This window comes from Halopseudomonas sp. (genome assembly GCF_036961105.1).
Classification (GTDB): Bacteria; Pseudomonadota; Gammaproteobacteria; order Pseudomonadales; family Pseudomonadaceae; genus Halopseudomonas.
In genome coordinates this window covers 1-56,403 of the sequence record NZ_JBALWW010000012.1, presented here as the reverse complement: position 1 = coordinate 56,403, position 56,403 = coordinate 1, and the positions used below count along the sequence as shown (strand labels likewise).

56 protein-coding genes (1 of these 56 only partly in view) are annotated in these 56,403 nt (G+C 60.1%); 17 read left to right on the top strand and 39 right to left on the bottom strand.

Annotation, left to right across the window (positions count from 1 at the left end; all coding sequences use genetic code 11):
* From V7756_RS12585 to V7756_RS12555, 7 genes are all read right to left on the bottom strand, one after another.
* Window positions 1-652: the 5' portion of a DUF368 domain-containing protein gene (locus V7756_RS12585; RefSeq protein WP_335610532.1), read on the bottom strand. Its footprint begins 272 nt before the window's first position; 652 of the gene's 924 nt are visible here — the first part of the coding sequence; the start codon lies at window positions 650-652; the stop codon falls past the left edge of the window.
* A gap of 18 nt (window positions 653-670) precedes the next feature.
* Window positions 671-1,342, bottom strand: a complete 672-nt coding sequence (locus V7756_RS12580) for a protein-L-isoaspartate(D-aspartate) O-methyltransferase (protein ID WP_335610531.1) — start codon at window positions 1,340-1,342, stop codon at window positions 671-673.
* Window positions 1,343-1,344: 2 nt separating this feature from the next.
* The gene (surE, locus tag V7756_RS12575; protein WP_335610530.1) at window positions 1,345-2,094 is read right to left on the bottom strand and encodes a 5'/3'-nucleotidase SurE; all 750 of its coding nucleotides are present in this window, start codon (window positions 2,092-2,094) and stop codon (window positions 1,345-1,347) included.
* Window positions 2,094-3,152 carry a tRNA pseudouridine(13) synthase TruD gene (gene truD / locus V7756_RS12570; RefSeq protein WP_335610529.1) on the bottom strand — a complete coding sequence of 353 codons (1,059 nt, stop codon included), beginning with the start codon at window positions 3,150-3,152 and terminating at the stop codon, window positions 2,094-2,096. The genes surE and truD overlap by 1 nt, the downstream gene beginning before the upstream one ends.
* Window positions 3,145-3,621, bottom strand: coding sequence for a 2-C-methyl-D-erythritol 2,4-cyclodiphosphate synthase (gene ispF / locus V7756_RS12565; protein ID WP_335610528.1), 477 nt, complete (start codon window positions 3,619-3,621; stop codon window positions 3,145-3,147). The genes truD and ispF overlap by 8 nt, the downstream gene beginning before the upstream one ends.
* Before the next feature lie 101 nt (window positions 3,622-3,722).
* Window positions 3,723-4,577 (bottom strand): S-formylglutathione hydrolase, encoded by an 855-nt coding sequence (gene fghA, locus V7756_RS12560; RefSeq protein ID WP_335610527.1) that lies wholly within the window; start codon window positions 4,575-4,577, stop codon window positions 3,723-3,725.
* A 103-nt stretch (window positions 4,578-4,680) separates the two neighbouring features.
* Entirely contained in the window at window positions 4,681-5,793 is a 1,113-nt protein-coding gene (locus tag V7756_RS12555; protein ID WP_335610526.1) for an S-(hydroxymethyl)glutathione dehydrogenase/class III alcohol dehydrogenase, read from the bottom strand.
* Between the two features lie 105 nt (window positions 5,794-5,898).
* On the opposite strand from V7756_RS12555, the gene V7756_RS12550 reads away from it, so the two are divergent.
* Complete coding sequence (locus V7756_RS12550; protein WP_335610525.1) at window positions 5,899-6,795, top strand: LysR substrate-binding domain-containing protein; 897 nt, start codon at window positions 5,899-5,901, stop codon at window positions 6,793-6,795.
* Between the two features lie 78 nt (window positions 6,796-6,873).
* Here the strand turns inward: V7756_RS12550 and V7756_RS12545 are convergent, their stop codons facing one another.
* On the bottom strand, window positions 6,874-7,281 hold the full coding sequence (locus V7756_RS12545) for a DUF4168 domain-containing protein (protein WP_335610524.1): 408 nt from the start codon (window positions 7,279-7,281) through the stop codon (window positions 6,874-6,876).
* A 167-nt stretch (window positions 7,282-7,448) separates the two neighbouring features.
* Here V7756_RS12545 and V7756_RS12540 point away from each other — a divergent pair, with 167 nt between their 5' ends.
* The 3 genes from V7756_RS12540 (at window position 7,449) to V7756_RS12530 (ending at window position 10,840) form a co-directional block, all read left to right on the top strand.
* Window positions 7,449-8,957 (top strand): sensor histidine kinase, encoded by a 1,509-nt coding sequence (locus V7756_RS12540; protein ID WP_335610523.1) that lies wholly within the window; start codon window positions 7,449-7,451, stop codon window positions 8,955-8,957.
* A complete protein-coding gene (locus V7756_RS12535) occupies window positions 8,954-10,330 on the top strand; it encodes a sigma-54-dependent transcriptional regulator (protein ID WP_335610522.1) in 1,377 nt (458 codons plus the stop codon). The genes V7756_RS12540 and V7756_RS12535 overlap by 4 nt, the downstream gene beginning before the upstream one ends.
* 69 nt (window positions 10,331-10,399) lie before the next feature.
* A complete protein-coding gene (locus V7756_RS12530) occupies window positions 10,400-10,840 on the top strand; it encodes a hypothetical protein (protein WP_335610521.1) in 441 nt (146 codons plus the stop codon).
* Between the two features lie 13 nt (window positions 10,841-10,853).
* Here V7756_RS12530 and V7756_RS12525 read toward each other — a convergent pair whose 3' ends face one another.
* Window positions 10,854-13,727, bottom strand: a complete 2,874-nt coding sequence (locus tag V7756_RS12525) for an HD domain-containing phosphohydrolase (RefSeq protein ID WP_335610520.1) — start codon at window positions 13,725-13,727, stop codon at window positions 10,854-10,856.
* Between the two features lie 203 nt (window positions 13,728-13,930).
* Here V7756_RS12525 and V7756_RS12520 point away from each other — a divergent pair, with 203 nt between their 5' ends.
* Genes V7756_RS12520 through V7756_RS12510 form a run of 3 tightly spaced genes read left to right on the top strand, consistent with a single transcriptional unit; the run spans window position 13,931 to window position 16,356 of the window.
* Window positions 13,931-14,902 (top strand): alpha/beta fold hydrolase, encoded by a 972-nt coding sequence (locus V7756_RS12520; protein ID WP_335610519.1) that lies wholly within the window; start codon window positions 13,931-13,933, stop codon window positions 14,900-14,902.
* A gap of 27 nt (window positions 14,903-14,929) precedes the next feature.
* Window positions 14,930-15,610: an SDR family NAD(P)-dependent oxidoreductase gene (locus V7756_RS12515; RefSeq protein WP_335610518.1), complete on the top strand. Its 681-nt coding sequence runs from the start codon at window positions 14,930-14,932 to the stop codon at window positions 15,608-15,610.
* A 26-nt stretch (window positions 15,611-15,636) separates the two neighbouring features.
* Window positions 15,637-16,356: a hypothetical protein gene (locus V7756_RS12510; RefSeq protein WP_335610517.1), complete on the top strand. Its 720-nt coding sequence runs from the start codon at window positions 15,637-15,639 to the stop codon at window positions 16,354-16,356.
* Between the two features lie 2 nt (window positions 16,357-16,358).
* Here V7756_RS12510 and speA read toward each other — a convergent pair whose 3' ends face one another.
* A complete protein-coding gene (speA, locus tag V7756_RS12505) occupies window positions 16,359-18,278 on the bottom strand; it encodes an arginine decarboxylase (RefSeq protein ID WP_335610516.1) in 1,920 nt (639 codons plus the stop codon).
* Window positions 18,279-18,537: 259 nt separating this feature from the next.
* Here speA and V7756_RS12500 point away from each other — a divergent pair, with 259 nt between their 5' ends.
* The 7 genes from V7756_RS12500 (at window position 18,538) to V7756_RS12470 (ending at window position 26,297) form a co-directional block, all read left to right on the top strand.
* Window positions 18,538-19,308 (top strand): SDR family oxidoreductase, encoded by a 771-nt coding sequence (locus V7756_RS12500; RefSeq protein ID WP_335610515.1) that lies wholly within the window; start codon window positions 18,538-18,540, stop codon window positions 19,306-19,308.
* A 472-nt stretch (window positions 19,309-19,780) separates the two neighbouring features.
* Window positions 19,781-20,302, top strand: a complete 522-nt coding sequence (gene ectA / locus V7756_RS12495; protein WP_335610514.1) for a diaminobutyrate acetyltransferase — start codon at window positions 19,781-19,783, stop codon at window positions 20,300-20,302.
* Between the two features lie 14 nt (window positions 20,303-20,316).
* The gene (ectB, locus tag V7756_RS12490; protein ID WP_335610513.1) at window positions 20,317-21,603 is read left to right on the top strand and encodes a diaminobutyrate--2-oxoglutarate transaminase; all 1,287 of its coding nucleotides are present in this window, start codon (window positions 20,317-20,319) and stop codon (window positions 21,601-21,603) included.
* Between the two features lie 77 nt (window positions 21,604-21,680).
* On the top strand, window positions 21,681-22,070 hold the full coding sequence (locus V7756_RS12485) for an ectoine synthase (RefSeq protein ID WP_335610512.1): 390 nt from the start codon (window positions 21,681-21,683) through the stop codon (window positions 22,068-22,070).
* Window positions 22,071-22,093: 23 nt separating this feature from the next.
* Window positions 22,094-23,011 (top strand): ectoine hydroxylase, encoded by a 918-nt coding sequence (gene thpD / locus V7756_RS12480; protein WP_335610511.1) that lies wholly within the window; start codon window positions 22,094-22,096, stop codon window positions 23,009-23,011.
* Between the two features lie 66 nt (window positions 23,012-23,077).
* The gene (locus V7756_RS12475) at window positions 23,078-24,508 is read left to right on the top strand and encodes an aspartate kinase (RefSeq protein WP_335610510.1); all 1,431 of its coding nucleotides are present in this window, start codon (window positions 23,078-23,080) and stop codon (window positions 24,506-24,508) included.
* A 193-nt stretch (window positions 24,509-24,701) separates the two neighbouring features.
* A complete protein-coding gene (locus V7756_RS12470; protein WP_335610509.1) occupies window positions 24,702-26,297 on the top strand; it encodes a cation:proton antiporter family protein in 1,596 nt (531 codons plus the stop codon).
* Between the two features lie 7 nt (window positions 26,298-26,304).
* Here the strand turns inward: V7756_RS12470 and V7756_RS12465 are convergent, their stop codons facing one another.
* The gene (locus V7756_RS12465; RefSeq protein ID WP_335610508.1) at window positions 26,305-27,210 is read right to left on the bottom strand and encodes an alpha/beta fold hydrolase; all 906 of its coding nucleotides are present in this window, start codon (window positions 27,208-27,210) and stop codon (window positions 26,305-26,307) included.
* Between the two features lie 105 nt (window positions 27,211-27,315).
* Here V7756_RS12465 and V7756_RS12460 point away from each other — a divergent pair, with 105 nt between their 5' ends.
* On the top strand, window positions 27,316-28,080 hold the full coding sequence (locus tag V7756_RS12460) for an alpha/beta fold hydrolase (RefSeq protein WP_335610507.1): 765 nt from the start codon (window positions 27,316-27,318) through the stop codon (window positions 28,078-28,080).
* 17 nt (window positions 28,081-28,097) lie between these two features.
* Here the strand turns inward: V7756_RS12460 and V7756_RS12455 are convergent, their stop codons facing one another.
* Window positions 28,098-28,814 (bottom strand): SIMPL domain-containing protein, encoded by a 717-nt coding sequence (locus V7756_RS12455; protein WP_335610506.1) that lies wholly within the window; start codon window positions 28,812-28,814, stop codon window positions 28,098-28,100.
* Between the two features lie 158 nt (window positions 28,815-28,972).
* On the opposite strand from V7756_RS12455, the gene pomA reads away from it, so the two are divergent.
* Window positions 28,973-29,746, top strand: a complete 774-nt coding sequence (pomA, locus tag V7756_RS12450) for a flagellar motor protein PomA (protein ID WP_335610505.1) — start codon at window positions 28,973-28,975, stop codon at window positions 29,744-29,746.
* Complete coding sequence (locus V7756_RS12445) at window positions 29,746-30,672, top strand: flagellar motor protein MotB (protein WP_335610504.1); 927 nt, start codon at window positions 29,746-29,748, stop codon at window positions 30,670-30,672. Before pomA ends, V7756_RS12445 begins: the two co-directional genes overlap by 1 nt.
* 2 nt (window positions 30,673-30,674) lie before the next feature.
* On the opposite strand, the gene flhB is transcribed toward V7756_RS12445, so the two are convergent.
* From flhB to V7756_RS12310, 27 genes are all read right to left on the bottom strand, one after another.
* Window positions 30,675-31,805, bottom strand: a complete 1,131-nt coding sequence (gene flhB / locus V7756_RS12440) for a flagellar biosynthesis protein FlhB (RefSeq protein WP_335610503.1) — start codon at window positions 31,803-31,805, stop codon at window positions 30,675-30,677.
* Window positions 31,805-32,581 carry a flagellar biosynthetic protein FliR gene (fliR, locus tag V7756_RS12435; protein ID WP_335610502.1) on the bottom strand — a complete coding sequence of 259 codons (777 nt, stop codon included), beginning with the start codon at window positions 32,579-32,581 and terminating at the stop codon, window positions 31,805-31,807. The genes flhB and fliR overlap by 1 nt, the downstream gene beginning before the upstream one ends.
* The gene (fliQ, locus tag V7756_RS12430; RefSeq protein WP_335610501.1) at window positions 32,581-32,850 is read right to left on the bottom strand and encodes a flagellar biosynthesis protein FliQ; all 270 of its coding nucleotides are present in this window, start codon (window positions 32,848-32,850) and stop codon (window positions 32,581-32,583) included. Before fliQ ends, fliR begins: the two co-directional genes overlap by 1 nt.
* Window positions 32,851-32,860: 10 nt before the next feature.
* Window positions 32,861-33,613, bottom strand: a complete 753-nt coding sequence (fliP, locus tag V7756_RS12425) for a flagellar type III secretion system pore protein FliP (protein ID WP_335610500.1) — start codon at window positions 33,611-33,613, stop codon at window positions 32,861-32,863.
* Window positions 33,610-34,044 carry a flagellar biosynthetic protein FliO gene (gene fliO, locus V7756_RS12420; RefSeq protein WP_335610499.1) on the bottom strand — a complete coding sequence of 145 codons (435 nt, stop codon included), beginning with the start codon at window positions 34,042-34,044 and terminating at the stop codon, window positions 33,610-33,612. Before fliO ends, fliP begins: the two co-directional genes overlap by 4 nt.
* 8 nt (window positions 34,045-34,052) lie before the next feature.
* A complete protein-coding gene (gene fliN, locus V7756_RS12415; RefSeq protein ID WP_335610498.1) occupies window positions 34,053-34,520 on the bottom strand; it encodes a flagellar motor switch protein FliN in 468 nt (155 codons plus the stop codon).
* Between the two features lie 45 nt (window positions 34,521-34,565).
* Window positions 34,566-35,537 carry a flagellar motor switch protein FliM gene (gene fliM, locus V7756_RS12410; protein ID WP_335610497.1) on the bottom strand — a complete coding sequence of 324 codons (972 nt, stop codon included), beginning with the start codon at window positions 35,535-35,537 and terminating at the stop codon, window positions 34,566-34,568.
* 9 nt (window positions 35,538-35,546) lie between these two features.
* Window positions 35,547-36,059: a flagellar basal body-associated FliL family protein gene (locus tag V7756_RS12405; RefSeq protein ID WP_335610496.1), complete on the bottom strand. Its 513-nt coding sequence runs from the start codon at window positions 36,057-36,059 to the stop codon at window positions 35,547-35,549.
* 236 nt (window positions 36,060-36,295) lie between these two features.
* A complete protein-coding gene (locus V7756_RS12400; protein WP_335610495.1) occupies window positions 36,296-37,765 on the bottom strand; it encodes a flagellar hook-length control protein FliK in 1,470 nt (489 codons plus the stop codon).
* Between the two features lie 90 nt (window positions 37,766-37,855).
* Window positions 37,856-38,191 carry an Hpt domain-containing protein gene (locus tag V7756_RS12395; RefSeq protein WP_335610494.1) on the bottom strand — a complete coding sequence of 112 codons (336 nt, stop codon included), beginning with the start codon at window positions 38,189-38,191 and terminating at the stop codon, window positions 37,856-37,858.
* Window positions 38,192-38,275: 84 nt separating this feature from the next.
* Window positions 38,276-39,952: a fused response regulator/phosphatase gene (locus V7756_RS12390; protein WP_335610493.1), complete on the bottom strand. Its 1,677-nt coding sequence runs from the start codon at window positions 39,950-39,952 to the stop codon at window positions 38,276-38,278.
* A 30-nt stretch (window positions 39,953-39,982) separates the two neighbouring features.
* On the bottom strand, window positions 39,983-40,288 hold the full coding sequence (locus V7756_RS12385) for an STAS domain-containing protein (RefSeq protein WP_335610492.1): 306 nt from the start codon (window positions 40,286-40,288) through the stop codon (window positions 39,983-39,985).
* A gap of 59 nt (window positions 40,289-40,347) precedes the next feature.
* The gene (gene fliJ, locus V7756_RS12380; RefSeq protein WP_335610491.1) at window positions 40,348-40,803 is read right to left on the bottom strand and encodes a flagellar export protein FliJ; all 456 of its coding nucleotides are present in this window, start codon (window positions 40,801-40,803) and stop codon (window positions 40,348-40,350) included.
* Window positions 40,796-42,145, bottom strand: coding sequence for a flagellar protein export ATPase FliI (gene fliI / locus V7756_RS12375; RefSeq protein ID WP_335610490.1), 1,350 nt, complete (start codon window positions 42,143-42,145; stop codon window positions 40,796-40,798). Before fliI ends, fliJ begins: the two co-directional genes overlap by 8 nt.
* Window positions 42,132-42,929 (bottom strand): flagellar assembly protein FliH, encoded by a 798-nt coding sequence (gene fliH / locus V7756_RS12370; protein WP_335610489.1) that lies wholly within the window; start codon window positions 42,927-42,929, stop codon window positions 42,132-42,134. Before fliH ends, fliI begins: the two co-directional genes overlap by 14 nt.
* Before the next feature lie 161 nt (window positions 42,930-43,090).
* Window positions 43,091-44,113 carry a flagellar motor switch protein FliG gene (gene fliG, locus V7756_RS12365; protein WP_335610488.1) on the bottom strand — a complete coding sequence of 341 codons (1,023 nt, stop codon included), beginning with the start codon at window positions 44,111-44,113 and terminating at the stop codon, window positions 43,091-43,093.
* Window positions 44,106-45,824 carry a flagellar basal-body MS-ring/collar protein FliF gene (fliF, locus tag V7756_RS12360; protein ID WP_335610487.1) on the bottom strand — a complete coding sequence of 573 codons (1,719 nt, stop codon included), beginning with the start codon at window positions 45,822-45,824 and terminating at the stop codon, window positions 44,106-44,108. The genes fliG and fliF overlap by 8 nt, the downstream gene beginning before the upstream one ends.
* Window positions 45,825-45,872: 48 nt before the next feature.
* A complete protein-coding gene (fliE, locus tag V7756_RS12355; RefSeq protein ID WP_335610486.1) occupies window positions 45,873-46,205 on the bottom strand; it encodes a flagellar hook-basal body complex protein FliE in 333 nt (110 codons plus the stop codon).
* 460 nt (window positions 46,206-46,665) lie between these two features.
* On the bottom strand, window positions 46,666-48,075 hold the full coding sequence (locus V7756_RS12350; protein WP_335610485.1) for a sigma-54-dependent transcriptional regulator: 1,410 nt from the start codon (window positions 48,073-48,075) through the stop codon (window positions 46,666-46,668).
* Window positions 48,072-49,286, bottom strand: coding sequence for a sensor histidine kinase (locus tag V7756_RS12345; protein WP_335610484.1), 1,215 nt, complete (start codon window positions 49,284-49,286; stop codon window positions 48,072-48,074). Before V7756_RS12345 ends, V7756_RS12350 begins: the two co-directional genes overlap by 4 nt.
* A gap of 123 nt (window positions 49,287-49,409) precedes the next feature.
* Window positions 49,410-50,879 carry a sigma-54 dependent transcriptional regulator gene (locus tag V7756_RS12340; protein ID WP_335610483.1) on the bottom strand — a complete coding sequence of 490 codons (1,470 nt, stop codon included), beginning with the start codon at window positions 50,877-50,879 and terminating at the stop codon, window positions 49,410-49,412.
* Window positions 50,880-51,053: 174 nt separating this feature from the next.
* Window positions 51,054-51,350 (bottom strand): flagellar protein FliT, encoded by a 297-nt coding sequence (gene fliT, locus V7756_RS12335; RefSeq protein WP_335610482.1) that lies wholly within the window; start codon window positions 51,348-51,350, stop codon window positions 51,054-51,056.
* 10 nt (window positions 51,351-51,360) lie between these two features.
* Window positions 51,361-51,744 carry a flagellar export chaperone FliS gene (gene fliS, locus V7756_RS12330; RefSeq protein WP_335610481.1) on the bottom strand — a complete coding sequence of 128 codons (384 nt, stop codon included), beginning with the start codon at window positions 51,742-51,744 and terminating at the stop codon, window positions 51,361-51,363.
* Between the two features lie 121 nt (window positions 51,745-51,865).
* Window positions 51,866-52,234 (bottom strand): flagellar export chaperone FliS, encoded by a 369-nt coding sequence (fliS, locus tag V7756_RS12325; RefSeq protein ID WP_335610480.1) that lies wholly within the window; start codon window positions 52,232-52,234, stop codon window positions 51,866-51,868.
* Window positions 52,235-53,677 (bottom strand): flagellar filament capping protein FliD, encoded by a 1,443-nt coding sequence (gene fliD / locus V7756_RS12320; RefSeq protein ID WP_335610479.1) that lies wholly within the window; start codon window positions 53,675-53,677, stop codon window positions 52,235-52,237.
* Between the two features lie 92 nt (window positions 53,678-53,769).
* Complete coding sequence (locus V7756_RS12315) at window positions 53,770-54,171, bottom strand: flagellar protein FlaG (protein ID WP_335610478.1); 402 nt, start codon at window positions 54,169-54,171, stop codon at window positions 53,770-53,772.
* A 74-nt stretch (window positions 54,172-54,245) separates the two neighbouring features.
* Window positions 54,246-55,100, bottom strand: a complete 855-nt coding sequence (locus tag V7756_RS12310; protein ID WP_335610477.1) for a flagellin domain-containing protein — start codon at window positions 55,098-55,100, stop codon at window positions 54,246-54,248.
* Window positions 55,101-56,403 lie beyond the last annotated feature (1,303 nt).

Here is a 56,403-nt window from a genome sequence, read left to right as displayed (position 1 = left end):
ACCATCCCAGCAAACGCGAGAAACTGAGAATACCCACGAGGCACCCCAGCATGAAACAGCCGAGCAGAACCGCGTCGAAGCTTCTCACGGCTTGCAGCACACCGCTGTAGAGCCCCAGCAGCAGCAGAATGAAGCTGCCGGAGATACCCGGCAGTATCATGGCGCAGATGGCAATAGCGCCGCCAAAAAAGAGCGCAAGGGGGCTGGCGTTCAGCGCCAGCGGGGAAGCTACGGTTATCAGGTAGGCAAACACACCGCCCGCCACCAGAGCGGCAACTGTCCATATATTCCAGCGCACAATCTCGCGTCCCACCAGATAGACAGAAATCAGGATAAGCCCGAAAAAGAACGACCAGACCAATAGGCCGTACTCGGCCAGCAGATAGCTGATCAGCCGCGCCAGCGTGGCTATGCTGCAGACAATACCCGCCAGCAGGGTGAACAGAAATCCGCCGTCGATGGCCTTCCAGGTCTCACGCACTCGACCGCGTGCCAACCACAGCAACTTGTCGGGTGTACAGGCTGCTATGGCCGCCAACAGGCGATCGTAGATGCCGGAGATGAAGGCGATAGTACCGCCGGACACACCAGGAACCACGTCTGCAGCACCCATGGCGAGGCCACGCAAAAAGATCAGTATGTATTCCCGCACCTGCACCTTCCTCTGGAATCAGGATCGAATCGCGCCCGCCAGCAAAGGCACAAAGCGAACCGGTTCAACCTGCTGATATATGAATTCGTCGCCGTTGCGCACCACCAACATCAGATGCTGCTCATGCTCGCCCACCGGAATCACCATACGACCGCCATCGGCCAACTGACCCAGCAGTTCCTTTGGCACTTCTGCGGGCGCGGCGGTTACCAGAATGGCGTCGTAGGGCCCGTATTGCGGCCAGCCCCAGTTGCCATCGGCATGACGAAATACCACGTTGCGAATGTTGATATCCTTGAGCACCGCCTTGGCCCGCTCCTGCAGCGGATAGATACGCTCAACACTGAAGATGCGCTCCACTACCTGCGCCAGAATCGCGGTTTGGTAACCCGAACCGGTGCCCACTTCCATGACCTTGTCGAGCGGACCGCCGCCGAGCAGCAGCTCGGTCATGCGCGCCACTATGTAGGGCTGCGACAGCGTCTGGTTATGGCCGATGGGCAAGGCGGTATCTTCGTAGGCGCGGTGTGCCAAAGCTTCATCGACAAACAGGTGGCGCGGCGTGCGCCGGATGGCTTCGAGCACGTGCAGATTGCGGATGCCCTCTTCGAACAAGCGCTCGAGCAGGCGCTCTCGCGTGCGCTGAGAGGTCATGCCGATGCCGTTTTTATAGAGTTCGTCGCGCACCATGTTCAGTCCAGATTGCTCAACCAGCCTTGCAGATGATCGAAGACTTCGTAGTGCGTCTTGTCGACCCGCAAGGGCGTTACCGAAACATACCCCTGCATGACGGCGTGAAAGTCGGTCCCCTCGCCACCATCCTCGGCGTCGCCTGCTACCGAAATCCAGTAGCCTTCCTTGCCCCGTGGATCGGTCCACTTGATCGGCTTGGCCGCGCGTGAGCGATGCCCCAGGCGGGTCAGGCGAATACCCTTGATCTGCGCCAGCGGCAGGTTGGGGATATTCACACTCAGTATGGTGCGCGGTGGCAAATCAAGCTGGTCCTGCGCCGCGACCATCTGGCGGGCAATGGCCGCTGCCGTGGGCAGATTCTCCGTCTGCCGGCCAACCAGGGAAAAAGCCATTGCCGGCCGGGCCAGAAAACGGCCTTCCAATGCCGCTGCCACAGTACCCGAATAGAGCACATCGTCGCCCAGGTTGGCGCCCAGATTGATACCCGAGACCACCATGTCGACGCTGTCTTCGTAGAATGCATTGAGGCCCAGGTGCACGCAGTCGGTCGGCGTACCATTGAGGCCGACAAAACCGTTTTCATGGACAAAGGGGCGCAGCGGTCGATCAAGGCTCAGAGCACTACTGGCGCCGCTGCGATCTTCCTCCGGGGCGACCACAACGCAGTCGGCATAATCCGCCAGTGCACCGTGCAGGGCTTTGATACCCGGCGCCAGCACACCGTCGTCGTTGGCAATCAGAATACGCATCAGTTTTCGCTTTCTATCCCACCGCCAGCCTGGCTGACCAGCACTACCAGCTCGCGCAGTACCGCCGTCGCAAAGCAACCGGTGGGCAGGGTGAATTCAAGTTCAAGACAATCCGAGGACGGATAATGCCACGTCAGACCGGCAATGGGGAGGCGTAAAATGCGCCGTGCCTGTTCCAATCCTGCCGCCACCAACCACTGTGCCAGAAGTGCGTGCTGCGTTGCTACCGCCGTCTCCATTTCCGCCTGAGCACCACTGCTTGCCAGCGCGCCAGCCCCCCAGAGCGCGGCAGTTGGATGCAGATCCAGGCGTCCCACGCGGTCATCATCGGCGGCCAGCTCCGACGCCGGAAACTGGCTGCGGCTCTGGGTGAAGGCGAGGCAATCACCAGGCAATACCCGGTTCCAGCTGCCGTCGCTTACCCGCTCGGCCAGCATCTGATTGAACAGGTAACTGCGCGCGGTCGACAGCAACCGCGAGCGGGTACCGCGCGCTGGCGGGAGCGCTGCCCGCTGCGCCCAGCTGGTGGCAGCTTGCAGGTTGCCGCCAGCATGCCCAAAGCGCTGCGGGCCAAAGTAATTGGGCACGCCCTGCGCGGCCAGTTGCTGCAGACGCTCCTCAAGCGCAGTCGGATCGGCCTGCAGTTCGGTAAGGCGAATCAGAAAGCGGTTGGCGCTGTGCGCACCGCGCTGCAACTTGCGTTTATGGCGCTGCTGCTGCAGGCAGCTCAGGTTGTCGCCCCAGAGCGATGACAGATCCGGGTCGGCTTTGCCCGGTAGTTGCAGACTGAACCATTGACGGGTCACCGCTTGGCGATCCTTAAGGCCGGCGTAGCTGATGTTACGCAGCGAGACGCCACTGAGGCGCGCCAGCTTGCGCGCGACCTCTTCGGTATTCAATCCGCGCTTTTCCAGTAGTAACCACAGATGCTCACCCTCGCCGGAGAGCTCGATATCCAGCACCTCGGTGACGCGAAAATCTTCCGGCGCCGCCTTCAATACCGCTGCACCACAGGGCTCGCCCCAGGCAAGAGGCCCAAGCAGTTCGACGTCAGTCATGCGGCAGCAACAGAGCAACGGCGTGCACCGCAATGCCCTCTTCGCGGCCGGTAAAGCCGAGCTTTTCGGTGGTGGTGGCCTTGACGTTGACCTGGTCCAGCGCGATCTGGAGATCGGCCGCTATCAGTTTACGCATGGCCTCGATGTGCGGCGCCATCTTTGGCGCCTGGGCGATGATGGTGGCATCGACGTTGGCCACCTGCCACCCCTTGTTCCGCACCAGCGCAACCACATGCCGGAGCAGCACGCGACTGTCGGCACCGGCATAGGCGGCATCGGTATCCGGAAAGTGCTTGCCGATGTCACCCAGCGCCGCAGCGCCCAGCAAGGCATCGCTCAAGGCATGCAGCAACACGTCGCCATCGGAGTGCGCCAGCAGGCCGAAGCGATGCGCAATGCGCACCCCGCCCAGAGTAACGAAATCCCCCTCGGTAAAGCGGTGTACATCATAGCCGTGACCGATACGCATGCTGCCTTCCTGCCTGATTCAGTGTGCCGGCGATTCTACCGCCTTGGGCCATCAAGGGACAGATCGATGAGCCAAGGCACAGAACGCAACCCCCGACCCTGTCAGAGCAGACCCAGCGCCTTGGCGTGATGGCGCAGGTGATCGTCGATAAAGCTGGCGATGAAGAAGTAGCTGTGATCGTAGCCCGGTTGGCGGCGCAGGGTCAGTGGGTGGTCAAAAGCCTGCGCGGCGGCTTCCAGCGCCTCGGGTTGCAACTGCTCCACCAGGAAGTTGTCCGCCTCGCCCTGGTCCACCAGCAGCGGCAAACGCTCTTTGGCGTGCGCCATCAGCTCGCAGGCATCCCATTGCTTCCAGCTTTCCCGATCGTTGCCCAGGTAGTTGCCCAGCGCCTTGTGCCCCCAGGGGCAATCCAGCGGATGGCTGATAGGCGCAAAGGCGGATACCGAGCGATAGCGGCCGGGGTTGCGCAGCGCGCAGACCAGCGCGCCGTGGCCGCCCATGGAATGGCCGCTGATGCTGCGCTGATCGCTTACCGGAAAATGCTCCTCGATCAGCGCTGGCAACTCCTCCACCACATAGTCGTACATGCGATAGTGTTCGGACCACGGCAGTTGCGTGGCATTGACGTAAAAACCAGCGCCCAGGCCAAAGTCATAGGCCCCGGCCACATCGTCCGGCACGCCCTCACCGCGCGGGCTGGTGTCAGGCATCACCAACACCATACCCAGCTCGGCCGCCAACCGCTGCGCGCCGGCCTTCTGACTGAAGTTCTCATCGTTGCAGGTCAGGCCGGACAACCAGTAAAGCACCGGCAGCGGTTTGCCCTGATCCGCCTGCGGCGGCAAATAAATTCCGAACACCATATCGCAGCGCAGCGCGTTGGACTGGTGCCGGTAACGCTTCTGCCAACCGCCAAAGCACTTGTTGGCAGAAACCAGTTCAAGTATCGAATCCATCGTTAACTCCGGAGCAGCAACGGCGAGCTCGCCACCAGAACGTCATACGACCCTCTGGCTGGCACTAGCGTGTAGCTCGCCGCTTGCCGCTTGTTGCTGGGTTTCAGAAATGAATAACCGTACGAATGCTCTTGCCTTCGTGCATCAAATCGAACGCCTTGTTGATATCTTCCAGCCCCATGGTGTGGGTAATGAAGGTATCCAGTGGGATCTCGCCGGTCTGCGCCTTGGCAACATAGCCTGGCAGTTCGGTACGGCCCTTGACGCCACCAAAGGCGCTACCGCGCCAGACGCGACCGGTAACCAGTTGGAATGGACGGGTGCTGATTTCCTGCCCGGCACCGGCAACGCCAATGATGGTGGATTCGCCCCAGCCCTTGTGCGCGCATTCCAGTGCCGCGCGCATCAGTTGCACGTTGCCCACGCACTCGAAGGAATAGTCCACGCCGCCGTCGGTCATATCCACAATGACTTCCTGAATCGGCTTGTCATGATCCTTGGGATTGACGAAATCGGTGGCGCCCAGCTCGCGCGCGATATCGAATTTCGATGGATTGATGTCGATCGCAATGATGCGGCTCGCTTTGGCCATGGTGGCGCCAATGATAGCCGCCAGGCCGATACCCCCCAGACCAAAGATGGCCACGGTGGCGCCTTCGGTGACCTTGGCGGTGTTGAGTACCGCGCCAATACCTGTGGTCACGCCGCAGCCCAGCAGGCAGACTTTCTCCAGCGGCGCCTCCTTGGGAATCTTGGCCAGGGAAATCTCCGGCACCACGGTGTACTCGGAGAAGGTCGAGGTACCCATGTAGTGGTAGATCGGCTCCCCCTTGTAGGAAAAACGCGAGGTGCCATCGGGCATCACACCCTTGCCCTGAGTGGCGCGCACCGCCTGGCAGAGGTTGGTCTTGCCGGACGTGCAGAACTTGCAGGTGCGGCATTCTGCGGTGTACAGCGGAATCACGTGATCACCCACCTCCAGCGAGGTAACCCCCTCGCCCACCGCTTCAACAATGCCACCGCCCTCATGACCGAGAATGGCCGGGAAGATGCCCTCCGGATCGTCGCCCGACAGGGTGAAGGCATCGGTGTGGCAAACGCCGCTGGCGACAATGCGCACCAGCACTTCACCTTTCTGCGGCGGCGCGACGTCCACCTCAACGATTTCCAGCGGCTTGCCGGCAGCAAAGGCAACGGCGGCACGAGACTTGATCATGCGAACTCTCCTCACGGGGTTTTAGATGCCATGCAGTGTAGTAGAGGCGCCTTTTGTGGATAATAGCTCGCACAGCAAAACATTATTTCCATACAGGGATAATCAATGAGCCAATGGGAGGGTATCGACGAGTTTGTCAGCGTGGCAGAACTGGGCCACTTCGGCGCGGCGGCAGCGCGCCTGGGCGTTTCCTCTTCCCACGTCAGCCGCCAGATAGCGCGGCTGGAAGACCGCTTGCAGACTCGCCTGTTCTACCGCAGCACCCGCAAGGTCAGTCTGACCGAAGCTGGCCAGACTTTTCTGCAGCATTGTCAGCGGTTGCAGGACGCCCGCGATGAAGCCCTGCAAGCCATTACCGACCTGGGCAGCGAACCCAAGGGCCTGCTGCGCATGACCTGCGCGGTGGCCTACGGCGAGAGCTTCATCATGCCGCTGGTGGACGACTTCATGCAGCAGCATCCGCAGCTGCGGGTAGAAATGACCCTGACCAACCAGACACTGGATCTGTTGCACGGCAGTTATGATCTGGCCATCCGCCTGGGCCGTTTGCACGATTCCAGCCTGATAGCCACGCGCCTGGCGCCGCGCCACATGTATCTGTGCGCTTCTCCCGCCTACCTGGCGCACCACGGCGCCCCGCACAGCCTGTCCGAATTGCCGCGACACAACTGCCTGATCGGCAGCAGCGATCTGTGGAGTTTCCAACAACGCGGCAAGGAGATGCCGGTGCGAGTCCAGGGCAACTGGCGCTGCAATAGCGGCCAGGCAGTGCTTGAGGCCGCGTTGCGCGGCTTCGGTCTATGTCAGTTGCCTGATTACTATGTGCGCGAACACTTGCGCAGCGGCGCCCTGCGCGCCCTGCTGCCGCAGCATCAACCACCGCACACCGCCGTCTGGGCACTGTATCCGCAGCAAAGGCACCTTTCGCCCAAGGTGCGCCAACTGGTGGATTATCTGCGAGCGGGGCTGGCGCAACGGGTCGAGTACCGCGATCCGGATTAAGTCACCAGCCGCCAAACGCAGACCAGACGCAGAAAAGGGGGCCTGAGCCCCCCTTCATACCGCTTTGCTAACTGACGATCAGTTGTACTGCTGAGCGCGCTGGCGCAGTTCCGCGTCGGTCTGCATGCGCGAGGCAATCGCGTTATAGCTGGGGATGTCGAGCTCCTCATCCTGGATGGCCTCGACCATCTCTTTCTGCGCATCCATCTGCAGCTCCTGGGCTTCCTGCTGGTCGCCAGCGCTGCTCAATTCTTCGGTCAGATCCTGACGGATTTCGTTCACCTTTTTCTCGGCACTGACGAACTTCTCAAGGTCTGTCTCGCTCACTGGCGCAGCGGCCTGAGCAGCGCCCTGGGACTGGCCGTACTGCTGTTGAGTGGCACCATCCATCGATTGAGCTGATTGGGCCATGGCAACCGGCACACCGGCGGTCATGGTAGCCATGGTGGCAAGGGCAAGTGCGGCACTGAGTTTTTTCATGTTCATCGTAAGTATCTCCTTCGGTTGAACTCATCAAAGGTGTTACACAGAGCATGCCAACTCCGCGAAATAAAACTCAATCGACTGTTTTAAAAGCATATTTTTATTTTCACCCTTGGAAGTATGGATTCAGGCGCTTGAAAAACCTGCGGTTATCTGTATCTTTTTTAAACATGAGCAAAAAAGACCCGTTCAGATTTGGCACAGTAATCCAGCGTTGGGCGCCCTCGCGCCTCAGCGGCCTGCAACGCACCCTGTTGCTCTTTGTGGTGTTGCCCCTGTTGCTGCTGACCGCGCTGGGCATCCGCTTTGGTCTGGAGCAGGCGAGCCAGTTCCAGCAACAACGGCTGAAGAATGACCTGGAATTGATCGGCCGCGCCATCAGCATCCCTATCGGTACAGCACTGGGCGAGAATGATCGTCAGGCTATAGAGCTGGCGCTGGGTTCGGTCTTTGTACTCGGCGAAGTCTATGGCGCTTCGGTATTCGATGTGAACGGTGTGCGGCTGGCCTCGGCCGGGGTCACCGAGAGCGACCTGACGCGCACCGCGATCCCTGATCTGATCGTGTCCACCGGGGAAGCCCAGCAGGGGTTCAGCCAGGTGGGTGGTCGTCATCTGTTCTCGCATTTCATGCCGCTGTTCGATGTGGGCGGCAACATTCAAGGGCTGATCCAGATCAGTCGCCGCGCCAGCGATTTCGGCCGCGCGCTGGATCAGCTCACCATCATTGCCTGGGCAGCCTGGGCGCTGCTGGGGCTGACCATCATCTGCGCCGTTATGCTCGGCCACTATGGCGGGGTCGGCCGGCATGTCGACAAGTTGCTCGCACATATGCAACAGGTGGCTCAGGGAGACCATTCACACCGCGCCGCCCAGGAAGGTCCGACCGAGGTTGCCGCCCTGGCCGAAGGCCTGAACCGAATGCTCGACAGCATTGAGCAGGCGCGCCGCGAGGTGGATGAACATCGCGCGGCAGAGACTGCCCTGCTCGCCCAACTGAAAGACAACGAAAAAATGGCCGCTATTGGCGGCATGGCCCGCGGCGTGGCGCATGAACTGGGCGCCCCTCTGAGCGTTATCGACGGGCGTGCTCGCCGGCTGCAACGCAGCAGCGGCGAAGATTCGCCCCAGCAACGGGAGTTCAGCGCCATTCGCGCCCAGGTGGCGCGCTTGACCAGCACGGTCAAGCAGCTGCTTGATTACAGTCGTCCGGCGGCAGCCACACTGCGGCGAACCGACCCGGTGCAGTTGACCGACAGCGCGCTGGATGCGATCAAACCGGAGTTCGAGCAAACCGACATTCAATTGCATAACCACTATCAGCCGAAGCTGCCGGCCCTGTATGGCGACCCCGCCAGGCTTGAGCTGGCGCTGCTCAACCTTTTGCGCAATGCCCTGCAAGCGGCCCGCAGCAAGGTGCAGATAACACTCGAAAGCGATAGCGAGCACCTGTTCATCAGCGTCAGCGATGACGGCCCCGGCTTGCCGGAAGAAAATCTGCAGCGCCTGACCGAGCCCTTCTATACCACCAAGGCGCCGGGCGAAGGAACCGGCCTGGGTCTGGCCATAGTACAGACCGTGGTCGAGGAACATGGCGGCACGCTGACGCTCGGCAACCAGGCTACAGGCGGCGGCTGCGCACGCCTGCAACTGCCGACACACAGGGGAGCAGACGCATGACGCACACTGAACATCTGCTGCTGGTCGAAGACGACAGCGGTCTGCGTGAACTACTTCAAGAAGAGCTGGAAGCTGAGGGCTACCAAGTCACCGCCTGCAGCAGTGCCGAAGAAGCCCTGACGCCCTTGCAACAGGCCGAGATCGATTTGCTGATCAGCGACCTGCGCCTGCCCGGCGCCGATGGCCTCAGTCTGCTCCCGCCAGCTCAAGCTCTTTCGCCGGCCCCGGCGGTACTGATCATTACCGCCTTCGGCTCGGTGCAGCAGGCGGTCAATGCGCTGCAGAACGGAGCTGACGACTTTCTCACCAAACCCTTGGAGATCGACCACTTTCTGCTGACGGTCAAGCGTCTGCTGGAAAACCGTCGGCTACGCCGCGAAGTGCAGCGCTACCGCTCGATCATGGCGGTAGAGCAGTTCCACGGCATCATCGGTCAGAGCAGCGGCATGCGCCGCCTGTTTCAACATATCCGCCAGATGGCCAGCGCCGATGGCCCGGTATTGATCCAGGGCGAAAGCGGCACAGGCAAGGAGCTGGTGGCCCGCGCGGTACACGAAGAGAGCGTGCGCGCCGGCAAGCCTTATATGGTGGTCAACTGCGGCGGCATTCCGGCGGAGTTGATGGAGAGCGAGTTTTTCGGCCACGCCGCCGGTGCCTACACGGGCGCCCGCAAGGCACGCGCCGGACTGTTTCAGCAGGCCGAGGGCGGCACGCTGATGCTGGACGAGATCGGCGAGATGCCGCTTGCCCTGCAGGCCAAACTGCTGCGCGCGCTGCAGGACGGCCATGTGCGTCCGGTAGGTAGTGACCACGAGATTCAACTGGACGTGCGCGTGATCGCGGCCACCAACCGTAACCTGGCCGAGTGTGTCGAACAGGGCAGCTTCCGTGAGGACCTGTTCTACCGGCTGGAAACCTTCACGCTGGAGGTTCCGCCCCTGCGCGAGCGCAGCGACGACATTGGTTATCTCGCCGACTTCTTTCTCGCGCGTTTCAATGCCCGCCAGCAACGCCAGCTCAAGGGCTTCACCGATGCCGCGCTGCAAGCGCTGCTGCACTATCCTTTTCCCGGCAATGTGCGCGAGCTGCAGAACGCGGTGGAGCGCGCCGCCACCTTCACGCAGGGCGCATTGATCGAGTTGCCTAATCTACCCGAGCGCATGCAGGCGGCCAGCAGCGACCCGGCGGGCAACTCGCCTGGCGGTCCGTTGCCCAGCCTTGGCCCAGGCCAGCCATTGGAGCAGTTGCCCAGCCTGGAAAGCGTCCAGCGCCGCTACATCCATCAAGTGCTCGACGCAACCGGCGGCAACAAGCGCAAGGCTGCGGATATTCTGGGCATCACCCGGCGCACCCTTTACCGCTGGATCGAGTAATACGGAGCATGCACGCCGGGCTGGCACTGCGGTAAGCTAGCCCGTCGCCCTTCTTGCCAGGAGAAACCAGTGTCACGCGTGTTACGGCTCAATACATTGCTCGACCGCAGCTTTCAGCCAGGCGCAACCAGGCTCGCCGCCATGCGCGCAGAACTGGGTCGGCTCGATGCTCTGTGCAAAACGCTGGGGGTTCGCGAACTGAGCAGCTTTATCGACACCACCGCCGTTGAACTGCAGCAGGCGGTCGAGCTGATCGACCAGGAGCCGAGAGACGTCGGAGCGGCAGAAGCCGACCCGGAGACGGGTTTGATCTATGGTATTGAAGACATGAGCTGGCAGCCGATTGCAGCCGGTATGACCAGCCTGGAAGCACTGGAACAGCATCTGCAACGCGAGCTCCAGACCAACAGCCCAACACCGCTGGTACAAGAGCTCGCCTATTGCATCCAGACACTGGCCCCGATGGAAGCGGAGGGCGCCCAGTTCCATCTCGCCCTGACCCCGGACTGACATAAACTGCCGCCTAGGAATCCAGCAGCCCCCACTCGTGCAACTGCGCGATGCAGGCAGGCACATCCACTTCATCCATCTGTTCAGCGCCAAGAAAGCGTCTAGCGTATTCCAGGTGCACGCCGCTGCTAAGGAACAGGGCCAGCAGGCGCGCGTCCAGGTGCTGATCACGCGCCATGAACAACATGATGCGCACCGACTCCGATAGCTTCTTGGCCTCCTTGTACGGCCGGTCTGCGGCGGTCAAGGCCTCAAACACATCGGCGATCGCCAGCACTCTATCTTCCACCGTCAACTGCTCGCCCTTGAGCCGCCGCGGATAACCGGTGCCGTCCAGCCGCTCGTGGTGGGTAGCCGCCAACTGCGGCACCTGCGCCAGCGCCTTGGGGAACGGCAAGGTCGACAGCATGATCAGCGTCTGCACTATGTGCTCATTGATCTTGAAACGCTCCTCCGGCGTCAGCGTACCGCGACTGATCGACAGGTTGTACAACTCGCCCAGATTGCTGCTGTGCGCCGGCAGAACCATATCAAAACCCCAGCGGTTGCCCGGATCGTCAGCCGCCACCGGCGGCTTGCGCTCACCCCAGGCAACCAGGTGCTCAGGTCGGTCCATCAGCAACTGCTCTTCGACGGGCAAGGCTGCGGCAGGTACGCCGATCAGTTGCTGCTGCTCATCACCGGAGAGCCCCAGGCGATTGTCGAAATGGCGCAACCAGGTCTGTTTGCCAATCGCCTGCAGCCGCTCTATATCTTCCTGCGCCATGAACTCGCCGCCGGTATTGGCCTGCGCGACCAGGGCGAACTCTTCGCATAGGCGCGCCTGCTCGGCGCCACGGGTGCGCTGCAGCGCCGCCTCATTCTCGCCGGCGGCGCGCCCCTGCCAGTAACGAATGTCGGCTTCGCGCCATAGCACTTCAAAACGCGTGCGAATTTCATGAATACGGTTGTACAGGGTTTCCAGCTTGGTCGCTTTATCGACTACATACTCGGGGCTGGTGATCTTGCCGCAGTCGTGTAGCCACGCAGCAGTACGGAAGGCGTAGCGCTGCTCCTCGGTCAATTGAAAGCTGGCGAAGGGGCCTTCAGCTGCCTGCTGGGCCTGCTCCAGCAGCATTTCCGCCAGCTGCGGCACACGATCGCAATGGCCGCCGGTGTAGGGCGACTTGGCATCAATGGCCGCCGCCAGCAGGCGAATGATCGATTCCAGCAGCAGTTGCTGGTCAGCAAACAGCTGGCGCGTTTCTATCGCTACCGCCAGGGTCCCCGCCAGGCTGCCCAGAAAACCGCGCAGACTGCGCAGCGACTCACTCGGCAGCAGCGGCGAGACCTCCACCACCAGCACACCCAGCAACACCTCCTGACGATCAAGCAGCGCCAGGGTGAGGTAACGATGGTCATCGTCCAATTGGCTTGCCAGGCTGCGCGCCGGGTCTGCACGCAGGGCGTCGTTCAACGGCAGCTTGAGCGGGTAATGCGCCGCACGTGCCTCGCTGGCGCAATGCAGCTCGCCCGCGTCCTCATCACAGAGGTATACGGCGCCACCCCGCCCGCCGGCAATCGCAATCAGTTGCTCCAGCACCACATCCAGCATGTGCTCAAGACGGGTTTCCTGGCTGAGACTCAGAGTAATGGTCTGAAAACGATCAATGGCCTTGGCCATGCGCGCGGTCATCTTGCTCAGGTCATTGACCTCACGAATACGTGAGCGCACGCCAATCGGCGTACTGAAATCGAAATCGGCAAGCTGTTCCACCTGATCGCCCAGGGATTTCAGCGGTTGCCCGATCCGGTGCCCCAGCGCCCAGCCAATCAGCAGCAGCACACCCGCCAGAGCGAACGCCAGCCGCGCCTGATCACGCAGACTGTCGCGCACGCCCGCCAACAGCTCATCTGCCGGCATGGCAATCAGAATATTGCCTGGGCTGTTGCCGATCCTGCCCAGGGGCAGATTCAGGACATACCACTGCTGCCCGCCGAGCTCCAGAAAATGCGGCTCGCGGGTACCGTCAGCGATTTTCTGTACCGCCTCCAGCACCGGCACATTCAGCTCTGGCAAGGTGGCCAGCTGCATCCCCTCGCCGTTTTCGCTGACAATCCGCTGCAGGTCGGTGTAGGCAATCACCTTGTTTCCGGCGCCCACCAGGGCGATCTCGGTGCTGGGAGTAAGGCGCAGGTCGCTCACCTCGCTGCCCAGATCCTGCAGGGAGGCATCCAGGCCGAAGACCACCCCCGCTGCCTTCTGCCGCGCCATGGTTATGCCAACATCCCGGTTGGTAAAGAACACGTAAGGCTCGGTCAGCACCACGTCGGACGCCGCGACCGCCCGCTGGTACCAGGGTCGCGTGCGCGGATCAAAACGGTAATCGCTGACCGCCACTTCGCCCAGCGCTGCGCCCTGGCTGTCATAGGCCAGCCAACGCCCCTGCACGTCCACACCCTCCGCGCGCTCCACCGATTGCACCAGATAAGCCGCTTGCCTGGGTAGTTGGCGGCCGCCAGGCAGCATATTTGACGAGACGCGGCGCAGCAGAAAGAAGTCGCCATTCGGGTAGCCGGCATAGACCGCGCTGAGGGTCAGATTGCTACGCAGTGTCTCGATCAGCACCGGCAGCCGCCGCAGGCGCTGCTCCAGTGTCTGCGCTTCAGCCAGGGGGTCGTGATTGAGAATACGCAGTGCGCTTTCCGCCGGCCCCAGCAAGCGCTCCGAACGCTCATTCAGCAAGACACCCAACTGCTGGGCGGCGTCATTGGCCGCCGCGATCAGCAGCGTGCGTGAGCCCCGATACCCCTGCCAGACGGTCAAGCTGGCCATGGCCAGCAAACAGACCACCATCGACCACGCGATCAACCACTGCAGGCTGAAACCCGCCTTCGCCTTCCCCATCGTGAAAGTAGCTCCTTGCCGACGGCTGAGGTCCGTTTGGCTTGAGCATAGTTCAATCAGCACAAACGCGAGAAACCGCAATGGCGGCCCATCGACCAAGCGGATGGTGTTCACTTCGGCTGATGAATAGCAGCAGTGCGAAGCAAGCCAAACCGCGGCGCTTTTGCCATAGTGGTGGACAGCAAAACAAAGGAACAGACGCAATGGATCAGATTGAACACCAGCTTGTGGCAACCAACGGCATAGAGCTCAGCCTCTACATCAGCGGGCCGCGCAACGGGCGGCCGGTCTGGCTGCTGCATGGATTCCCCGAGTGCTGGTATTCCTGGCGGCATCAGATCAAGGCGTTGGCTGCACAGGGCTACCGTGTATTTGCGCCCGAAATGCGCGGCTATGGCGCCAGCAGTGCCCCACCAGAGGTTGACCAATACGATCTGATTACCCTGTGCGGCGATATCCAGGGAGCCATGAACCATTTTGCTCACGAGCAGGTGGCAATGATCGGCCACGACTGGGGTGCGCCGGTGGCCTGGCATCTGGCCCTACTGGAGCCGGCGCGCGTGAAAGCTGTGTGCGGCATGTCGGTGCCCTTTGGCGGGCGGCCGCGCCAGCCAGCGATCCAGATGATGCGCGAAGCCTACAAGGACCGCTTCCATTACATTGTCTACTTTCAACAGCCGGGCCTGGCCGAGGCGGAAATGGCTGCCGATATTCCCCGTACCATGCGGCTGATGATGCATGGCCTTTCCAGTGCCGAGGGCGACAACGCCCTGGTGCAGGACAAGCCCGCCGATGCAAATTGGCTGGGAGACTATAGCGACCCCGGCAAGCCACCGGCATGGTGCTCCGAAGAGGCCTTTGCGGTGTATGTAAAGACGTTCGAGCAAAGCGGCTTCCGTGGCCCCATCAACTGGTACCGCAATTTTGAACGCAGCTGGGAGCGCACCGCGCCGCTGGCCGGCAAGCAGATCGAACAGCCGGCGCTGTTCCTGATCGGTGACCGCGATCCGGTGGGCACGCTGGAAGCCTACACTATCAAGAAGATGCCCAGCGTGGTGCCCAGGGTTCAGCAGCAGGTCATTGCCGACTGTGGTCACTGGATTCAGGCCGAGAAGCCGGACGAGGTGAACGCCCAGCTGCTACCCTTTCTGGCCAGCCACTTTCCCGCTGGCTAAACATCGATTGGCAACAGGAGAGAAGCAATGTCGCTATGCGATCTGACCGGCAAGCGCATCCTACTGACCCAGGCTGATGCCTTCATGGGCCCGGCGCTGCGGCAGACCCTGCAAGACTGTGGCGCCGACGTGATAGCCGACAACCGCGACTTCCTCGATCCCAAGGCACCCGGCGTGCTGCTCAAGGAAGTGGGTGAGATAGATGTGCTCCTGCTGAATCTCGGCGTACCCGCACCCAGCACGCCGGCCGCCCAGGTGGAGGACGATGAATGGGGCCTGCTGTTCCGCCACATGGTTGATCCGCTGCCACGCTTTGCCCGCGCCGCCTTGCCCGGCATGCTTGAACGCCAGCGCGGCAAGATCCTGTTGATGGGTAGCGCCTCGGCGCTGCGCGGCATGAAGCGTGCCTCCAGCTACAGCGCCGCACGTGGCGCCCAGCTAGCCTGGGTTCAAGCGGTGGGCGCCGAGGTCGCGGGCAAGGGGGTGCAGGTCAATGCCATCGCCCAGAATTTTGTCGACAACCCGACCTATTTCCCGGCCGAGATCCAGGCCAACCCGGCATTTCAAGCGCGCCTGCAGCGTGAAGTGCCACTCGGCCGACTGGTTTCCGCCGAGGAAGATGCCAGCTTCGCCGCCTACCTGTGTACGGATGCGGCCAATTGCTTTGTCGGTCAGATATTCCCTGTTTGCGGTGGCTGGAGCCACTGACAATCTCCCTGTTCAGGAACAGTTCCATGCCCCACACTGACACACTTATCACCATCGAATCCCGCTTCCGCGGCCCGCCCAACAGCGGCAACGGCGGCTATGTCTGCGGCCTGCTGGCAAAGGCGATGGGGGAACCCTGCCAAGTCACTCTGCATGCCCCGCCTCCGCTGGATACGCCGCTGCAACTGCGGGTGACTGACGCCGGCGCAGAGCTGCGCCTGGGCGAACAATTATTGGGCAGCGCCAAGGCGTATGAGCTGGAGATGACTCCTCCTCCGGCGCTGGACACCGCAACTGCCCAGGCCGCCCAGGCGCAGTTCAAGGGATTTGAGCAACACAATCTGCCCTGCTGTTTCGTGTGCGGGACCAACCGGGAGCCGCTGGACGGCCTGCGCATCTTTGCCGGCCCAACCGGACTGGGCGAGGAGCAGGTCGCTGCGCTCTGGACACCGGACGAGACGCTGGCGGAAGCCGACGGCATGGTAGCCAGCGAATATCTCTGGGCGGCGCTTGATTGCCCCGGCTACTTCGCTGTACGCGATCAGGCGGGCATGGCCCTGCTGGGACGCTTTGCCGCCCACATCGAACACCCAGTGCCTGTGGGTGAGCAGTTGGTGGTGCGCGGCTGGGCTCTGCGTCATGAGGGGCGCAAGCATTTTGCCGGTACCGCCCTCTACAATCGCCAGGGCCAGGCTGTGGCCTGGGCCGAGGCGACCTGGATCAGTCTGCAGACCGCCGCAGCCTGAAACTATTCGGCATTGAGATACGAAGAACGGGTCAACCCCAACCGCAGCGCATCCACAAAGCGGGTGCGCTCGGCCGGGCTAAGCTTGGCGCCGGCAACCTTGTCGCGGTAACGGGTAACCAGCTCATCCGGTGCGAAGTGCACGTAACGCAGCATGTCTTCGATGGTGTCGTGGGTTTCTATGCCGCCGTGTACCACCTTGCCATCCGGGCGCAGATAGACGTTGACTGAATCGGTATCGCCGAAGAGGTTGTGCATATCGCCGAGAATTTCCTGGTAGGCGCCGACCAGGAAGATGCCCAGCAGGTAGTCTTCGCCTTCACGCAGTTCATGCACTGGCAGGCTGTTCTCGATGCTCTGCTCATCTACATAGTGGCGAATCTTGCCGTCGGAGTCGCAGGTCAGGTCCTGCAGTACGGCGCGGCGCAGGGGCTCTTCTTCCAGGCGATCCAGCGGAACGATCGGCAAGACCTGATCGATCGCCCAGGTGTCGGGCAGGCTCTGGAACACCGAAAAATTGCAGATGTACTTGTCGGCCATCTTGTCGTTCAGCTCGTCCAGCACCTGGCGGTGGGAGCGCTGACGCGCCTTCAGCAGCGTATGCAGCCGATTGCACAGGGCAAAGTAGCATTGTTCGGCCAGCGCCTTCTGCGACAGTGTCAGCTTGCCCTCGGCGTACTGCGCCGCCACATCGGCCATGTAGTGGGTGGCGCGCCAATAGGTTTCGGTGACCATCTCGACGTCGTGTTGATCCTGCAGGCCCACCAGGTTGCGCACCACTTGCGGCAGCTCGTCCAGATCATCAATCTGCGGCATCACATCGTTGTAGCGCTCCACGTCGGTCACCTGTACCACCAGCACCGCGTGATGCGCGCTCATGGCGCGGCCGCTTTCAGAGAAGATATGCGGATGCGGCAGGCCCTGCTCATCGCAGAAATCCTTGAGCATGCCGACCACCGTCTGCGCATACTCGGTCACGTCGTAGTTGATCGAGCTGGCATTGCGCGAATGGGTACCGTCGTAATCCACGCCCAGCCCGCCACCCACGTCGATATGATCCACCGGCAGGCCGAGCGCGCGCAGTTCGCCAAAGTAACGAATGGCCTCGCGAAAGCCATGCTGATAATCCGCCAGATTGGCAATCTGCGAGCCCATATGAAAGTGCAGCAGGCGCACGCCGTCCTGCAGGCCGGCAGTGGTGAAGGCATCGACCACTCGCAGCAGCTGCGCAGCGGAGAGACCGAACTTGGATTTCTCGCCACCGGTATCGGCCCACTTGCTCGATGCCAGCGAAGACAGGCGTACGCGTAGACCCACCTGCGGGGTCAGCCCCAGCTTCTCGGCCTCCTCGATCACCAGCCGCACTTCGGACTCTTTCTCGATGACGATAAAGACCTTGTGGCCCAGCTTCTGCCCGATCAACGCCAGATGAATGAACTCGCGGTCCTTGTAGCCGTTGCAAACGATGGTGCCACCCTTGGGCGCCAGCGCCAGCACCGCCATCAGCTCGGGCTTGGAGCCGGCTTCAAGCCCGATGGAGACATTTTCGGTGGCGATAATGTTCTCGACCACGGTCTCCTGCTGATTGACCTTGATCGGATACAGCGCCGTGTAGCCGCTTTCATAATCCAGCGCCGCAATGCTGTGATCGAACGCGCCCGTGAGCTGCTTGACGCGCGACTGCAGAATATCCGGGAAGCGCACCAGCAGGGGCAGGTCCAGGCCACTATCACGCAGTTGCCCCACCAGCTCATGCAGATCGATGCTGCCGGCTCCCTCACCCCGGGGCATAACCTCGACGTGACCGGCGTCACTGACATTGAAGTAACCCGCACCCCAGTGCCGAATACCGTAGACACTGCGGCTGTCTGCCACCGTCCAGGCTGATGCATCTTCCTTGCGTGAACGCCGTACTGGGCCCATGACCACCTCGCTAACCTGATGATTGATGCCGCCAATGTGATACGCCGCTGGGCAAAGAGTTCATTTGCCGCAGCCCCGCAATGGCCTGATGGCAACAGGATAAAGCAAAAGCCTAGACGGCGCCCGGTCATGCCCTGCACATGGAGCGGCATTTGCACTCTGGATAAACCTTGGCTTTGCTTGGGACTCCCCGATCTGCGTATTAAGGTAAGTCCTTTGCCGTAGCGGCAAGCCAACACCCATTACAAGGAGTCTTCAAATGCAACAGTATTTCAGCCTCGCCGGCCGCACCGCACTGGTGACCGGTGGTAGTCGCGGCATCGGCCGCATGATTGCGCAGGGTTATCTGGAAGCCGGCGCCAAGGTCATCATCTGTTGCCGCAAGCTGGCCGAAGGACAACAGACCGCCAAAGAACTCGGCCAGTACGGCGAATGCATCGCCATAGGTGCGGACCTTTCAACCGAAGCCGGCGCAAAACAGCTGGCGGCGGATATTGCCGAGCACACCGAGCATCTGGATATTCTGGTCAACAATGCCGGGACCAGTTGGGGTGCCCCGCTGGAAGACTTTCCCGTATCGGGCTGGGAGAAGGTGATGCAGCTGAACGTCATTTCGGTGTTCAGCTGCATCCAGCAGTTGCTGCCGATGCTGCGCAAGAACGCCAGTGCCGACAACCCCGCCCGTATCATCAATATCGGCTCGGTAGCCGGCATCAGCTCCTTTGGCGAGCAGGCGTATTCCTATGGCCCGAGCAAGGCCGCAGTGCATCAGCTGTCGCGCAACCTGGCGCGCGAGCTGGTGAGCGAACACATCAACGTCAACGTCATCGCGCCCGGCCGTTTTCCCAGCAAGATGACGCAGCATATCCATAACGATGCCGAAGCCATGGCAGAGGATTGCCAGCACATTCCCATGAAGCGCTGGGGCCGCGAAGAGGAAATGTCTGCGCTGGCGATCATGCTGGCCAGCGCTGGTGGCGCCTACATGACCGGCAACATCATCCCCATAGACGGCGGCTTTACGCTCTGAGCCTGTACCCTCTGAGCATGAACTCATAGTTGCGGCACCTGCTTTATCAGGTGCCGTCAGCCCAGCTCCTCCCGCGACTTGCCTTTACTCTACTCTCAGCGCTTTTCCGCCCTGCCAACGCATCCTCTCGCCCACTGGCTTCCCATCCAGGCCTCCGTGCACCAGCAGGGTGCTGAAAAAAAATTCGCCCCATTTTCTGGCAACCAGGCGCCAATTTCATGGTCGATAACTGGGGTAGCCAGCCGCGGGCATGCTGAGCCGGGGGCAATTGCCACAGCCCTTTACCAACAAGGGCTGGCCGCCAAATAGACAAGTAAATCATGCTCAATATGACAGCTATATTTAACAGCTATAAATATTTGATACGCAAAAATATAAGGCTGTAAGCGGCATTTATAGCGGGTTGAGATAATTTTTCGGATGTGTTTATTATTAAAAAAGAATTTAAGCGTAAACATTCAGGAACCTAGCTTTGGCTTCTATAAACGTGACACTCCGCAAGCCCACGGGCACGGACGGTTTTGCACTCAACCAGTTGGTTGCTCGTTGTCAGCCGCTGGATACCAATTCGGTCTACTGCAATTTGCTGCAGTGCGCCGACTTTGCCGACACGGCGATCGCCGCGCAAACCGATGACGGCGATCTGGTCGGATTCATTTCCGGCTATCGTCCTCCTGCCCGCCTCGACACACTCTTTGTCTGGCAGGTAGCAGTCGACAGTCGCATGCGTGGCCAGGGTCTGGCGCTGAAGATGCTGCTGGCGTTGGTCGAACGCACTCGCGCCGCAGGCGTCACCCGTCTGGAGACCACCATTTCCCCCGGCAACGACGCCTCCGAAGCGCTATTCAAGAAAGCCTTCCGCCTGCTGGGCGCCGATTACACCACTGAGGTGCTGTTCTCCCGAGAGCAGCATTTCAACGGGCAGCACGACGACGAAGTTATCTACCGTGCTGGACCCTTTACTCAATCAGCAACTCAATCAGCTCAAGCTTGAGACCAGGAGACACCATGAACAACTTTGAACAGTTCGAACAAAACGAATCAGGCATTCGCAGCTACTGCCGCTCCTTCCCGGTCATCTTCAACCAGGCCCAGGGCGCAGAGCTGGTAACCACTGAAGGCAAGCGCTACATCGACTTTCTGGCCGGTGCCGGCACGCTGAACTACGGGCACAATCACCCGGTCCTCAAGAAGGCACTGATTCAGTACCTTGAGGAAGATGGCATCACCCACGGCCTGGATATGTACTCGGCCGCCAAAGAGCGCTTCCTGGAGACCTTCAATCGGGTCATTCTGGAACCGCGCGGCTTTGCCAACTATCGCGTGCAGTTCAGCGGCCCCACCGGCGCCAACTCCGTTGAAGCGGCGCTGAAACTGGCGCGCAAGGTCACCGGCCGCAACAATGTGATCAGCTTCACCAACGGTTTTCACGGCTGCACCATCGGTGCGTTGGCGGTGACCGGCAATGGCCACCATCGCGGCGCGGCCGGCGTGCCACTGACCGACGTAAGTCGGATGCCTTATGCCAATTATTTTGGCGACAAGGTCAACACTATCTCAATGATGGACAAACTGCTCAGTGACCCTAGCAGTGGCATCGACAAGCCCGCTGCGGTCATTGTGGAAGTGGTTCAGGGTGAAGGCGGCCTCAACGCAGCCTCCGCCGAGTGGATGCGCAAGCTGGAAAAACTCTGCCGCAAGCATGAGATGCTGCTGATTGCCGATGACATTCAGGCCGGTTGCGGCCGCACCGGTACTTTCTTCAGCTTCGAAGAGATGGGCATCAAGCCGGACATCATCACCATGTCCAAGTCGCTCAGCGGCTTTGGTCTGCCCTTCGCCATCGTCATCATGCGCAACGAGCTGGACCAGTGGGAACCGGGCGAGCACAACGGTACTTTCCGCGGCAACAACCACGCCTTCGTTACCGCTGCCGCCGCGCTGGAGCACTTCTGGACCAGCGACGAATTCGCCAAGAGCGTGCAGGCCAAAGGCAAGCTGATCAAGGAGCGGATGCAGAAAATCGCCCGCAAGCACGGCCCCGACTCCCTTTTCGTCAAGGGTCGCGGAATGATGGTCGGTATCAGCTGCCCCAACGGCGACATCGCCTCGGCAATCTGCAAGGAGGCCTTCGCCAACGGTCTGGTCATCGAGACCAGCGGCAACCACAGCCAGGTCGTCAAATGCCTGTGCCCGCTGACCATTACCGAAGAGCAGATCGACAAGGCGCTGACGATTCTCGATGCCGCCTTTGCCAAGGTCATGGCTGAAGACGTCGCCAACCAGGCGTCGTAATACAGCTTGAAGACAAGCCGGGTGCTCCCGCACGGAGCACCCTGATCAAGATTATCGAAACAGAACAGGAACTGAATATGATCGTACGCACCCTGAATGAATGTGAAAGCTCTGAACGCCGTGTTGTAACCGAGACCTGGGAAAGCACTCGCATGCTGCTCAAGGACGACAACATGGGCTTCTCCTTTCACATCACCACCATCTATGCGAACAAGGAAACGCACATCCACTACAAGAACCATCTTGAGTCGGTGTATTGCATGAGTGGGAACGGTGAGATTGAAACATTGTCGGACGGTAAGGTATATCAGATCCGTCCTGGTACGCTGTACGTTCTGGACAAGCACGATGACCACATGCTGCGCGGCGGCAGCGAAGATATGAAAATGGCTTGCGTTTTCAACCCGCCCATCAGTGGTCAAGAAGTACACGATAAGGACGGCGTATACCCCGTAGATAACACCTAACGAGGTAATACACAGGAGGCCTTATGACGGTAGCAGCTGACGTATATCCATCACGACAGCTCAACCAGGAACCCCGCTGGCTGGAACGATTGGACCCGATAGTTTACGGCTCTCCATCGAACGACGCCCCTCTCTCGGAGGACCAGCTAGCCCGCTTTGAGCGCGATGGCTTTCTGGTCCTGCCGGAGCTGTTCAGCAAGGATGAAATTGCGGTATTTCGAAATGAAGTGAACCGTTTGCGCAAGGAGCCGGAAGTCCTTGAACGGCCTTCGGCGATCCGCGAGCCCGATAGCGGCGCGCTGCGCTCACTGTTCGCGATTCATCGCACTAACAGGCTATTCGAACGCATTGCCAGCGACGAGCGAATTGCCGGTATTGCCAGCTACATACTTGGCGGCGATATCTACGTTCACCAATCGCGGATGAATCTGAAGCCCGGGTTCAAGGGCAAGGAGTTCTACTGGCACTCCGACTTTGAAACCTGGCACGTAGAAGACGGCTTGCCCCGCATGCGCGCAGTCAGTTGCTCGATTCTGCTGACTGACAATACGCCCTATAACGGGCCATTGATGCTGATACCTGGGTCACACCGCCACTACGTCAGCTGTACCGGTGAAACCCCAGACAATCACTACCAGCGCTCACTTCGCAAGCAGGAATTGGGCGTTCCCGACGACAGCAGCCTGAACGACATGGTGGCCGAAGGCGGGATAGAAGCGGTAACCGGCAAGGCCGGCACCGTAGTGCTCTTTGACTGCAATACGCTGCATGGCTCGAACAGCAACATCACACCGAGCCCTCGCAGCAATCTGTTTTACGTCTACAACCATGTGGACAACCAACCGGTCGCGCCTTATGGCGAGCTGACACCCAGACCGGATTTTGTCGCGGAACGCGGCCCGGTAACGGCGCTGAAGATCGCGCCACAGCGTTACCAATAACGAGGGCATGAGGCCCTCGGCCTGCTGGTGGCAGGACAAGATTCACCAACGACAGAAACCAGGACTATGCATACAGTAGAAAAAATCGGCGGCACTTCAATGAGTCGCTTTGAGGAAGTACTGAACAACATTTTCATTGGCCAACGTCAGGGTACCGAGCTGTACCAGCGTGTTTTCGTTGTCTCTGCCTACAGCGGCATGACCAACATGTTGCTGGAGCACAAGAAGACCGGCGAGCCCGGCGTGTACGAGCGCTTCGCCGACGCCCATATCGAAGATGCCTGGCTGGACGCTCTGGATAACGTGCAGAGCGCCATGGTCAGCAAGAACGCCGAGCTGTTCAAGGGCGAGTACGAGCGCCAGGCCGCTGATCGCTTTATTGAAGGCCGCATCAGCGATGTGCGCGATTGCATGGTCAGTCTGCAGCAGCTGTGCTCCTACGGCCACTTTCAGCTCACCGAGCACCTGATGAAGGTGCGCGAGATGCTCGCCTCTCTGGGCGAAGCACACAGCGCTTTCAATACCGTGCTGGCGCTGAAGAAGAAAGGTGTCAATGCTCGCCTGGTCGACCTTACCGGCTGGAATCAGAGCGAGCCCAAGGCCTTCAACGATATGGTCAAGGACAGCTTTGACGGCATCGACCTGAGCAAGGAGCTGGTGGTCGCTACCGGCTATACCCATTGCAGCGAAGGCCTGATGAATACCTTCGACCGTGGATATAGCGAAATCACCTTTGCGCAGATCGCTGCCACCACCAGCGCGCGCGAAGCGATCATTCACAAGGAATACCATCTTTCCAGTGCCGACCCGAATCTGGTTGGCGTGGACAAGGTAGTGACCATTGGCCGGACCAATTACGACGTGGCTGACCAGCTCTCTAACCTGGGCATGGAGGCTATCCATCCCAAGGCGGCGCGTACGCTACGGCGCGCCGGCATTCATCTGCGCATCAAGAATGCCTTTGAGCCGGATCACGGCGGCACCCTGATCAGCCAGGACTATTGCAGCGAGAAGCCCTGCGTCGAAATCATTGCCGGCCGCAAGGATGTGTTTGGCCTGGAAGTCTTTGACCAGGAAATGCTCGGCGATGTCGGCTACGACCTGGAGATCACCAAGCTGCTGAAAAAGCTCAAGCTGTATGTGGTGAACAAGGACTCCGACGCCAATAGCATCACTTACTACGCATCGGGCTCGCGCAAGATGATCAATCGCGCCTCGCGGCTGATCGAAGAGCACTATCCGATGGCAGAGGTACGGGTTCACAATATCGCTATCGTCTCGGCTATCGGCTCGGATCTCAAGGTCAAAGGCATCCTGGCCAAGACAGTCGCGGCGCTGGCGGCTGCCGACATCAGCATCCAGGCCATTCATCAGTCGATCCGCCAGGTTGAAATGCAGTGTGTCATCAAGGAAGAAGACTACGACGCCGCGGTTGCTTCGCTGCACCAGGCGTTGATCGAGCCGGAGAATCACGGTGACGTCATAGTTGCTGCCTGAACCTACCTCGCAGCCTGAGCAACAGAGCCCGGCAGGCAACTGCCGGGCTCTGTTGTTTCTCGCCGCCCAGGTTCCAGCACCGAGCTGAAAACTTCGTTATAGTCGGCCATACCCTATGCGCCCTTTTTCGCCAGCCAGTGGACAGCGCGCCGGGCAGCGCTGCGTCTTTTATTAATGGATACGGGATACTTCGGTGATTGAAGCAGTATGGATAGCTTTTGCCTTCGTCATGGGTCTGGTCATGCGCCAGATCGGCCTGCCACCACTGATTGGTTATCTGGGCGCGGGATTCGCATTGTCCGCTCTCGGCTCGCGCGTAGGCGTGGGCCCAGAAGACAGTGAAATACTGGCGCACCTCGCCCACCTTGGCGTTTTGTTATTGCTGTTCACCGTCGGTCTCAAACTCAAGGTAAAGAACCTGATTCGGCCGGAGGTGGTGGGCGGCAGTCTGCTGCACTTTGGCCTTTCTACCGGTTTGCTGATGGCAGGCCTGCTGTACTTTCTCGAGCTGCCCTTGGGTGAAGCCCTGTTACTGGCGATGGCGCTGTCGTTTTCGAGCACCGTGCTGGCCGCCAAGGTGCTGGAAGGCAAGCGTGAATTGCGAGCCTTCCACGGCCGCGTCGCCATCGGCGTGCTGATCATGCAGGACCTTATTGCCCTGGTGGCCATCAGTATCGCCAGCGGCAAAAGCCCATCGGCCTGGGCACTGATGGTACTCATACTCCCTCTGAGCAAGCCGATCCTGTTCAAACTGCTGGATCTGAGCGGGCACGAGGAGCTAATGGTGCTGCTGGGCCTGCTGCTGGCATTGGTGGTGGGTGGCGCCGGCTTCGAAGCCCTGGGGCTCAGCTCCGAACTGGGCGCGCTGGCCTTTGGCGCCCTGCTGGCGAGCCACAAGCGCGCCGGTGAATTGAGCCAGTCGCTATGGAGCCTGAAGGAAATCTTTCTGGTCGGCTTCTTTTTGCAGATCGGGCTCGGCGGTCTGCCGGACATGCATGCGCTGGTATTTGCGCTGGTGCTTACCCTGCTGCTGCCGCTCAAGGCGCTGTTGTTCTTTTTCCTTTTTGTCGGCTTTAAACTGCGCGCGCGCAGCGCCTTTCTCAGCAGCCTTACGCTGGCCAACTACAGCGAGTTCGGTCTGATCATGGCCAGTCTGGTGTTGCCGCAGTGGCTGATCCCGCTCGCCTTGACCGTGGCCTTCTCCTTTCTGCTGTCGGCGCCGCTGAACCGTATAGTGCATTCGATATACGAGCACCTCTCGCCTTACCTGCTGCCCTTTGAGCGCAATATTCGTCATCCGGACGAGCAGCCGATCACCCTGGGCGACGCGCAGATACTGGTAATGGGCCTGGGCCGCACCGGCCGAGCCGCGTACGACAACCTCTGTGAAAAGGGCTTCAACGTCATAGCGCTGGATTCCGACCCGGTCGCAGTGGATGCCAGCCTGCAGGCTGGTCGCCGCGCGCTCTTTGCCGACGCGGAAGATCAGGTGTTCTGGCAGAACCTGGATATGCCCAACATCCACTCGGTGATCCTGGCCATGAACGATGCGGAAGCCAAGACCATCGCGGTACAGAAGCTGCGTTCGCGCGGTTTTGATGGCCTGATTGTCTCGCATGCCATGTACGAAGATATCGCCCGTCGCATCATCAGCGCCGGTGCCGACCACACCTACCTGACCATGAGCGAAGCTGGCACCGGTCTGGCCGAGCATGTGGCGCGCAGCATTCATGAGCGTTCACAGTTGCTCAGCGAGGACGCCCAAGCCAGACCGGATCTGCCGGCCTGACACCAGCTCAGGCCAGGGTGCCGGTCCTGACGCTGCCGGTCTCGCTCAACAGCGAACGAGCAACCTGCTGGGCGGTATGCTGGGGATGTTCCAGCATGAAGCAGTGCCCTCCGGCTGTCTTGTGCGCCGTACAAAGATTGCTGCTGCCCGCCAGCCGACGTGCGCTGGCCCCGACAAAAGGATAGGTGCGATCGCCATAGATAATGTGCAGAGGTGTACGGATACGCCGCAACGCCCGCCACAGCCCTTGCGGCATGGTCATGAACACCTCTGCCTCACGGCTGGGATGACAGCATAGCTCCACGCCACGCTCGGGGTGGTCACGCAGAGCGTGCGCAATGTGTGCAGCAAAGGCATCATCGTGCCAACCGCGGAACATGCCGCGATTGTACAAACCGGCATGGGCCGCAGCCCGGTCCGGCCAGTTGTCGCGACGGGCGCTGGCACGCTTGGCTACCGGGTTGTTGCGCAATCCCAGCAAACCCAGGCCACGGCGCAGGGTGATCAAGCCCGGCGGGAAGAACACCGGATCCAGCAATACAGCCCGCTTGAACAACTCCGGCCGTGCGGACAGCATCAACCCAGTGAGTACCCCGCCAAAACTGTGGCCACAAGCCACGTAAGGTACCGCTTCGAACTGCTCGCGGCCAGCATCAAACGCTTCCAGTGCCAGTTCGGCGTTGCGATTCCAGCCGACGAATTTATCGCCTTTGTCACTCTGACCATGGCCCTGCAGATCACAGAGCCAGAGATCAAAGTCCTCCGCCAGCAATTCCAGCAAGGGCTCATAACTGCGTGTGCAGAAGCCGTTGCCATGCAGGAAATGCAGTAGCGGCTTGCCGCTGGGCGGACTATGCCAGCCCCGCAGGGTAAATCCGGCGCTGGTGGCATGCGCCCAGGGTAACAACTCCATGCACTTTATCCCCTGACAAAGCGACCAGTCTAAACGGCGTCGGCGGCGCTGTCAGCGCATACTGCATTTGCTAAGCTGCCGCATCGATCTTGGGAATGATGACTTATGCTTCAGGTGAAAACAGTCGGTACGGGCCCGGCGCTGGTCTGGGGGCACGGCCTGATGGGCAGCATGGCGCAGGATGAGTCTACCGGCTGGTTTCACCAGCCAGCCTCGCCATTGCAGCTGATTCGTTACGATGCCTGCGGCCATGGTCTGTCGGCGCGACCGCTGGATGCACGGCGATATCACTGGCAAGTGCTGGCCGCAGATATGCTGAGGATCGCACGCCTTCACGCCCCCCTGCCCTGCGCGCTGGGTGGTCAGTCAATGGGCTGTGCCAGTGCGCTGCTGGCGGCGCTGCTACAGCCAGAGCGAATCAGCAAACTGGTATTGGCAACGCCCCCCACGCTCTGGGCCAGCCGTCAGGCGCAACAGGCACGCTACCAACAGATGATTCGCCTGCTTAGGCAGCGCGGCATGTCCTCTTTCATCCAGCTCTCCCAACAGAATCCCGCCCTGCCCCACTGGTTGCTAAAGGCGCGCCCGCAGGATGCCGCGGCGCAGCTCGAAAGCCTCAAAGGCTTTTCCCGCGAGTTGCTGATCGCCGTACTGCTGGGCGCGGCGGCCTCCGATCTGCCGCCAGCATCGGCACTGAGAAGCCTGTCCCAGCCAGCGCTGATCCTGGCCTGGCAGGGCGACCCGACTCATCCGGTCAGCAGCGCTGAGCAATTGGCAGCAGCGCTGCCCAACGCAGAGCTGCGCATCATCGACTCGATACCGCAACTGGTCGATTGGCCCCGCGAGATCGCCGCCTTCGTCAGCAGTTGAACATCCCTTCCGGGCCGTCAATCCAGGCTGTAATCGATGTTGGTGACCACTCGCACGCGTTTGGTTTCCGGGGTAAAGGGATCCACATCCTCGATGGAGAAATAGCCCTGGGAGGCGCGGCGAATACTGCCTACCTGAGCCCCGGCATCGCGGGCAAACTGATCTGCCGCCGCACGCGCATCACGGGTAGCATCGGCAATCATGTCCGGCTTGATGCTGTCCAGTTGGGTGAACAGGAAGCTGGGCTGAAACTCGTAGCTCTGCGTCAGGGCAATCCCGGACTTGACCAACTCACCCACCGACTGCATACCCTGCTTCACGCCATCAACGTCCTCGGTACGCACCAGCACTGTCACCTCTGCCCGGTACCGCTCCGGCGGCAGACTGTTGCCGTAGTTGTTGGCGTGCTGGTCGGTAATCTTGGGTACCGACAACTGGATCTCCGGCTCCTTGAAGCCCTTGAGCAGTAAAAATGAACGCACCAGGCCCTGCTGCGCGTCTATATCGTTCTGCAGCTGGTCTAGACTGTTGCCAGTGAGGGTGAAATTGATCGGCCAAAGTGCCAGATCAGCAGCCACCTCACGCTCGGCCAGGCCCTTGACGCTCACCACCCGATCGGCGCCGCGAAACTGCAACAAGCCGGTTTTCAGGCTGAGCGCCATGAATACCATCGAAACCGCGATCAGAGCGGCAGCCAAAACCCTGCCCCAGGCAATACGAGATACAGACGACATACAGACCTCCGGTAGAAAACTGACACCCTCGCCTCAACAGACAAAGAATTGACGCAAGGCATTTAACTTTGCGGGCTTTCACCCTTAGAATAGCGCCCCACAGGCCTCGCCCCGAATTTTCTTTGCAGTACCTTCGACACCCCACACAAGGAGCAAAAGTGGATCTCGCGACACTTATCGGCCTGATCGGCGCCATCGGAATTATCGCCTCCTCCATCTTGCTGGGTAGCGGTGCGCAGGTATTCTTCAACGTGCCATCCCTGCTGATCGTGATTGGCGGCAGCCTTTTTGTCGTGCTGGCCAAGTTCAACGTCGGCCAGTTCATTGGCGCAATCAAGGTCGCCGGTCGCGCCTTCCGTTTCAAACTGCCCGACGTGGAAGACAGCATCACCGAGCTGGTCGAGCTGGCTACGGTGGCCCGCAAACAGGGGCTGCTGGCGCTTGAGGACAAGGAGATCACGTCCGAATTTCTGAAGAAGGGCATTCAGTTACTGATCGACGGGCACCCACAGGAAACCGTCAAGGCCATCCTCGACAAGGAGCGTCTGCTGACCCTGGACCGCAACCGTTGGGGCGCCAAGGTCTTTACCGCGCTGGGTGACGTGGGGCCAGCCATGGGCATGATCGGCACCCTGATCGGCCTGGTACAGATGCTGTCCAATATGGAAGACCCCAAGTCCATCGGCCCGGCCATGGCAGTCGCCCTGCTCACCACGCTCTACGGCGCCATGCTGGCAACCATGATCTGTATCCCCATTGCCGACAAGCTCGCGCTGCGCATGACCGAAGAAGCCCGCATGCAGGAACTCTGGATCGACGCCGTGCTGGCCATTCAGGAAGGTACCAATCCGCGCGTCATCGAACAGTTGCTGAGCAGCTACCTGCCCAGTGGCAAGGCGGCCAAAGCCGCTGCCGGAGCGGAAGACGCCTGATGGATGGTGAAGACGACAAGCCGGGCATACCCGCGTGGGTAATGACCTTCGCGGACCTGATGTCGCTGCTGATGTGCTTTTTCGTATTACTGTTGTCATTTTCCGAAATCGACGCGCAGAAATTCAAGCAGATTGCCGGCGAGTTATCCAAGGCATTTGGTGTGCAGCGGGAAGTGCCAACGCTGGATATTCCCATGGGAACCAGCCCCATCTTCGATAATTTCTCGCCAGGCAAACCCGAGCCCACCCCGGTAGATACGGTGCGCCAGCAAACCAGCGAAGAAGCTCCACAACTGGAGACCCTGCGCGAAGCGCTGGAGAGCGAGTTGCAGCAGCAGGTCACCGAAACCACCGAGCAACAGATAGACACCAGTGTCGACGCGCTGCGCGATGTGCTGGAGAGCGAGCTGCAGGAAGGGCGAATTCAGCTGGAGCATGATCGCAAGCGAATCGTCATCCGGGTTGAGGAAAAAGGCTCCTTCCCGTCTGGCTCGGCCGACATGACCGCAGACTTTGAAGACATGCTCGACAAGGTGGCCGATGTCATTGCCCGCCTGCCCGGCGAGATCACCATCGAAGGCCATACCGACAACATCCCGATTCACACCAGTCGATTCCAGTCCAACTGGGACCTGTCTGCCGCCCGCGCTTCGTCAGTTGCCAACGCGCTACTCATCGGCGATGCGGTACAAGCGGAGCGACTCAAGGTCCAGGGTTATGCCGAAACCCGTCCGCGCGCCAGCAACGAATGGCCAGACACCCGCGCACTCAATCGCCGGGTAGAAATCATCATTGACCTGTCTGGCTCGATTGAAGAATACGAGGCTCAGCTGCGGCAGTTGATGGAAGAGGATCTGGGTGACCTGATCAAGGATCTGGAATTGCAAGAGAGCCGGCCAACCGAGCCCGCCACAGCAGTTCCCTGAGTCTACTTCTTCAAGTCGTCGGGGATCGGCGGCTCCGGCATAGGCCCGGGGCGCTTGCCCTGCCCGGCTCGGTACTGCCGCAGCTGGAACACATATGCCAGCACCTGGGCCACTGCCAGATACAGGCCCGCGGGAATTTCCTGCTCCAGTTCAGTGCTGTAGTACACCGCCCGGGCCAACGGCGGCGATTCCAGCACCACAATCTCGTTCTCGTTGGCCACCTCGCGGATTTTCTGCGCGATGAAATCGGCGCCCTTGGCCAGGACGACCGGAGCGCCTCGATTCAAGGGATCGTATTTCAGTGCCACGGCGAAATGCGTCGGGTTGGTGATCACCACGTCCGCCTGGGGCACTTTCTCCATCATGCGACGCTCGGCCATTTCCCGCTGTAGCTGTCGAACCTTGGCCTTGACCTCCGGTTTGCCTTCGGAGTCCTTGTACTCATCGCGCACTTCCTGCTTGGTCATGAGCAGCTTCTGCTTGTTGTCCCAGAGCTGAAAGGGCACATCGACTGCGGCAATCAGAATCAGCGAAGAGGCCAGAATAAGCAGCGCCGAACCCAGCGCCCAGGCGCTGTGGATGATCGCCTGCTCCAGTGGCTCATCGCCCAGCGTAAGAAAATCCGTGGTGCGCAGATGCAGTACCAGCAGGGCAGCTGCCAGCACCACCAGAAATTTGCCCAATGCCTTGAGCAATTCCACCAGCGCCTTCACGGAAAACATGCGTTTGAGGCCGGCTAGCGGGTTCATGCGCTCGAATTTGGGAGCCAGCGACTTGGCACTGAACAGCCAGCCGCCGAGCATGATGGGCCCCACGATGGAGGCCACCAGCAGCATGGCAAACAGCGGCGCGAGCACCATCAGCCCTTCTTTTACCGAGGCAAACAGATGGAGCGCCATGGCGTCGGTGGCAAACAGCGCCTCGCGCTCGAAGGAGAAGTTGAAGATCATGATGTTCATCAACTTGCGCACCATTTCCGGACCCAGCATCAGCAGCGCCAGCGCGGCCACCATCACCACCGCCAGGGTATTGAGCTCGCGTGAGCGGGCCACCTGCCCCTTGTCGCGCGACTCCTTTAGTCGTTTCGCCGTGGGTTCTTCGGTTTTTTCCTGACCACTGTCGGAATCAGCCATCAGCCCGCCCTCACCAGTGCACGCAGCCAGACCAGCGCATTGGACGCCAGCTCCTGGTACTGACCGACCACATTGCTCAACATGACCCAGAGAATAAACAGCCCGAAAACCAGTGTCAGCGGAAAGCCGATGGAGAAGATGTTCAACTGCGGCGCAGCGCGCATCATCACGCCAAAGGCCATGTTGACGATCAACAGCGCGGTAATCGCGGGCAGACCAATCAGAATGGCCGAGGCCATCACCCAGGAGAAGCGGTACACCAGAGCCTCGAAGTCGGTGGCGGCCAGGGTCTCACCAATCGGCAGTGTGGTGAAGCTCTCGACCAGCACCTCGAGCACCACCAGATGGCCGTTCATTGCCAGAAACAGCAAGGTCACCAGCATGGTAAACACCTGGGCAACCACCGCCACCGAAATACCCATGCTCGGATCGTTCATGGAAGCAAATCCCAGGCCCATCTGCATGGCCACAATCTGCCCGGCCAGCACGTGGATCTGAAAGAGCAGTTGCAAGGAGAACCCCATGGCCGCGCCTATGAGGATCTGCTCGGCGATAATGGTCCAGGTACTCAGCGACAGCGCATCCAGCGTTGGCACCTCAGGGATCTGCGGTGCTACCAGCAGGGTCAGTGCCAGAGCGAAGTACAGCCGTATGCGCGCAGGCACCAACTGGGTACCAAACACCGGCATGGTCATCAGCACACTGGCGATGCGAAACAAGACCCAGAGATAGCTCGAGACCCAGCGGCTGAGCTCTGCGCTGGACAGATCAATCATCAGCCGATCAGCCCCGGAATATTGCGATACAGATTGTCCGTGAACTCGATCAGCTGGGTGGTCAGCCAGGGTCCCAGCCAGATCAGGGTAAGAAAGGTAACCAGCAGACGCGGCAGAAAACTGAGCGTCTGCTCGTTGATCTGGGTGGCGGCCTGAAACATGGCCACCACCAGACCAATCAACAGGCTCGGCATCACTACCACGGCCACCATGATGCCCGTCAGCCACAGTGCCTGGCGGAACAGATCAACGGCAACTTCTGGCGTCATCGCGGCTCTCCTAGCTCACCGCAAAGCTGGCGGCCAGGGTGCCGATAATCAGCGCCCAGCCGTCCACCAGTACGAAAAGCATGATTTTGAATGGCAATGAAATGATCAGCGGCGACAACATCATCATACCCATGGCCATCAACACACTGGCCACGACGAGGTCGATCACCAGAAAGGGAATGAAGATCATGAAGCCGATCTGAAAGGCCGTCTTCAGCTCGGAGGTGACAAAGGCCGGCACCAGAATATGAAAGGGAACCTGCTCCGGCCCGGTCAGGTCGGTGCGCTTGGCCAGTCGCACGAAGAGCTCGAGATCGGTCTCGCGAGTCTGCGCCAGCATGAACTCGCGCATCGGGCCACTGGCCACCTCGATGGCCTCCTGCGCCTGCATCTGCTCGTTTATATAAGGCTGCAGGGCAGTCTGGTTAATCTCCTCGAAGATCGGCGCCATGATGAACAAGGTCAGAAACAGCGCCAGCCCCACCATGATCTGGCTCGAGGGGGTCTGCTGCAGACCCAGGGCCTGACGCAGTATGGCAAACACGATAATGATGCGGGTGAAGCTGGTCATCATCATCACGAAGGCCGGGATGAAGGTCAGCGCCGACATCAGCAACAGAATCTGCAGGCTGACCGAATAGGTCTGCTCGCCGTCAGCGTCGGTGCTCAGGGTGATGGCCGGCAGACTCAGCGGATCACCCGCACTCTGCGCCCAGACCGACGGTGCCGCCAACAGCAACAGCAGCCATATCCAGCGCATCATGAGTCGGCTCCCCGTTTCAGCATGGCCTGCAGCTTGCGAGCAAAATCGCCATTGCCAGTAGCAGCAACAGCCAGGTCTGCCACCGGCTCATCGAACACATACAGGGTATTGATGCGTCCGGGCGAGGTACCCAGCAGCATCTGGGTGCCGCCCACGTCCACCAGCAGCAATCTGTCACGCGGCCCCAGGGGCAGAGTACTGACCAGCTTGATGTGCTGGCCGCCCTGCGGCGCCAGCGGGCCGACGCGACGCATCAGGTAACCCAGCAGAAGGATCATGCCCACGACTACCGCCAGACCCAGAGCCAACTGCAGCAACTGGCCGATCAGCGAACCGGTGGCGGTAGCGGCGTCCGCATCGGCTGCCGGCGCCACTGCAGCCAGCGCCAGGCCGGGCAGAAGAGAACACGGCAGCAACAGCAGGCGGGGCATGTGCATGCTCACCGCAGTTTCTTGATGCGTTCGGTGGGACTGATGACATCGGTCAGACGGATGCCGAACTTCTCGTTGACCACCACCACTTCACCATGCGCGATCAGGGTACCGTTGACCTTGACATCCAGCGGCTCGCCAGCGAGACGATCCAGTTCGACTACCGAGCCCTGGTTGAGTTGCAGCAGGTTGCGAATGGTGATGTCAGTGTTGCCCACCTCCATCGAGATGGTCACCGGGATGTCGAGAATCACATCCAGATTGGGGCTGTCACCCGGATCAAATCCCTCATCGCCACCTTTGGCCGGGGCGTTGAACTCTTCCATGGGCATGCGCGGCTGGGCATCGCTCTGTGCCAGCATGGCATCAATATCGTCCTGACTGGCATCACCCGCCTCGTCCAGCGCGGCCGCCCACTCATCCGCCAGCGCCTGCTCCTCTGGAGTGACCTCGGCCGGGTTCTTGTCATCAGCCATAGTGCTGTTCCTCTGTTATTGATACGGGTAGGGGACTGGTGCGGCCTAACGTGGCCGAACCAGCGGCCCTAGAATCTGCAGCGCCAGATTGCCCTTCACCGAGCCCAACTTGGCCTTGAAGGTCGGTACGCCATTGGCACAGAGCACCATGTAGTCGGGCAGTTCCACCGGGATCACATCACCCGGTTGCATACTGAGCAGGTCGTTGAGCTTGAGCTGGCTCTTTACCACTGTGGCGGTGAGCGGCACCTTGACGCAGGTGATTTCTTCACGCAATGCGCGCACCCAGCGCTCGTCGTGCTCGTCGACATCGGACTGCACACCCGAATCCAGCACTTCGCGCAGCGGCTCGATCATCGAGTAAGGGAAGGTCACGTGCAGATCACCGCCGCCGCCGTCCAGCTCGATATGGAAGGTCGAGACCACCACCACTTCGCTGGGGCTGACAATATTGGCCAGCGCCGGGTTGACCTCGGAATTGACGTATTCGAACTGTACATCGTGGACCGCTTGCCAGGCTTCCTTCAGATCGACAAAGGCCTGGTCCAATACCATGCGCACCACGCGCAGCTCCGTGGGCGTGAACTCCCGGCCTTCGATCTTGGCGTGACGGCCATCGCCGCCGAAGAAATTGTCCACCAGCTTGAAGACCAGCTTGGCATCCAGTATGAACAGCGCGGTGCCGCGCAGCGGTTTCATTTTCACCAGGTTGAGGCTGGTGGGCACGTACAGCGAGTGCACATACTCGCCGAACTTCATTACCTGCACGCCGCCCACAGCCACATCGGCCGAGCGCCGCATGAGATTGAACATGCTGATGCGGGTATAGCGGGCAAAGCGTTCGTTGATCATTTCCAGCGTAGGCATACGCCCGCGCACGATGCGATCCTGGCTGGTCAGATCGTAGCTCTTGATCGACCCCGGCTCGCTTTCCAGGTCGGTATCAATGGCACCGTCGTCTACCCCGTGCAGCAGGGCATCGATTTCATCCTGGGATAGCAGATCCTGTACGGCCATGAAGGCTTCCTATTGCAAAACCATGTTGGTAAAAAGGGCCGACTCGATGACCGGGTCGCCCACTTCCTTCTCCAGCAGCGCCTTGACGGCCAGACCGGCTTTTTCGCGCAGCGCTTCCTTGCCTTCCGGACTCATCAGTGAGGAGAACTCTTCACTGCCAAACAGCATGACCAACTGATTGCGAATCAGCGGCAAATGCTGATTGAGCTTGGCCATACCTTCAGCATTGCGCCCCATGAGCACCACGCTGACCTGCATGTAGCGTTGCCGGCCACCATCGCTGTAATTCACCACAAAGGGGGGTTCCAGCGCCTGGTAAATGGCCACCTGCCTGACCGGCTCGGCAGGCACCTCAGCGGCGGCCTCCTCATCTTCCCCGGAGAGCAGAAAGTAGGCTACGCCACCCGCTGACAACAAAAGTGCCAGCAAGCCTATACCAATCAGGATGAATAGTTTTTTGCGACTCTTGGCAGGCTTCTCCTGCCCTTCTTCTATCGCGGCTTTATCTGCTTGTTTCGCCATGACAATATTCCGTCACTCTCGCGGGTTTTCCCCTGTTATTGTGGCAGATGCATTGAGCGTGCCAGCCCGTGCATTTCCATACCGACTGGTCGCAGGATAGCTCAGGGACAGCGCCTGTGCTCGGCTACCAGCGCCGGATCAACATAGGATAAAGGGAAAGCGGGGAAATGTCTTTGCCAGCCGCCTGACACCGGGGCTGGCAAAGAACGCAGCAGAACGGCGAAGCGCCGCGTCACTCAGGCGTAATAGTCGACAAGCCGGTTATTGGCAACGATATTCTGCGCAGCGGCCATGGGGAGCTCGTCCTCACCAGCCGCTGCCACGCCGCCTCTTCCGTTACCAGCACGGCCAGCGCCATCCTCGGTCTGGGCAAAGCTGCCGCGCGCCTCGCTGCCCGATTGCTGACCCTGACCACCATCAGACACCGAGACGTCCAACTGGTCCAGCCCCTGCTGCGCAAAAGAATCGCGCAAACGGTGCATCTGCGCTTCCAGCGCGTCGCGCACAGCCGGATTCTGGCTGACAAACTGTACCTGATGCTCCAGTCCGCGGGTCTGGATCTTGATTTCCAGGGGTCCCAGTTCAGCTGGGTCAAGCTGGATTTCCACGCTCTTCAAGTTCTGGCTAGACATCCACATGACCTTGTTGACCACCGACTCGCTCCAGCCACTCTGACCGAATGGCACCGCGAGCGCCTGAGTCGCGGCCGCAACGGGCCGCTGGGTCAGGGCATTGGGCGCGGCGCCAGTGCTGGCCGCGGTGCCGGACTGCGCGTCCAGGGCATCAATCGTGGTGCTACCAGGCTTGGCCGTGTCCTGCGCTTTCTGTTCGGCCAGGCGGGCAGCAAACACGCCTTGCGGATCCATCGCCGCCGCCAGGGTAGCAACCCGCTGGGTGGCTTGCGCCTGATCTGCCGGATTGGCCTGCCTGGCCATCAGCAGCTTGTCATCTGCCACGCTGGCCCCGGTCTTGCCATGGGTTGCCACCTCAGCTTCGTCATCGGTTGCGGCAGTCGCCGCAGAGCTACCTGCTTCGCTGGTAGCCGATCCTGCGATCGCCGAACGCAGCTGCGCGAGCATTTCCGGCAAACTCAAAGCGCCCTGCGCTAACCCGGTAGCAGGCAATACCTTGTCGCCAGGCAAACCGGCGCCAGCTTGTGCAGCCGCCAACTGCTGCAAGAGCTTCTCGGCATCCGCCGCGCTCAGTTCAGTCAGGGCGTCAGCAACGCCTGCCGGTGATGAAGCGGTCGTGCCAGATGCTGCTGTCACCTCCTGCTGCGGCAACTGCGCCAACCATTGCTGCCACTGAGTGCTCAGATTAGCCAACAGATCCATCGCCTCCTGGCTTTCGCCCTCAGCGGTCTCGGTGGCTGGCTGCGTATCCGTTATCTGCGCCGAATCCATGGGCGCAGGCGATTCCAGGTTTGCCAGCTTTTGCAGCCAATCTCTGATCTCAAGCGGCAAGCTGTTGCCGTCGGCGGCAAAGTCCGCTGCTGCCGCATCCTGGTCCGTATCTTCGCCCTGCGGGTGGCTCAGTTGATTCAACATCGCTCTGAGTTCAGCCGGCTGTTGCGCCGCCAGAATCGATGAAAAAGCGCCAAAACCCTCAGCCTTGCCACTCTCAGCCTTGCCCGAAGCAACCCCGGCGAGCTGATCGCGCGGTAACTCGACGCTCATCAGCGTCATCATGTTTTGCCCAATTGGCATCTTGGAATCTCCACCCGTGCGGCAATAAAGCGTGCGTTTGCAAGCAACTTGCAATCTGCAGGCCAACCGGTAGCGGTGCGGCGAGATCGGTTAGGAAAGCTGCGCCTGAAGACGGGTGAAGCGTTCCCGGATTCGAGAATAACAATAGGACGCGTCGGCAGTATCGCCCTGCAAGGCCGCGTTTTCGGCATTCAAACAGGCGCGCTCGAGCGCTAGCGCGCCCATGTTGCCGCAACTGCCCTTGAAGCTGTGGGCAGCCTGGCGGTAAGCCTCCAGATCTTCGTTGACCAGAGCTTCACGCAATTGACTCAGACGCAGCTTGGCGTCACCCAGAAAGGTTTCCAACAACAACGGATAGTCTTCCTGCATCAATTCACGCAGCGCTTCAAGCGCAGCATTATCGACGTCGGGTAACTGATCTGACATGAGTTACTAAACCTGTATCTGGGTGCCTGTTGGTTGGGCAGCGACCTTGCGAGTGTTGCTGTCCACGCCGGCAGTATGCCCAAGCTACCAACTGAAGGCCACCCTGACCCGGCTGCCGACACCGTCCACCTCCACATCCTCAGCCAAAGCCGTCACCAGTGCCAGGCCGCGTCCGGCGTAGTCAGCCGCGGCGCACGCCGGATCAAAACCCGCCCCACTGTCTTCGCATTCGATCTGCAACATGCCGCCAGACGCAGTCGGATGGTGATTGAGGGTGACCCGGATCCACCCTTCGGTCAGGGTGCGCAGACGCTCGCCGCGCTCCTGATAGTAGAGTGCGAAGCCATCAGAATCCTGCTTCCAGGCCGAATCCAGCTGCAACAGGCCGTGCTCGAGTGCATTGCTGTAGAGCTCGCTGAGCACCGTAAACAACGCTCCCGCCTGCGGGCGCAGACCGGGTATTTCCAGCAATCGCGCCAGCAGGAAGGGCAAGGGATTCTGCTCCCGAATTGACGCGGCACGGTAGGTGTAACTTAATCGCCAGTCCTGTGCCGGCTCGAGTACAGGCGTGGACGCCGGCCGAGCAACTGACCGGGCTTCGGATTCCGGCATGACCACCTGAAGCAGACTGACATCGTCTTCGGGACTGCCGTGAAAAAGCTCCAGCGCGTTGAGTAGCCCGTCAAACACCTTTGCCGGGTGGCCTATGTAGGTGTCCAGCACCTCGTGTACGCCAGCCTCGCCAAACTGTTGCCCCGCCTGATTGCGGCTTTCGATCACGCCATCGGTCCAGCACAGCAACCGCTCGCCGGGGCGCATCACCATTACCACCGGCTCCGGATTGAATCGCTCTCGGCTGGCCACACCCAGCGGCAGGTGCGTCGAGGGAATACTGCGCAGCAGCTCCGCCGCACAGCCGAGTATCATGACCTCCGGCAAACCGCCATTCCAGACTTCGACCAGCCCCTTGGCCGGGTTGACCTCAATCAGCACCGCGCAACAGAAGATTCCCACTGGCAATATGGTCGCCAGCTTGTTATTCAGCTCAACCAGGATATCGCGCAGACTGAAACCTTTGGCCGTCATGGCGTAAAAGACTTCCGCCAGCGGCATGGCGCCAATGGCCGCCGGCAAACCGTGGCCGGTAAAGTCGCCGAGCAACAAATGCATTTCGCCGGAGGGCCGATTGGCGGCGAGCAGAATGTCACCGTTGAACATGGCGTACGGCGACTGCAGATAACGCAGGCTGCTGTGATTCAGGGCACCTGAATGCGCTACCCGGTCGAAGATTATCTTGGCCAGCTCCTGATCCTGCACCAGGCTGGCGTGCTGCGCGGCAATTACATCGCGCTGCGCCTGCAGCGTCTGGTGCATCTCGCGCATGCGGCGGAAGGCGCTGATCTTGGCGTCCAGGATCACCGGATTGTAGGGCTTGGTCAAAAAATCGTCGCCGCCGGCCTGCAGGCACTGCACCAGGGCATCGGTCTCGGTCAGACTGGTGAGAAAAATGATGGGCACCAAGTCTTCACCCGCCTGCTGCTTGATCAGGCGCGCAGCCTCAAAGCCATCCATCACCGGCATCAAGGCATCAAGCAGAACTATATCCGGTTGGCTACGCGCGAAGGCTTCCACCGCCACCTGGCCATTTTCGGCCAGACACACCTGGTGCCCCAGACGCTCCACCAGACGGCCCAAAATCATGCGGTCGGCAGGGTTGTCGTCAGCGACCAGCACCGTCAGCCGCGTCGGAGCACCGCTCACTGCTGGGGCTGATGAGCGGGCTTCCACGGTCTACTTGATGCTGAAGAGTTGTTCGAAATTGGAGATGCTCAGCACTTTGCGCACATCGGGATTGCAATGCACGATGCTGATATCGGCGTGGTCACCACCAGCATGGTCGCGCAGTAGCAACAACATGCCAAGGGCTGAGCTATCGATATAGTCGGTTTCATGCAGATCAACGACATACTTTTGCGGGGTCAGACCGCTACGCTCGTAGGCATTGCGAAAATCCTGATGGGCACCAAAGTCAAAACGCCCCTTCACGTTGATGGTCAGCACTTGGCTGTCCGCCGATAAAGTTGCCTGAATCGACATGATTTCTCCCTGGCTTTTGTTAGGTGTTCAACTTCTTTTAGCACAGGGTTGCGATACTGTCAGGCATTATTTCCGCGCTGCGCATGAGCACGCTGGGACAGTTCGTCGAGCAATTTCTGCTCCTGCCGATCGGCTCTGGCTTGCGCTTCCTGGCGGTATTTTTCAATCAGCTTGCGCAAGGCTTCGAGGCGCTGATAGCGCTGGCGCCAATTCTCGCGCGCCTTCTCGATACTTTCGCCGTGCCAGCCCACGGTCTGACGCTGCTGCTCCATGGCCACTTCCATTTGCGCCATGAAGCGCTGATAGTTCATCAACCATTCGCGGCCCACGCCCTGCCCACCGCGCTGGGTCCAGCCTTTGGCGTATTCGCCGCAGTAATATTCCAGATCGCGCAAGCGGCCCTGCGCATCCTCCAGTTGCTTCTGGCATTGCCCCAGCACGGTCGCGGCCTTGCGCTCTTCGTCCAGCGCCATATCCAGCACCGGCGCCAGACGGCGAATGCGGCTTTCACTCATTGATGGTCTGTTCCAGCGCGGCCTGGCTATCGCTCAGGTTGACACTGACATGCAGGCCCTGACGCAGGAACGCCTGCATGGAAGGCATTTTTTCCATTGCCTTGTCGGTCAGCGGGTCGGAACCGGCGGAATAGGCACCCACGCTGATCAGGTCGCGGCTTTGTTGATAACGGGCATAGAGTTGCTTGAACAGTTGCGCCTTGTGCAATTGCTCGGGCGAGACGATCTGCGGCATCGCCCGACTGATGGAGGCCTCGATATCAATCGCCGGGTAGTGCCCCTCCTCGGCCAGCCGGCGCGAGAGCACTACATGTCCATCCAGAATGGCGCGCGAAGCGTCGGCGATGGGGTCCTGCTGATCGTCACCTTCCGACAGTACGGTATAAAAGGCGGTGATGGAGCCGCCGCCTTGTTCGGCATTGCCCGCGCGCTCGACCAGTTGCGGCAGCTTGGCAAACACCGAGGGTGGGTAGCCCTTGGTAGCTGGCGGCTCGCCAATGGCCAGGGCGATCTCCCGCTGCGCCTGAGCAAAGCGGGTCAGCGAATCCATCAGCAGCAGTACGTTCTTGCCCTGATCCCGAAAGTATTCGGCGATGCGGGTGCAGTACATGGCTGCCCGCAGGCGCATCAGGGGCGCATCATCGGCTGGCGAGGCGACCACTACCGAGCGCGCCATGCCCTTTTCACCGAGTATCTGTTCGATGAATTCCTTGACCTCACGACCCCGCTCGCCAACCAGGCCAACGATGGTGATATCGGCATCGGTAAAACGCGTCATCATCCCCAGCAGCATACTCTTGCCCACGCCACTGCCGGCAAACAGCCCCAGACGCTGTCCACGGCCAACCGTCAGTAGGCTATTGATGGAGCGAATTCCCACATCCAGCGGCTCTTCAATAGGGTGACGTTTCAGCGGGTTGATCACCGGACCGTTGAGGTCAACCCAGTCATCGGCCTTGAAGCCACCCTTGCCATCCAGGGGCCGGCCGATACCGTCCACCACGCGGCCAAGCATTGCCGACCCCATCGGCAATTTGCCGCCGCCGCTTGAGGGAACCACCCTGGCGCCCGGCTGCAGCCCTTCCAGACGGTCTACCGGCATCAGGTAAATCTTGTTACCGGCAAAACCCATGACCTCGGCTTCGATACTGTTCTGGCCGGTCGGCGTATCGCTGATGACCAGGCAACGGCTGCCCACTGGCGCCTTGCAGCCCTCGGCTTCCAGCGTCAGCCCCACCATACGGATAAGGCGGCCTTCGACTACCGGGTCTGCCGGCAGGCTGATAGCCGCGTGATAACTGGACAGGCGCCGGGCAAAGCTGGTGCGTTCAAACTGGCTCATGGTCGCCCCCATCATCCACCCGGGCGGCGATGCTCAGATCCGCCTCAGGCGGATGGGCGCGCTGCTCTCGGCGCGCCTCAAACAGCTGGGCAATCAGCTGCTGCATGCGGGTTTCCAGCGTGGCGTCGACTTGGCTGTGTTCGGTCTCAACGCGACAGCCGCCGGCCATCAGGCTATCGTCTTCCAACAGGCGCCAGCTTTCCTCGTGGCGCTCGCGCAGCGCCTTGATCGCATCGAAATCATCGGGGTTGAGGTAAATGCGAATATTGCCGGCACCGACTGGCAGGGCCTTGAGCGCACCGCGCAGCACCTGCAGTACCTGCGTCCGATCAGTGCGCATCTCCCGTTGCAGAACCTCGCGCAGCATGGCTTCGAGCATATGCAGGAGCATGTCTTCGATCTGCTGGTCCTGCTCCTGCAGCGGTATCATCAGTTGTTTCATGAGGACTTCGAGCTCGGCCAGGCGAGCTTCGAGAACAGTGCGTGCTTCTTGCTGCCCCTTCAGCTGGCCAGCATGAAAGCCGTCCTTCTCGCCGGTAGAGAAGCCGTCGTTGTAGGCTTCCTGACGGATTTGCTCGAGCTCTTCCACGGTAAAGGGCTGAACGACTTCCAGCTCTTCTTCGACCTCAGCCGGCGGCTCTTCCTGCTCAGGCTGCCCCTCGGGCTGGCCCCGCTCAAGCGCCACCTGATGCGGTGCGCTGTCAAAGCTCGGCAGATCCCAGCGGCTGAAGCCTTCCACCTGGCCTGCGCGCAGCAACTCGGATTCGGATTTGTTTGACGCCATGGGCTACTACCCTGCAGCTGAAAGAATGACTGCGCCAGAATAGCACCGCACCGCAAGGCACGTCTGGCCGCTTGGCAAACCTGCGCTCGGCACGGGCCGGATAGGCGGGCATCGGAGCAGGCAAAACCGCCTGACAGAATGCGCCATCCTGGCGGCCCTGATCAGATCATTTCCTCGCCACCCTTGCCGCCCAGCACAATCTCGCCAGCATCGGCCATGCGTCGGGCGATAGTCAGGATTTCCTTCTGCGCCGCTTCCACTTCGCTGATGCGCACTGGCCCCTTGGCTTCCAGGTCGTCCTGCAGCAGTTCGGAGGCGCGCTTGGACATGTTGCGGAAAATCTTCTCCTTGATCTCGTCGTCTGCGCCCTTGAGCGCGACGATCAGTACTTCCGAGGAGACTTCGCGCAGCAGCGCCTGAATGCCGCGATCGTCCACCTCGGCAAGGTTGTCGAACACGAACATCAGGTCTTCGATCTTCGAGGACAGATCCTCGTCCATTTCGCGAATGGCTTCGATCAACTGCGACTCGGTGCTGGACTCGAGGAAGTTCATGATATCCGCCGTGCGCTTGATACCGCCCATGTTGGCCCGAGTGGTGTTGGAGTTGCCGGCAAACTGCTTCTCCAGAATCTCGTTCAATTCTTTCAGGGCCGAGGGCTGCACCGTATTGAGTGAAGCCACACGCAGCAACACATCCAGACGCACCTTGTGGTCAAAATAACCCACCACTTCGGCTGCCATGTCCGGGTCCAGGTAGGCCACGACAATGGCCTGAATCTGCGGATGCTCGTAGCGGATCACGTCGGCCACAGCGCGCGGTTCCATCCACTTGAGGCTGTCCAGACCGGAGGTGCTGCCGCCCAGCAGGATGCGGTCCACCAGGCTGTTGGCCTTATCCTCACCCAGCGCCTGGGTGAGCATGGTGCGAATGTAATTGTCCGCACCCACGCCCAGCCCGGTCTGATCGCCAACCACCTCGATAAAATCGCCCATGACCTCCTGCACCTGCTCACGGTGTACGGTGCGCAGGCCCGCCATGGCGCTACCCACACGTTGCACTTCCTTGGGCCCCATGTGCTTGAGAATTGCTGCTGCATCGGACTCGCCGAGGCTGAGCAGAAAGATGGCTGCCTTATCCAGGCGCGAGAGCTTCTGCGGACGTTTGCTGGCTTCTTCACTCATCGGCGTTAATCCATTCTTTGACTACTTGCGCCACCCGGCCCGGATCTTCGGCGAGCAGGCCCTTGATGGCATTCAGCTGCTGTTCATAACCGGCGCCCGGCGGCGGCAGCAGGACCGGCGCCGATCCCGGACCGGACAGACTGACGTGGTCCGGACGCAGGTCATCATCGAGTCCGCCTGCACCACCTTCCGGGTAAGCGGCGGGATAGCCGCCCTCACCGCTGCCACTGCGACTGGACACTGTCAGATTCTTCAGCGCCGGACGCAGCACCGCAAACACCAGTATCAGCACGAAGAGAATACCGAGAATCTGTTTGGCCACATCCCAGAACCAGGGCTGCTCCCAAAACGGAATGGCGGGTAACGGCTCCGACTCCGGCTGCGCCACAAAGGCACTGTTGATGACACTGACGCTGTCGCCACGGCTGGCATCGTAACCTACCGCGTCCTGCACCAGGCGCGTCAGGCGGGCAATCTCTGCCTCGCTCAGTGGTGTGCGGGTTACCTCGCCGGTCTCGGCATTGACGCTAGAGGGATCATCCACGACCACGGCAACAGACAAGCGCTGCAGCCGACCCTGCTGCTGCCGAGTATGGCTGATCTGGCGGTCCAGTTCATAGTTGCGGGTAGCCTGTTCGCGGCTGTCTCTGGGCACTACTGGCGCAATCGGCTCACCGGTTTGCGGGTCAATCGCCTGCTCCGGTGCGACGCCACCGGTGGGCGGCTGGTTGGAGAGTGCGCCGGGGATGCCAACCGCGCCGGTATTGCCGCTGCGCTGCTCACTGACTACCTGCTCGCTGCGCAGTGCCGACTCGGGGCTGTACATTTCTGCTGTGGATTCAACTGCGCTGAAGTCCACATCGGCAGAAACTTCCGCCTTGTAACGCCCCTCACCCAGTACCGGTTGCAGAATGTTGTGCACCCGACGGGTATAGGTATCTTCCAGCCGGCGGGAATAGTCGAACTGCCGACCGGCGACGGTCAGCTCGTTCAGCTCGTTCTGATTGGACAGCAGGTTGCCGTTCTGATCGACCACGGTAACCTCATCCTTGCCCAGCTCGGGTACGCTGGTCGCCACCAGATTGACAATGGCCATCACCTGCGCCGGCTCGAGTCGACGGCCGGCGTACATCTCCAGCAGTACCGACGCGCTGGGCTTGCGCTCATCGCGCACGAACACGGTCGAGCGCGGGATGGCAATGTGCACGCGCGCATTCTTGACGTTATAAAGGCTGGCAATGGTGCGCGCCATTTCACCTTCGAGGCCACGACGATAACGCGCGGTCTCCATGAACTGGCTGGTGCCTAGGCTTTGCTCGCGATCCAGAATCTCGAAACCCAGATTGCCGTCGGTCGGCGCGATGCCGGCCCCGGCCAGACGCATGCGCGCATCGGCCAGGTCTTCGGTTCTGACCAACAGGGCGCCGCTGTTGGGCTCGACTTTATAGTTGATGCGGCTTTGCTGCAGCATGTCTACCACCTGCGCGGCATCATAGCCCTCCATGCTGTTGTACAGCGGGCGATACTCCTCTTCCTGCGACCACAGCACGACGGCAAAACCGATAGCCACACTGGCAGCCAGACCCACCAGCAGCCCAAACTGTCGCAGCATCGGCAACTGCGCCAGGTTGTCCAGAAAGGCCAAGCCCATCAAAGGCTTGCGCTCAGCATTCAGCTGGTTCTGGGTGGCGGGTGTATTGGCGGATTCCATTGGCTTTCCTCAAGCAGTCAGCAGCAAACAATACCAGTCAAATACAGCTTAGATAGGCATCTTCATGATGTCTTCGTAGGCCGTCACCATCTTGTTGCGCACTTGGGTGATGGCCTGGAAGGCTACAGACGATTTCTGGGAGGCAATCATCACTTCGGTCAGATCAATGCCCTGGTCTCCGCGCTCGTACGCGGTCTGCAAATTACCCGTGGTTTTCTGCAGTTCGTTGACGCGATCCACCGCCTGCTTGAGCATGTCGTCGAATGCCGGGGCGTTGACGTTCTGCTGAACCGGAGCCGCAGGCTGCGGCTTGCCCATGGCTTCCATCTGCATGGTGCGCATCTGCAACATCAAACGATTGAATTCAACACCTTGGGTCATACCTGCCTCCGGGCCGTAAAATTTTTGACGGCTACTGTCGCTTTACAGGTACTTGAGCAAGATTGGTGCCAAGATGTGATGAGTATCACAGGGTGTGCGGATTTTGCGCGGGGCCTAGCCTCGTCTTGGGTGGAAATCCGTCGTAGGGCGGGTAACGCCGCAAGCTTACCCGCCATGGTGGAAGGCTTCGGCCTTCCACCCTACCTCTGGCGTCTGCGCGGCGCAGTGTGCCTACGTAGGGAGGGTAACGCCGAAGGCTTACCCGCCAGGCTGGATGGCTTCGGCCATCCAGCCTACATCTGGCGTCTGCGCGGCTCGTGAGCCGAGGTGCTTGGCTCGTCACCGTGTAGCCCCCAGGCAACTGCGCGGCGCAGTGTGCCTACGTAGGGAGGGTAACGCCGCAGGCTTACCCGCCAGGCTGGATAGCTTCGGCCATCCAGCCTGCATGGAGCCAGCGCACTCAAACGCCGGCAAACAAACTCGCCTCCACATCCAGGCCCGCATCGCGCATCTGCGCCAGCTTGTAGCGCAGCGTCCGCGGGCTGATGCCCAGGCGATCCGCCGCCTCCTTGCGCCGACCGTGCTCGGAGCGCAGCACGTCGATGATCATCTGGTATTCGCGCTGTCTGACACCCGCACCCAAGCCGCCCGTGGCTGCTGGCGGCGCCACCGTAACGGGCTCTGCAACAGGAGGCGCGACGCTGAGCGTGCGCGCCGTCATATTGGTACCAGGCGCTACCGTCAGGCACAGATCGCAGGGTTGAATCAGCCCGCCCTGCTGCAGAACCAATGCGCGTTGTACGGCGTTATCCAGCTCCCGCACGTTGCCCGGCCAGGCATGCGTTTGCAGCGCCTGCACAGCCTCAGCGGAAAAGCCGATAGCACTCATGTTCATCTTGCGACTGTGCTTGGCGAGCAAGCGCTCGGCTATCGGCAAAATGTCACCGGGACGCTCACGCAGGGCCTGCCACTGCAAAGGGAATACTCCAAGGCGGTAATACAGATCTTCCCGGAACCGCCCTGCCGCCACCTCTGCCGGCAGATCACGGTTGGTGGTCGCGATGATGCGGATATCCAGTTGAATCAGCTTGCGCCCGCCCACGCGCTCGACCTCGCGCTCCTGCAACACACGCAGCAACTTGGCCTGCAGACTCAGGGGCATTTCGGAGATTTCATCCAGCAGCAACGTGCCGCCATTGGCCTGCTCAAACTTGCCGGCCTGCGCTGCCACTGCGCCGGTAAAGGCGCCCTTCTCATGGCCGAAAAGCGTCGCTTCGAGCATATTTTCCGGGATGGCTGCGCAGTTGATGGCAATGAAGGGTTGTTCGGCACGTGGCGAGTTCTGATGAATGTAACGCGCCAGCACTTCCTTGCCGGTGCCTGACTCACCCGATACCAGGACAGTTGAATCGCTTCCGGCCACCCGGCGCGCCAGGTCCAGCAACTGCAGGCTGGCCTGCTCCACCGCTACTGGACCCTCGCCGGGCACCGCCTGCAGCTTACCCTGCGCGTGCTGGGCAACCAGATCCAGCAAGGCCTTGGGCGCGAACGGCTTGACCAGATAGTCCACCGCCCCATCGCGAATGGCAGTGACAGCCTGTTGTACCGTACCGTATGCGGTCATCAACAGGACCGGCAACTGCGGGTGTTGACTACGCAGGTTACGCAGCAAGGCGTGCCCATCCATGCCCGGCATGTTGACGTCGCTGATAACCATGCTGACGTTATGTTGACGTAGCAGACCCAACGCCGATTCGGCATCCGCCGCCTGCACATAATCGTAGCCGCCAAGCATCAGGGTATCGGCCAGTGCCTCGCGCAAGGATTGGTCATCTTCTACCAAGAGAACCCGGGTAGCCTGAGTATTCATAGCGCCTCCTGCTCTTCGGCTATCAACGCCCGCACGGGCAGCAGCATTTCTGCACAGGTGCCCCAGCCGGCCTTGCTGCGCAGCGCAAAGGAACCACCGTGGGCCTGCACCACCGACTTGACGACCGCAACCCCCAGACCCGTACCCTGAGCCCGAGTAGTATGAAAGGGCTCGCCAATACGCGCGAGCAGAGCCGGGGACATGCCGCAACCGGTGTCTACCACGCTCAAACTCAATTGACCTTCTATCAGGCGCAACGTGACTTTGAGATTGGGCCGGGGGGCACCCGCATGCAGGGCATTGTCGATCAGATTGGTCACCGCGCCGGTCAGGGTATCGAGGTTGCAGCGCAGCATGAGATCGGCTGGCACCAGGTAATCCCAGCGGCAGCTGGCGCCCTTTTCTTCTATGAGACTTTCGGCCTGGTTCTGCAACCACTCGAAAAAGATCGAGACCGGCAGGCAGTCGTCCATCGGCAGGTCACCTTTGGCAAACTGCAGCATGTCGCGAATTTGATGTTCAATACTCTGCAGGCGGCCCTGCAGACGCTCGGCGAAGCGCGTACGATGCACCGGAGCCAGCTCTGCGGCAGTCAGATGCTCGGCGTAGAGTAACGCCGCCGACAGCGGCGTCCGGATCTGATGCGCCAGCGAAGCAACCATGCGCCCCAACGCGGAAAGCCTTTCATTGCGTGCCAACTGGCTTTGCAATTGGCGGGTTTCGGTCAGGTCATTGAGCAGGATGAGCTGGCCAGGCTCGCCTACCAGTGAACGGGTGGCCAGCGAAACACGACGGCCGCTGCGCAGGGAAACCTCATGATAGTCGTCTTCACGGGGGGCAAAGCGCTCACGAATCAGGTCGCGCCACAGCTGACCTTCCAGGGGTTCACCCAGCAAATCGCGTGCGGCGGGGTTGGCCTCGCGCACCATCCCTCGGCCATCGAGCACCACAACGCCACCTGGCAACAGGTCGAGCACATTCTGCAGCCGGCCCGCCAGCCGCGCCTTCTCTGCCAGCTCGTGGGTACGCTGCGCCTCGGCATCAGCCAGTTGCCGCTTGAGCATGGCCACTTGCTGCTCCAGCAACGCGTGTGACTGAGCAAGCTGCTCGGACACCTCACTGAAACGCTCATAGGCCTCCGCCAGCGGTTCGGCACTAGCCTTGGCGCTGGGAGCAGCGGTCTGCGATACGGATGTTGCGGATACGGCCATCGGGATTCCCCTGGGTACTGAAAACTGTCATCAGGGGAGGTAGAGCAAAGGCTATGCCAGTTTATGAAAATCCTTTTAAAACATAGGCTTGTAGTAAAAATCGGCAATAAATCAAAAAACGCGTCAGTCTTCTGACAGCTCGGCGCCGCGATTGAGGCCGTACTTGCGCATCTTCTCGACCAGAGTGGTTCGGCGGATCTTCAGGCGTTCTGCCGCTCGAGCAACAACGCCGCTGGACTCGTCCAGCGCCTGCTGGATGAGGGTCTGCTCCAGGCCAGCCAGGTACTCCTTGAGATCGAGCCCCTCCGGCGGCAGGAAAGCCGGACTATCAAGCCCGACCAAGCCGCTGAAAGCCTCGCCGCGCTCGTCCTCGTCTTCACGCAACTGGCGCAGGTCGTCCTGATCGTCTTCCACATAGCGGAACTTGCGCGGCAGCTCACCCACGCCAATCACGCCGTGCGGATGCATGATGGCCATGCGCTCGACCAGATTGGCCAGCTCGCGTACGTTGCCAGGCCATTCGTGCTGACACAGGGACATGATCGCCGAGGTGCTGAAACGGATCGAGCCGCGCTTTTCCTTTTCCATCCGGGTAATCAGTTCGTTGAGCAGCAACGGCAGATCTTCGATGCGCTCGCGCATGGCTGGCATATCGATGGGGAAAACGTTGAGACGATAGAACAGATCTTCACGGAAACTGCCCTGCGCTATCATTTGCTCGAGATTCTTGTGAGTGGCGGCAATAACACGCACATCAGCGCTCTGCACCTTGTTGCTGCCCACACGTTCGAAGGTACGCTCCTGCAGCACCCGCAACAGCTTCACCTGCATCGGCAGTGGCATGTCGCCAATTTCATCGAGAAACAGGGTTCCGCCCTGTGCCAACTCAAAGCGACCAGCGCGGGTGGTAATGGCACCGGTGAAGGCGCCCTTCTCGTGACCAAAGAGTTCGCTCTCCAGCAGTTCTGCCGGAATGGCACCACAGTTGACCGGCACAAAAGGCGCGTCTTTACGGCGAGAGTGATAGTGCAGATTGCGCGCGACCACTTCCTTGCCTGTACCCGACTCGCCAAGAATCAGCACGGTAGCTTCAGTATCGGCTACCTGCTGCATCATCTGCCGTACTGACTGAATGGAACGACTGGTGCCCACGAGGCTGCGAAACAAGTTTGGCTCGCGCTGGCGCTGGCGGCTTGAATTTTCTTCAAAGACCTCGCGATACACCTGCGCGCGATGCAAGGCATCGAGCAGGTGATTGTAACTGAGTGGCGGTTCCAGCACGGCGAGCAGACGTTGTTTGAGGTGATCCGGCCATTTGCTCGACTGCTCCGGGTCAATCAGGATGATGGGGAGATTCTCATCCCACTTGTCGAGCTGCCCCAACAGCGCCGGCAGACCCTGCTCGAGCTCACAGCGACCAAGAATCACGCACTTGATAGAACCCGACCCTTGCACCTGTGCGTTCGCGCTCACCAGCCAGTTTTGCGAGTCACTGATAACGGCTTCTTCACCCAGAAAGCCAAGAATCACCGAAAGGTCATGGCGATTTTGCGCGGAATCGTCGATCGATAAGATATGGCTATTGAGCAGCATAGGCAGGGGGCGTTCCTGTGGGCAGGCTGGGGTGGTCGCGGAGCAATGATGGCGCCGCGCCACACCCTGTTATCTTGGGGCTAAATGTAGTCAGAAATGGCGCCGGAGTCAAATAGTTGGCGCAGTAAAGTTGGCTGTTTTTCGGGAGTCAAAAGCCCCACGAACAGCCGCCCTTCAGGAAAACATCTGATAGACCTTGGCGCTCTGGCGGCTTTTCTGCAGCCCCTGCAGCTCTTCCGCCAACTTGCCCTGCACCGCCTGACACAAGGCAACCACTTCGCGGTAGGTCTCGCTCAGGTCTTCCAGCACGACGGCAACCTGCTGGTCATCGCGCTGGGGGTCTTCCATCGCCTGGCGCACCTGGTCCCGACACAGCCGGTCCAGCTCGCCAACTTGCTGCCAATCTCCAGCCTTGACGGCATCGATCAGAGAACTGTGGGTATGTTGCAACTGCTCTACGGCATTGGCCATGTCTGACTCCTCACGCTTGGCGGATGCCGTCCCAACCGGCCTTCACTTCACGCAGCAAATCGGTTACTTCATCCAGCAGGGCTGGATCATTACGCAGGTTAGCCTGACTCAGGCGCTGCTGCATGAAAGCATAAAGGCTATCCAGATTGCCCGCCACTTCTCCGCCTTGTTTGTGGTCCAGCGCTTCACGCAGCCCACCAAGAATAGCAACAGCCTTGCCAATCTGCTCGCCCTTGAGCCCCACGTTACCGTGCATCATTGCGCCCTTGGCCTGCGCGACACGCTGCAAACCGCCTTCCATCAGCATCTGGATCAGGCGGTGAGGGTCAGCCTCACTGACCTGAGCGTTGACGTTAACGGTCTGGTATTGCTTCATTGCGGCGTAAGCATTCATCGGACAAACCCTGCTGGCAAATGGGACATGACTCACTTATCGGCACCGCAACCTAAAGCTGAAGGCCAAAAAAGAAAAAACCGGCGCCAGGCCGGTTTTTCTTCAGCAGAGCGAGCAGGCGTCACGCCGGCTCGATCGCATCCCAGGCTTCCTTGATTTCAGTCAGCAGATGCTGAACCTCATCGAGTGAGCGGGGCGTATCGTCCAGTGCCACACCGGCAAGTTTGAGTGTCATATAGTCGTAGAGAGCATCCAGATTCTCGGCAATTTCACCGCCCAGATCCTTATCCAGCGCCGCCTGCAACGCCCCGATAATGCTGATGGTACTGCTCACCGCTACGCCGCGGCGCTCGGGGTTGCCGGTTGCCTGGGCGTGGCGCGCCAGCTTGAGGCGCTCGATGGCGCCGTTGAGCAACAGCTGAACCGCGCGGTACTGGGATACTTCCTGGGAGATATTGACCTGCTTGTAGGTATCGATTGGGCTTTTCATTTAGCGGTCCTGTTTTACAACGCCGGGAAGACTTTCCAGCACGCCACTCAGATAATTGCTGGTGCCGCTCAGCTGCCCCACCAACGAATCCATCGCGTTGAACTGGGCAAGCAATCGCGATTCAAGCTGGGCAGTTCGCCTGCCAAGCGCTTCGCGTTGATCACTCACGTCGGAAATGGTGTTTTGCAAAGCCTTGGTGCGCCCGTCCAACAGCCCACCCGTTTCAGTGTAAGGCTTCACCCTGTTCTCCAGGCGAGCCATCAAGCCTGTATCACCAGTCAGAAAGTCACCGAGCTTATCGACGCCAGATTCGATAACCGTATCCAGCTTCGCATCATCAATTTTAAGCTTACCATCTCGCTCGGTGGTAATGCCTAGGTCTGCCAGAATGCGCAGCTCGCCACCTGACTGACTGGTAAGGTCGCTACGGATGCCATTCATAAAGCTCCGTACGGACGAGTCGCCAACCAAGGCACCCGTTACCGGTGCACTGTCATCCCCGCCAACTGCAGTGACCTTGGTCAGAGAACCAACCGTACCAACCAGCTTGTTATAAGCGTCAACAAATGCAGTAATTGACGTCTTGACCGCTTCACGGTCTTCGCTAACTGCAAGCCCTACGGTTTTGTTGGCGGCTTGATCCTCGGCTGACTGCGCTGCGTTCAGCGTCAGCGTCACACCCTCAATAGCGTTATCGATGGTGTTGGTCGCACTGCTGAGGGTAATACCGTCAACGGAGAAGCTTGCATTCTGTGCCTGGGTGATCACCTGGGGAGCTCGCTCAGGAGTAACCATGCCGTTGGATCCTGGAAAGTTCAGAATCGACAGGTCGCCCGTAGCGCCAGCGGTGGAGCTGACAGTTATGTCGTTGCCTGCGCCTGTGGTGGCGGAACTCAATACGATCCGCGCCCCGCCAGTGCCGTTGGGATCATTAACGATAGTGGCAGTCAGGCCGCTGTCCTTGCCAGCAAGGTTGATCGCATCCCGGATGCCGGTCAGGGTATCCTGCCCTTCCCCAATCTGCACCTGAAGGGGCGGCTCGCTTCCGATCTGAATATCCAGCGTACCCGTTCCGATAACCGTGTCTGGGCTATCAACGCCAGCAAGTGCAATCTTGCTGCTCTTGGCAATATCGAACACCTTCACATCGTAATTACCCGCTGTGGCTTTTGAGCCCGCGGTCGCAGTGAAAATGTCGGTATTGGCGGAAACAGCAGAACGCTTCTGAAACAGCGAAGCGCTATTAAGGTCAGCCAAAGAGGTCTGAAATGCGGACATGGCGCTACGAAACTGCCCAAGAGCGGAGACCTTAGTAGTGGTCGCTTTTTCTAGTCGATTGAGCTGTGCTTCCTTGGGTGCTTTTTCGGCATTAACCAGTGCATCCACGATACTGCGGATGTCCAGACCGGACCCGATGCCCGCTCCAATTCCTCCAAGCGCCATATCAACCTCTCTCGACCGTTTCTTGACGGTCCGATTAGTGAATCATGTTTAGCACGGACATCAAGCAAAAAATGCGCCAGAATGCGCTCTATTCATGCTTCAGTTTTAAATAATAAACTGCGCGCTTCTGACAAGCTTTCCGCGAGCCGTAAGGCTTCCTCAGAAGGGATCTGTCTGATGATATTCCCGGTTTCGCGATCCATGATGTTCACCACCACTTCCCCACTCTCGTCATCAAGATTGAAATCGATATCGCGGTTGACCGCCTGCACAAAATCGTTCATTTCAACGACTGCGGCCTGCAAATCAACTTCGGCATTCTCAACAGGCTTTGTAACAGCTACCGCTAAATCCGTTTCGTCGACGTACTGTGCCTTCGCCTGGGGAGCAATTCCTACAGGCAGTACCGCTCTCGAACGGGTATCCGTGTCGAGCTCGGCCTGAACGCTGCCAACCCGAGGCACGCCCGAAAGACCTGAAATGCGCGTTTCCATAATCCTTGCCTCATAAACGACAATGCGGAGAGAAGATCACTCTTCCCCCCGCTGCTTATCGACTACCGGCTATCTTAGCCCAGCAGACTGAGAACTGCCTGCGGCAACTGGTTCGCCTGGGACAGCATCGCAGTACCGGCCTGCTGCATGATCTGGTTTTTGGTCAGATTAGCAGTTTCTGCTGCGTAGTCGGTGTCCATGATGCGGCTGCGAGAGGCTGACACGTTTTCGGAGATGTTTTGCAGGTTAGCAATTGTAGAAGAGAACCGATTCTGCTTGGCACCCAAATCAGCGCGCGTTGTATCAATTTCTTGGAGAGCGGCATCGATCGCAGTTAGCATATCCTCGGTAGTCAGAGCACTAGTGGAGCTAATGTCCACAGCCGTGGCGTCAACGCCGAGATCCGTTGCATCAAAACCTTCACCGGTGGTACCACTCTCGAAGCCCACAGTGATGACGTCGTTCGTGCTGGCCTCGGAACCCACTTGGAAAGAAACAGATCCAGCTGTGCCATCCAGCAACTTGATTTTACCGAAAGAAGTTGTGTTGGCAATCCTATCCAACTCTGACTGAAGCTCAACAACTTCAGCATTCAACGAGTCTTTGTCATCATCACTATTGCTGCCGTTCGCTGCTTGCAGCGTCAACTCACGCATCCGTTGAAGCAAGTTTGTTGACTCTTGCAGAGCCCCTTCAGCAGTCTGCGCCATAGAAATGCCGTCGTTCGCATTACGGGCAGCGACATTAAGGCCATTAATCTGACTGGTGAGGCGATTAGATATCTGCAAACCTGCCGCGTCATCTTTGGCACTATTAATCCTAGAGCCAGATGAGAGGCGCTCCATTGCTGTTGCAAGAGAATTAGTGCTGCCACTCAAATTACGCTGGGCGTTCAGTGAAGCTACGTTCGTGTTAACTGTAAGAGCCATGATAAATACCTCGACCTAGTGTTGTTTGCCTGAGCTTGCGACTCGCGGGCCGGCTTTGCCCAGGCACCCATTGAGTTCGCATTCGATTACTTTATCGGCATCCCTGTCAGGACCTTTAGGGTTATTGCTGAATTATTTTTTGCTGTGCTTGACAACCGCCCAGCTAACCCAGATCACCCTAAACGCACCTGACATGGTTTTGACGCCAATCAGATGCTCCGCCGATGACTGTGTATCGACGTGGGCGGAAATAACTTTAGGGTGCGTTTTGAGGCGGCTGATTCCCGCGGGGCATTGATCGTTCCTACGCTCCAGCGTGGGAACGCACGCAGCCTGAGTGACACGCGTAGCAGAAGGGACGCTCCGCCTGGGAGGGCCAGGTTCCATCCCGGCCTGCGGGGGTATGGCTGACCACGCATGGTCGCGATGGAACGCGACCCTCCCAGCTAACCGCCACATCAAAAACAACCGCGCACCTGCTGGGAGGGCCAGGTTCCATCCCGGCCTGCGGGGGTGTGACTGACCACGCGTGGTCGCGGTGGAACGCGCCCCTCCCAGCTAACCGCAACGGCAAAAACAAAGCACGCTCCGCCTGGGAGGGCCGGGTTCCATCCCGGCCTGGGATGGTATGGCTGACCACGCATAGTCGCGGTGGAACGCGACCCTCCCAGCTAACCGCAACGGCAAAAACAAAGCGCGCTCCGCCTGGGAGGGCCAGGTTCCATCCCGGCCTGCGGAGGTATGGCTGATCACGCGTGGTCGCGGTGGAACGCGACCCTCCCAGCTAACCGCAACACCAAGAACAAAGCACGCTCCGCCTGGGAGGGCCAGGTTCCATCCCGGCCTGGGGTGGTATGGCTGACCACGCATGGTCGCGGTGGAACGCGACCCTCCCACAGCTAACCGCAACGGCAAAAACAAAGCACGCTCCGCCTGGGAGGGCCAGGTTCCATCCCGGCCTGCGGGGGTGTGACTGACCACGCGTGGTCGCGGTGGAACGCGACCCTCCCAGCTAACCGCAACGGCAAAAACAAAGCACGCTCCGCCTGGGAGGGCCAGGTTCCATCCCGGCCTGCGGGGGTATGGCTGACCACGCATGGTCGCGGTGGAACGCGACCCTTCCAGCTAACCGCAACGGCAAAAACAAAGCGCGCTTCTCCTGGGAGGGCCAGGTTCCATCCCGGCCTGGGGTGGTATGGCTGACCACGCATGGTCGAGATGGAACTCGATGAGATGGTCTCCTCCCTCTCCCTTCTACGGCGTCGATGCGCCAGGGGATAGATGCTAAACATCTACTGAAACC

What these genes read in the sequence shown, in the direction of transcription:
- fliE (WP_335610486.1), bottom strand. Translation starts at nt 46,205, where the DNA reads ATGACCCAAGGTGTTGAATTCAATCGTTTGATGTTGCAGATGCGCACC.
- fliT (WP_335610482.1), bottom strand. Translation starts at nt 51,350, where the DNA reads ATGGCCAATGCCGTAGAGCAGTTGCAACATACCCACAGTTCTCTGATC.
- V7756_RS12460 (WP_335610507.1), top strand. Translation starts at nt 27,316, where the DNA reads ATGCTTCAGGTGAAAACAGTCGGTACGGGCCCGGCGCTGGTCTGGGGG.
- V7756_RS12385 (WP_335610492.1), bottom strand. Translation starts at nt 40,288, where the DNA reads ATGTCGATTCAGGCAACTTTATCGGCGGACAGCCAAGTGCTGACCATC.
- V7756_RS12350 (WP_335610485.1), bottom strand. Translation starts at nt 48,075, where the DNA reads ATGAATACTCAGGCTACCCGGGTTCTCTTGGTAGAAGATGACCAATCC.
- V7756_RS12455 (WP_335610506.1), bottom strand. Translation starts at nt 28,814, where the DNA reads ATGTCGTCTGTATCTCGTATTGCCTGGGGCAGGGTTTTGGCTGCCGCT.
- flhB (WP_335610503.1), bottom strand. Translation starts at nt 31,805, where the DNA reads ATGGCTGATTCCGACAGTGGTCAGGAAAAAACCGAAGAACCCACGGCG.
- V7756_RS12500 (WP_335610515.1), top strand. Translation starts at nt 18,538, where the DNA reads ATGCAACAGTATTTCAGCCTCGCCGGCCGCACCGCACTGGTGACCGGT.
- fliQ (WP_335610501.1), bottom strand. Translation starts at nt 32,850, where the DNA reads ATGACGCCAGAAGTTGCCGTTGATCTGTTCCGCCAGGCACTGTGGCTG.
- fliS (WP_335610480.1), bottom strand. Translation starts at nt 52,234, where the DNA reads ATGAAAAGCCCAATCGATACCTACAAGCAGGTCAATATCTCCCAGGAA.
- thpD (WP_335610511.1), top strand. Translation starts at nt 22,094, where the DNA reads ATGACGGTAGCAGCTGACGTATATCCATCACGACAGCTCAACCAGGAA.
- fliJ (WP_335610491.1), bottom strand. Translation starts at nt 40,803, where the DNA reads ATGAGTGAAAGCCGCATTCGCCGTCTGGCGCCGGTGCTGGATATGGCG.
- fliI (WP_335610490.1), bottom strand. Translation starts at nt 42,145, where the DNA reads ATGAGCCAGTTTGAACGCACCAGCTTTGCCCGGCGCCTGTCCAGTTAT.
- fliH (WP_335610489.1), bottom strand. Translation starts at nt 42,929, where the DNA reads ATGGCGTCAAACAAATCCGAATCCGAGTTGCTGCGCGCAGGCCAGGTG.
- V7756_RS12545 (WP_335610524.1), bottom strand. Translation starts at nt 7,281, where the DNA reads ATGAACATGAAAAAACTCAGTGCCGCACTTGCCCTTGCCACCATGGCT.
- V7756_RS12445 (WP_335610504.1), top strand. Translation starts at nt 29,746, where the DNA reads ATGGATGGTGAAGACGACAAGCCGGGCATACCCGCGTGGGTAATGACC.
- V7756_RS12465 (WP_335610508.1), bottom strand. Translation starts at nt 27,210, where the DNA reads ATGGAGTTGTTACCCTGGGCGCATGCCACCAGCGCCGGATTTACCCTG.
- V7756_RS12315 (WP_335610478.1), bottom strand. Translation starts at nt 54,171, where the DNA reads ATGGAAACGCGCATTTCAGGTCTTTCGGGCGTGCCTCGGGTTGGCAGC.
- fliD (WP_335610479.1), bottom strand. Translation starts at nt 53,677, where the DNA reads ATGGCGCTTGGAGGAATTGGAGCGGGCATCGGGTCCGGTCTGGACATC.
- V7756_RS12555 (WP_335610526.1), bottom strand. Translation starts at nt 5,793, where the DNA reads ATGATCAAGTCTCGTGCCGCCGTTGCCTTTGCTGCCGGCAAGCCGCTG.
- truD (WP_335610529.1), bottom strand. Translation starts at nt 3,152, where the DNA reads ATGACTGACGTCGAACTGCTTGGGCCTCTTGCCTGGGGCGAGCCCTGT.
- V7756_RS12475 (WP_335610510.1), top strand. Translation starts at nt 23,078, where the DNA reads ATGCATACAGTAGAAAAAATCGGCGGCACTTCAATGAGTCGCTTTGAG.
- V7756_RS12525 (WP_335610520.1), bottom strand. Translation starts at nt 13,727, where the DNA reads ATGGGGAAGGCGAAGGCGGGTTTCAGCCTGCAGTGGTTGATCGCGTGG.
- V7756_RS12485 (WP_335610512.1), top strand. Translation starts at nt 21,681, where the DNA reads ATGATCGTACGCACCCTGAATGAATGTGAAAGCTCTGAACGCCGTGTT.
- V7756_RS12310 (WP_335610477.1), bottom strand. Translation starts at nt 55,100, where the DNA reads ATGGCTCTTACAGTTAACACGAACGTAGCTTCACTGAACGCCCAGCGT.
- V7756_RS12400 (WP_335610495.1), bottom strand. Translation starts at nt 37,765, where the DNA reads ATGCCAATTGGGCAAAACATGATGACGCTGATGAGCGTCGAGTTACCG.
- V7756_RS12550 (WP_335610525.1), top strand. Translation starts at nt 5,899, where the DNA reads ATGAGCCAATGGGAGGGTATCGACGAGTTTGTCAGCGTGGCAGAACTG.
- speA (WP_335610516.1), bottom strand. Translation starts at nt 18,278, where the DNA reads ATGGGCCCAGTACGGCGTTCACGCAAGGAAGATGCATCAGCCTGGACG.
- V7756_RS12510 (WP_335610517.1), top strand. Translation starts at nt 15,637, where the DNA reads ATGCCCCACACTGACACACTTATCACCATCGAATCCCGCTTCCGCGGC.
- fliF (WP_335610487.1), bottom strand. Translation starts at nt 45,824, where the DNA reads ATGGAATCCGCCAATACACCCGCCACCCAGAACCAGCTGAATGCTGAG.
- V7756_RS12535 (WP_335610522.1), top strand. Translation starts at nt 8,954, where the DNA reads ATGACGCACACTGAACATCTGCTGCTGGTCGAAGACGACAGCGGTCTG.
- V7756_RS12395 (WP_335610494.1), bottom strand. Translation starts at nt 38,191, where the DNA reads ATGTCAGATCAGTTACCCGACGTCGATAATGCTGCGCTTGAAGCGCTG.
- fliS (WP_335610481.1), bottom strand. Translation starts at nt 51,744, where the DNA reads ATGAATGCTTACGCCGCAATGAAGCAATACCAGACCGTTAACGTCAAC.
- fghA (WP_335610527.1), bottom strand. Translation starts at nt 4,577, where the DNA reads ATGGATTCGATACTTGAACTGGTTTCTGCCAACAAGTGCTTTGGCGGT.
- surE (WP_335610530.1), bottom strand. Translation starts at nt 2,094, where the DNA reads ATGCGTATTCTGATTGCCAACGACGACGGTGTGCTGGCGCCGGGTATC.
- ectB (WP_335610513.1), top strand. Translation starts at nt 20,317, where the DNA reads ATGAACAACTTTGAACAGTTCGAACAAAACGAATCAGGCATTCGCAGC.
- V7756_RS12345 (WP_335610484.1), bottom strand. Translation starts at nt 49,286, where the DNA reads ATGGCCGTATCCGCAACATCCGTATCGCAGACCGCTGCTCCCAGCGCC.
- fliP (WP_335610500.1), bottom strand. Translation starts at nt 33,613, where the DNA reads ATGATGCGCTGGATATGGCTGCTGTTGCTGTTGGCGGCACCGTCGGTC.
- ispF (WP_335610528.1), bottom strand. Translation starts at nt 3,621, where the DNA reads ATGCGTATCGGTCACGGCTATGATGTACACCGCTTTACCGAGGGGGAT.
- V7756_RS12515 (WP_335610518.1), top strand. Translation starts at nt 14,930, where the DNA reads ATGTCGCTATGCGATCTGACCGGCAAGCGCATCCTACTGACCCAGGCT.
- fliM (WP_335610497.1), bottom strand. Translation starts at nt 35,537, where the DNA reads ATGGCCGTACAGGATCTGCTATCCCAGGATGAAATCGATGCCCTGCTG.
- fliN (WP_335610498.1), bottom strand. Translation starts at nt 34,520, where the DNA reads ATGGCTGATGACAAGAACCCGGCCGAGGTCACTCCAGAGGAGCAGGCG.
- fliR (WP_335610502.1), bottom strand. Translation starts at nt 32,581, where the DNA reads ATGATTGATCTGTCCAGCGCAGAGCTCAGCCGCTGGGTCTCGAGCTAT.
- V7756_RS12520 (WP_335610519.1), top strand. Translation starts at nt 13,931, where the DNA reads ATGGATCAGATTGAACACCAGCTTGTGGCAACCAACGGCATAGAGCTC.
- V7756_RS12540 (WP_335610523.1), top strand. Translation starts at nt 7,449, where the DNA reads ATGAGCAAAAAAGACCCGTTCAGATTTGGCACAGTAATCCAGCGTTGG.
- fliG (WP_335610488.1), bottom strand. Translation starts at nt 44,113, where the DNA reads ATGAGTGAAGAAGCCAGCAAACGTCCGCAGAAGCTCTCGCGCCTGGAT.
- V7756_RS12405 (WP_335610496.1), bottom strand. Translation starts at nt 36,059, where the DNA reads ATGGCGAAACAAGCAGATAAAGCCGCGATAGAAGAAGGGCAGGAGAAG.
- fliO (WP_335610499.1), bottom strand. Translation starts at nt 34,044, where the DNA reads ATGCCCCGCCTGCTGTTGCTGCCGTGTTCTCTTCTGCCCGGCCTGGCG.
- V7756_RS12580 (WP_335610531.1), bottom strand. Translation starts at nt 1,342, where the DNA reads ATGGTGCGCGACGAACTCTATAAAAACGGCATCGGCATGACCTCTCAG.
- V7756_RS12340 (WP_335610483.1), bottom strand. Translation starts at nt 50,879, where the DNA reads ATGCTGCTCAATAGCCATATCTTATCGATCGACGATTCCGCGCAAAAT.